Below are 51,030 nucleotides of genomic sequence, written 5' to 3' on the forward strand. Positions count from 1 at the left end.
GGACAAGGCGATCGAGTCGCTCGCCGCCTCGATCAAGCTCGCGCGCGCGGGCCTGCGCGACGCCCAGAAGCCGATCGGCTGCTACCTGTTTTCCGGCCCCACCGGGGTCGGCAAGACCGAGGTGGCGCGCCAGCTGGCCTCGACCCTGGGCATCGAGCTGCTGCGCTTCGACATGTCGGAATATATGGAGCGCCACACGGTCAGCCGCCTGATCGGCGCGCCTCCGGGCTACGTCGGCCATGACCAGGGCGGCCAGCTCACCGACGCGGTCGACCAGCACAAGCACGCGGTGGTCCTGCTCGACGAGATCGAGAAGGCGCACCAGGACGTCTACAACATCCTGCTGCAGGTGATGGACCACGGCACCCTGACCGACTCGAACGGCAAGAAGGTCGATTTCAGGAACGTGATCCTGATCATGACCACCAACGCCGGCGCGTCGGACGCCCAGAAGAACTCCATCGGCTTTGGCCGCGGCAAGGCGGACGACGAGGTTGACGAGGCCCTGAAGCGGCTGTTCACGCCGGAATTCCGCAACCGCCTGGACGCCATCGTCCAGTTCAAGTCGCTGACCCCGGAGATCATCCGCCAGGTGGTGCTGAAGTTCGTCATGCAGCTGGAGGCGCAGCTCGCCGACCGCCACGTGACGATCGAGACCTCCGACGACGCCACCGACTGGCTGGCGAAGAACGGCTTCGACGAGCTCTACGGCGCCCGGCCGCTGGCCCGGGTGATCCAGGAGAACATCAAGAAGCCGCTGGCCGACGAGATCCTGTTCGGCAAGCTGATCAAGGGCGGCCACGTGCGCGTGGTGCTCAGGGACGGCAAGCTGGCCTTCGACATCGAAGGCGAGGACCACGAACCCGGCGCGCCGGTCATCGAGACGCCGGCGAAGGGCAAGCGCAAGGCCGAGCCGGAAGCGGTGGACTAGATGCACCTGCCTCCCCCGTCGCAGCAGCGACGGCGGGAGGGGGACCGCTCGCCGCAGAGCAAGCGGTGGAGGGGGCGAGCATCACCTCGAGCATCACCTCCAGATTTTCAACCAGCGAGTTGGCGCGCCGAGCTTGGGGCTCGCCCCCTCCACCATCGGCTCTACGGCCGATGGTCCCCCTCCCGCCGCTTTGCGGGGGAGGTCGGGTCGATGAACGTCGCCTGACCGGCCGCCTCGCGGGCGGTTCAGCTTGGCGGGCCTAGCGTGGCCTTGAGCCTGAAGAAGGCCCGACACGCTGAAGGAGACCCACCATGACCAAAGCTGTCCTGACCGCCCTGATCCTCACCCTGGCCGCCGGCGCCCTGTCGGCCTGCGCCACCTATCCCGTGCGCGAGCGCGTGGTGGTTGGCGAACGCGGCCCCTGGGTCGGCGGCCACTACGACCGTTTCGGCGCTTGGATCCCCGGCCACTATCGCTAGGTCGCGGCGCCTATCGGAGGAACTCCCGTGATCAAGCTGATCCTGGCCGTCCTGATGATCGCCGCCGGAGCTCTGTCGGCCCCGCGCCCTAACTGATCTTCGCCGCGATCTGCTCGGCCAACATCTTCAGCTCGGCCGGATCGGCCATGCCGCTCTCGCCGTGCCGCCCCAGCGCCACGCCTTCCCAGCGCGGGATGATGTGGACATGCAGGTGGAAGACCGTCTGGCCGGACACCGAGCCGTTGAACTGGGTGACCGTCAGGGCGTCCGGGTTCAGCGCGGCGCGCACCGCGCGGGCCACCCGTTGGACCCCTTGGAACAGGTGGGAGAGCGTCTGCGGCTCCTCCTCCAGGAGGTTGCGGGCCGAAGAGTGCTTGGGGATCACCAGGGTGTGGCCCCTGGCCTGCGGGAAGACGTCCATGAACGCCAGCACGTGGTCGTCCTCGAACACCTTGGCCGCCGGCGCCTCGCCGCGCAGGATCTTGGCGAAGATGTTGCCGTCGTCGTAGGTCCCGTCCAAGCTCATGGGCCGCGCTCCTGAAGCCGATCAGGGGTGGTAGCAAATCGCTCGGGAGGTTGGAACGATGGCCGCCGACAGCAAGCAGATCGCCCCGCCGTCGGGCCTGTCGCCGCGCCAGCAGAAATGGTTCGCCTCGGTGCAGGCCAGCCTGGAGCGCGACACCGGCAAGACGCTCGAGGAATGGGTGGCGATCGCCAGGACCTGTCCGGAGACCGGCCCGCGCAAACAGGCGGCCTGGTTCAAAGAGAACTACGGCCTGCTGCAGAACCGCGCCATGCACGTGCTGTCGGTGGCCTTCCCGTCCGAGCATCGCTGGGACGACGACAGCGGCGCCCAGCGTGACGCCCTATGGTCCGACCCGGCCTCGCGGGCGATCCTGGAAGCGGTCGAGGCCGCGGCCAACGAACTGCCCGACGTGGTCATGGGCCAACGCAAGCAGGTCACCTCTTTTAGCCGCGAGTTCCAGTTCGCGTCGGTGAAGCCGATCAAGGGCGGCAAGGCCTCGCTGGGCCTGGCGGTCACGCCGGACGCCGACCCGCGCCTGGAGGTTCCGAAGAACGAAAGCTGGTCGGAGCGGCTGAAGTCCAAGCTGCTGTTGGAAAACGCCGCGGCGGTGGACGCCTCAGTAAAAGCGCTGCTGAAGGCCTCCTGGGAGCGGAGTTGATCCGCGTCCCCGGCGGAAACCGGGGCCCAAGCTGAATCCGAATGACTCGCGTGGCTGGTTGAGCACCGCATGGATCCCGGCTTTCGCCGGGAAAGCCGGGCTAATCGCTCTTGAACGGCGAATATTCCTCCGCCAGCCACTCCATCTCCTGCTCCACTCCGGCGCGTTCCTGCATGACGAAGCGTTCGACGGGGCCGCGCAGCGCCGGGTCGGCGATGTAGTGGGCGGAATAGACGGGCTTCGGCAGATAGCCGCGGGCGATCTTGTGCTGGCCCTGGGCGCCGGCCTCCACGCGGGCGAGGCCCCGGCCGATGGCCCACTCGATGGCCTGGTAGTAGCAGAGCTCGAAGTGCAGGAAGGGCACGTCCTCGACGCAGCCCCAGTTGCGGCCATACAGGCAATCGTCACCGATCAGGTTGAGCGCGCCGGCGATCCAGCGGCCGCCCTTCCGCGCCATCACCAGCAGCACGCGCCCGGCCATCCGCGCGCCGAGCTCGGAGAAGAACGGGCGGTTGAGGTAGGGGCGGCCCCACTTGCGCGAGCCGGTGTCCATGTAGAAGCCGAAGAAGGCGTCCCAGTGGTCCTCGGTGATCTCCACGCCGGTCAGGCAGGCGATCTCCAGGCCCTGGACGGCGTCGCGGCGTTCGCGGCGGATGGTCTTGCGCCGGCCGGACGACAGGGCGGCCAGGAAGTCCTCGAAGGTGGAATAGCCGCGGTTTTCCCAGTGGTACTGCTGGCCCTCGCGCCGGGCCAGGCCCTGCTCGCCCATCCAGCGCCACTCGTCCTGAGTCGGGAAGTTGATGTGCAGCGAGGAGGTCCCGTAGCGTTCGCAGAGCGTCAGCGCCCCGCCCAGTAGGAAGCGGCGCGCCTCGTCCAGGTTGACGTCCGGCCGGGCCAGCAGGCGCGGGCCGGTGGCGGGCGTGAACGGCGCGGCCGACAGCAGCTTCGGATAGTAGTGGCCGCCCGCCCGCTCATAGGCGTCGGCCCAGGCGTGGTCGAAGATGTATTCGCCCTGGCTGTGGGACTTCCGGTAGAGCGGCATGACGGCGGCGACCTGCCCCGCCTCGTCCTCCACCGCCAGGTGCGTCGGGCCCCAGCCGGTGCGCTCCACGGCGCAGTCGGTGGCTTCCAGGGCGTCGAGGAAATCGTAGAGCACGAAGGGGTTGCCGTGCGGCGCGGCGCAGGCGTCCCAGGCTTCGCGGCCGATCTCGGCGATACGGCGGGCCATGGTGACCGCCGGCTTGAGACTCACGCCCCACGCCTCAACAAGGGGAGAAGCCTTCGAAGATCAGGTTGTCGCAACCGTCCCTGACGGCCTCCCATTCCTCAGGCTTGCGGACAGTCCAGGCGACGATCGGCAGGCCCTCGATGCGCAGGCCAGCGGCCTCGTGGCTGGGCAGCATGTCGAGGCCCAGCGCCAGGAAGTGCGGCCGCGCGATCGCCACATGCTCCAGCCGGGAAAAGCTGTGGCGCTGCTCCTCGGAAAGATGCGGCGCCTTCTTGTAGGAATAGGAGTCCAGGCCACGCATCACGCCCGGGAACCGCTCGGCGAACCAGGCGTGGCTGTAGGGGTTGAAGCCGATGATGCAGACCGGACCTGCGTGGTCGATGATGATCTCGTGCGTCCGCTGCTCCAGCGGCCCGACGTGACCCCAGGGCGTCTTGAGCTCGACATGGACCAGGGCGCGCCGGCCGACCAGGGCCAGGGTCTCGGCGAGCGTCGGGATGCGCTCGTCCGTCCCCTTCAGGCGCAGTTCGGAGAGTTCGGCGGCGGTGCGGTCGGAAAGCCGGCCCTCGGCGCCGGTCATCCGCGCCAGGTCGTCGTCGTGGAAAACCATCGCCTCGCCGTCAGCGGACAGCTGGACGTCGAGTTCGACGCCGTAGCCGGCGGCGCAGGCGGCCTGGAACGCGGCCAGCGAGTTCTCCGGCGCGCCATCCGGACTCCACAGCCCGCGGTGCGCCACCGGCGGGTGGAAGAGCCGCTCCCACGCCTCGCCGAACCGCGCCTGCAGGGCCATGTCCTTCATGGGAACCGGGCCTTCACCGGACGGCCACCACGGCGTCCACCTCCACCGCGAAGTTCATCGGCAGGCGGTAGACGCCCACGGCCGAGCGGGCGTGGCGACCGGCGTCGCCGAACGCCTCGACCATCAGGTCGGAGCAACCGTTCACCACCTGGGGGATCTCGAAGAAGTTCGGGCCGGCCTGGACGAAGCCGCCCAGCTTGACCACCCGGGCCACCCGGTCGAGGTCGCCCTCGCAGGCGGCCTTCATCTGGGCCAGCAGCGACAGGCCGCAGAGCCGGGCCCCGCGCTTGGCGGTCTCCAGGTCCACATCCTCGCCGACCACGCCCTTGATGCCGCCGTTCGCGTCCAGCGACACCTGGCCGGAAATGTGGACGAGGTCGCCCACCCGCACGAACGGCACATAGTTGGCGACGGGCGCGTTGGGCTGCGGCAGGACCACGCCGGCGGCGCTGAGGCGATCTTCGATCTGGGACATGGGCGCAGGTCTAGCGCCCTCGCCTGCCCGCGAACAGGCCCGAAAAACGAAAAGGGCCGGAGCTTGGCTCCGGCCCCCAACACTGAAAAGTAAGAGGGCCGGAGCTGGGCTCCGGCCCTTACGCCCCAAACGCTATGCGGGGCGGCACTCTACTTGGGGGGCTCTTAGCGAGCAGCCTGCAGGCGCTCGACCATGGCGGTCACGCGCTCGTTCAGCGGCTTGACACTGTCCTTCACCGAGGCTGACACGGTCTCGGTCATGCGGCCCAGCTCGGCCATGTAGGCTTCCAGCGCCGACTTGGCGAAGGAGGTCTGCAGCTCGACGACTTCCTGCACGCTCTTGGCGGTGGTCAGCGACTTGGCGGCCGCGACGTTGGCTTCGAACGAGGTCTTGGAATAGGCCATCGCCTGGGCGCCCAGGGCTTCCGCGCCCTTGGTGGCGGCGGTGATCGAGGCCACGACCGCTTCCAGGTTCTTCTTGGAGTGAGCGTTGGCGTCGTTGAGCGCGGTGAGGGTCTTCTCGACGCCGTCCTTGAAGGCGGTGTTCGAGGCGGCGGTGAATTGGTCGACCGTGGACTTCACGGCTTCGGCGGCGGCGGCCATGGGTGATCTCCGGGGGTTCGGTTCGAATCGGGGCTGGGTGGACGAGAGGCCCGGGGGCGGGACCTCTTTAAACGCAACAGGGGTATCTCATGTTGCAGTGCAGTAGTCAATCACTTTTTGTGCAGTGCACAATCGGAAGGTTAATAATTGTAATCCTTAAGGAAATCAGGAAGCTGAACTGTAGTGCGGCGCACCGCGACAAAAGCGCCCGTTCAACTCCTGTTTACTCTAATTTCAGGTTCGGCCTGTCATGGTAGGAGATGCCAGGGCGGTCTCACGGCCGTTCTCAACCCTTTGATTCGACGGACGAAGCATGATCGCCACGCGCGCCCGCCGCCTGTTCCTAGCGTTAGGTCTGGCCGCAGCAACCGCCCTTCCCGTCGTCGCCACCCCGGCGACCGCGCAGATTCCCTACTTCCAGAATCTGCTGGCGGCCTCGCAGACCAAGTACGCGGCGATCGTGGTGGACGCGAAGTCCGGCGAGATCCTCTACGCCAAGCACGCCGACAGCCCGCGCTACCCCGCGTCGATCACCAAGATCATGACGCTCTACCTGACCTTCGAGGCCCTGGCCTCGGGCAAGCTGCACCTGGAAGACCGGGTGGTGATCTCGCCGCACGCCGCGGCGCAGTCTCCGACCAAGCTGGGCGTCCGCGCCGGCGACTCGATCAGCGTCGAGGAAGCCATGGACGGCATGGCCACCCGCTCGGCCAATGACGCGGCCGTGGCCATGGCCGAGAAGATCGGCGGCACCGAAAGCCGCTTCGCCGCCCTGATGACCCTGCGCGCCCAGGAACTGGGCATGCAGAACACCCACTTCGTGAACGCCTCGGGCCTGCCGGACAGCCGCCAGCTGTCGACGGCGCGCGACATCGCCATCCTGAGCCGCGCGGTGATGCGGGACTACCCGCAGTACTACAAGCTGTTCTCGATGCAGGAATTCCGCTTCCGCGGACAGACCATCGCCAACCACAATCACCTGCTGGGCCGCATGGCCGGCGTCGATGGCCTGAAGACCGGCTTCACCAACGCCTCGGGCTTCAACCTGGCCGTCAGCGCGGTGCGCGACAACCGCCGGCTGATCGCCGTGGTCATGGGCGGGCCCTCGACCGCGCTTCGCGACGAGAACGCCGAGAGCCTGCTGATCACCGGCTTCGACGTCATGCGCCGCCGCGCCAACGGCGAGAAGATCGTGGTGGCTCAGAACATGTTCGAGCCCACCGAGCTGAACGGCCCGGTGGTGCGCCCGCCCGTCGAGCAGGGCGATGGCGACCAGGACCAGTTGAAGATCGTGCTGACCGGTGCGCCCGCCGGCAAGGCCGGCAAGGTCGCTGTCGAAAAGCAGAGCCCCCGGCTCGCCAAGGCCAAATGGGCCGTGCAGGTGGGCGAGTTCCGCTCCAAGTCCGACGCCCGCGCCCAGATCGCCCTGGTGGCGAAGAAGTTCGGCGACCAGTTCGACGGCGCCCGCGGCGCGGCGGACAAGGCCGGACGTCGCTACAAGGCGGTGTTCACCGGCTTCACCGAGTCCGACGCCAAGGGCGCGTGCCACGCGCTGAAGGCCAAGCGCCTCGCCTGCGAAGTCATCCGGCCGGCTTGATCGGCTCGGACGGCGGCGCGGGCGTGAAGCCCGATACGACCTCGTCCCCCACCACGGTCACCGCCGGGCGGCTCCGCACCGGCTGACGCATCAGCGCGTTGATCTCCGCCTCGCTCAGCAACGGCGGCGTCTCGGCTGGAGGGATGTCTTTTGACCGGTCCATCAGGCCGATGAACCGCGATCCTGCGGCAAGGTTCCGAACCTTCAGTCGCCCAGCAGCGTATCGCGCGCCGCGTTCAGCTGCGCCGCCAGGCCGCTCGTGCCGCCCTTGTCAGGATGCACCGAGCGCATCAGCCGCGTGTAGGCGGTCTTGATCTCCTTGGCCGTGGCGTCCGGCCCCACGCCCAGGATCGAGCGGGCTTCGGCCTCGGTCATCGCAGCGGAGCGGCGCGGCGGCGGCGGCGCGGCGGGCCTGGGCGTGTTGAGCCGCGCGGTGGTCACAAGCCACAGACCCAGGATCACCAGGATGATCGAGATTTCCCAGCCGCCGCGCAGGCCGACATAGGCGGCGCCCGCGAAGGCGGCGAGCGCGAAGCCGCTGGAGACCAGCCGCCACTCGCGGCGCTTGAACACCATCTGCCCTCGCCCCAGACCCACCAGGAGCCAGAGGATCGCGGCCCCGATCAGCAGGTAGAGCACGGCCGCTCCATCTATTCGGCGGCGATCTGCTCGGCGTCGGAGAAGCCCGAGAGGCCGAGCGCGGTCATCAGGGCCCGCAGCTCCTGGCGCGCCGCCACGTGCTGCAGCGACATCACCACCGGGCGGATGGTCGGCGACAGGTCCGCCACCGTCAGGCCGAAGGGGAACAGTTCGCGATAGATCACCCGGTCGCGCAGGCCGGGGCCGATGCGGAAGCCCACCTTCCTGGAGAGCGTCTCGATCCGCTCTTCCAGGCGCTTGCGGTTGCGCGCCTCGGTGGGCGCCAGGCGATTGCGCAGCACCACCCAGTCGATCTGCTTGCGGTCCTTGACCGCGCGGGCCTTGCGGCTTTCCCAGACCGTTTCGGAATAGAGGCTGTGGCGCTTCAGCTCCAGGGTCACCGGATCGACCACGCCCAGCATGTCGAAATCCACGAAGCTGTCGTTCATCGGGGTGACGATCAGGTCGGCGCGGCCATGGGCGGCGCGGCTTATGGCGGTGTCGGACCCGGGCGTGTCGATCAACACGAAGTCGGCGTGGCCGGCCAGGTCCTCGAAGGCCTCCTCGAAGCGGGCCAGGGCCTCGGCGTCCGGCGCGAGCGCCAGCGCCTTGCCGTCGGCGCTCAACGGATGCTCCACCGGCATGGGCGCGGTCGCACCGTTGGCCGAAAGCCAGGCGCGGCGGTTGGCGAAAAAGTGGCCCATGGACTGCTGACGCAGGTCCAGGTCGAGCACCGCGACGGTGGCGCCCGCGTGCAGCAGGGCGGTCGTCGTGTGAATGGCGATGGTGGACTTGCCGGCCCCGCCCTTCTCGTTGCCGATCACGATCACGCTGGCTTTCGGCATCTCTTAACTCCTCACCCCGGCCGGCTTCGCGCCGAATCACCCAGCCCCTAGATGAGCGCGGCGGAGGCGGGCCGGTCAACGCGGCGTCAGGTCGTGCCTGTGGGCTACCAGGCCCCGGCCTCACGCAGCCGCCGCGCCAGGTCGGTGGGCACGTCGCCGAAGCTGTCCTGCGGCAGGTCGGGCGGGGCGTCGTTGCCGTCCAGGTAGCGCCAGCCCTGGAACGCCCGGCGCGGCGTCGGGGCGACGCGGATCGGCGTCTCGTCCAGCGTCACCTCGCAGCGGGCCGTGACGCCCTCGCCCACGGTGTTCACGTCGAGGATCGCCTGGCGGCAGAGGATCACGCCCTTGAACACCCGGTAAACCGAGCCGCCGTCGACCAGCTCCGCCGCGCGCTTGGGCGTCTGGCGGGTGCGCAGGATCCAGGGCTCGCCGGGGCCACGGCTCGCGTGCCATTCGAGCAGCTCCTCGATGGTGTCGCAGCCGACCACCAGCTTGATCATGTGCAGGGCCATGCCTCTGGCTTAGGACCGGATGCGGGCTTTGGCCAGTGGGGCGCCTTGCCGCCGAACGGCGCCCGGCAGCCATGGCCCCGACTCTGCCCGCGCGCTAGGGTCGTCCTCGTGTCCCGGCTGCCTGAGATTCCCGATGAGTCGGCGCTGGCGCGGCTCTTCCACCAGGAGCGCGTGCAGGAAGAGGCCGTCTGGTTCTCCCTGCCCGGCGGCGCGACCCTGTTCGCGGCCGGCGATGTCTCCGACCAGCTTTACTTCCTGCGCGCGGGACGACTCGGCGCCTTCCGTCGCGAGCCCGGCCACGAGACCCAGTTCCTGGGCGTGATCCGCCCCGGCGAGCCGGCCGGGGAGATGAGCCTGATCGCCGAGGCGCCCCACTCCGCCGATGTGGTGGCGCTGCGCGACTGCGAGATCATCGCCGTGCCGCGCGACGTCTTCCTGGAGGCCTGCGAGGCCGACACGGCGGTGATGATCGAGCTCGCCAAGCTGATGATGCTGCGCAGCCGCCAAGCGGTGACCAAGGGCGGCGTCGGCGAGCCCTCGGTGTTCGGCTTCATCTCGCTCGGCGCGCCGGGCGCGCTCAGGCCCCTGGTGGAGCGGCTGGCGACCGAGATCGCCAGGCTGGGTTATAGCGTCACCACCATCGGCGCCGAGGCGCAGACCGCGCCCACCGAGTGGTTCTCCGACGTCGAGAAGACCCACGACTTCGTGCTTTATGTGGCCGAAACGGGCGACACCGGCTGGCGGCAGATGACCGCGCGGCAGGTGGACCGGCTGTTCCGCGTCGGCCGCGGCGATCGCAAGCCGCCAGGCGCAGGAGCCACTACCGACGACCGTTCGCCCCTGCAGGCCCAGCAGCTGGTCGACCTGATCCTGCTGCAGCCGCCCGACATCGACCGGCCGCAAGGGTCGGAGGCGTGGCTGGACGCCGCCCATCCCGCGCGCCTGTTCCACCTGCGCCGCGACCACGATGGCGACATCAAGCGGCTGGGCCGGGTGCTCACCGGCCAGTCGGTGGGCTTGGTGCTGTCGGGCGGCGGGGCGCGGGCCTACGCCCACGTGGGCGCGGTCCGGGCGTTGCGCGAGCGCGGGGTGCCCATCGACTTCGTGGGCGGGGTCTCCATGGGCGCGGTGATCGCCGCGGGCGTGGCCATGGGCTGGAACGACGACGAGCTGGAGACCCGCATCAGGGAGGCCTTCGTCGACACCAGCCCGCTGGCCGACATCGCGCTGCCGCTGCTGGCCATGACCCACGGACTGAAGGTCAACGACCGCCTGGCGCACCATTTCGGCGAAACCCAGATCGCCGACCTGTGGCTGCCGTTCTTCTGCCTGTCGTCGAACCTGACCACCGGCGCCTACCAGATGCACCGGCGCGGCCTGCTGCGCCGCGCGCTGCGGGCCTCGGTCTCCCTGCCCGGCATCCTGCCGCCAGCCATCGACGACAACAATGTGCTGGTGGACGGGGCGGTGATGAAGAACTTCCCGGCTGACGTGATGCGCGCCAGCCAGCTCGGCCCGATCGTCGGCGTCGACGTCACCCAGGGCCGCAGCATCACCGCCGACGACGTGGCCCGGCCGGCTTCGGTGTGGCGCTGGATCTGGTCGGGCGAATGGCGCAGAGGCCCGCCGATCGTCTCGCTGCTGATGCGCACGGCCACGGTCTCCACCTCCCGCGACCTGACGGCCGCGCGGGAGGCCACCGACGTGCTGGTGCTGCCCGACGTGTCGAAGGTGGAAATCCGCGACTTCGGCGCCTATGCCCCAGCCGTCGCCGAGGGCCACCGCGCCACGATCGAGGCGCTCGACAAGCTCGCCCAGCCCGTCCAGACCCTGCGCCGCCGCCTAAGCCTCGAGGAGCTGGCGGCCGCCAAGCGCCGGGCCTCCGTCGCCCGCTGATCCTGCGTCATTCGGGCGTTTGCGCAGGCCCCCGAAGCGACCCATATTTGGGGTCCTTGCTTTGGCAACTGAAAGGAGGTGATCCAGTGTCTCATAGTTTCATCCGTGGATCGGAAACCGTGACCTGGACCTCCGCTTGCGGGGTCTGCGCCTAAGTCGATCTGGCATAGGTCGCGTGCCGCTACGCGGTCCGACTATGGAAAGGCCGCTTCCGCAAGGAGGCGGCCTTTCGCTTTACGGACGCTGGCCCCAACCGAGTTCTGGCCCCAACCGAATTCTGGCACGGATCGTGCGCTGACGCCCTGATCCCTGGTCCAGGTGGGCCAGAACGGTTCAGCGTCGAAGGGGCGTCAGAATGAAGATCATGGCTTTCGTGGCCGTTGCGGCAGGCGCCTTGGCGCTGACGGGCGCAGCCCAGGCGGCGTCCATCGACGGGCTCTATAACACGGGCGTCACCGACGCCGGCGTCCAGGCGCCGAACGGCGTCGACAGCCATTGGACGCTGGACGGCGGGGCGGCCTACATCAGCGGCACCCAGGGCGTCTTCCCGCTGAACGGGCCGTGGCTGTCGGAGTCCGACGACACGACCTCGCGCTGGATCACACCCACTCCGACCGCCGGGGACTCGGTCGATCCGCGCAACGCCGGCTTCTATCAATATTCGCTGACCTTCGACCTGACCGCCGACCAGGCGGCCGGGGCCAGCCTGTCGGGCCAGTTCGCGGCCGACAACGGCATCCAGTGGATCAAGCTGAACGACCAGACCATCCTCGGCTCGGAGAGCGGTCCCTCGATCGGCAACTTCAGTTCCTGGTCGGCCTTCTCGGCGGCCTCGCCGAACTTCCAGGCCGGCGCCAACACCATCACCTTCGACGTGATCAACTTCGGTCAGGAAAGCGGCAACCCCAGCGGTCTGCGCGTCGAATTCCTCAGCAGCAGCGAAGGCGGCGTTCCTGAGCCGGCGTCCTGGGCCCTGATGATCGGCGGCTTCGGCCTGGCCGGCGCGGCGCTCCGTCGCCAACGCCGCACGGCGGTCGCCGCGGCCTAGCCGCCGACCGGACGAGACGTCCACAAGACCGACGCGCCGCCAGTCTCCGGATTGGCGGCGTTGTCATGCCTGGCGCCTTGCATTCCTGTCCCACGCTCGCAAAGGTCCGCCCACGATTTGCGGGGCGATTTCGATGTCGAGTTTGCGTTTGATCCTGATGGCGGCCGCCGCCGGCATGATGGCTGGAGCGGTCCAGGCGGCCCCACCGCCCAAAGGCGGCCACGGCGACCTCGCCCGGCTGAAGGCCGAGGCGGCGCGGGTGAGCATCGTGCGCGACGACTGGGGCATCGCCCACGTCCACGGCAAGACCGACGCCGACGCCGTCTTCGGCATGATCTACGCCCAGGCGGAAGACGACTTCAACCGCGTGGAGATGAACTACGTGACCGCGCTCGGCCGCACCGCCGAGGCCGAGGGCCAGGCGGCGATCTGGGCCGACCTGCGTTACAAGCTGTTCGTCGATCCCGTTGATCTGAAAGCGAAATATGCGCAGAGCCCAGATTGGCTGAAGGCGCTGATGAACGGCTGGGCCGACGGGCTGAACTTCTACCTCGCCACCCATCCCGGGACCCATCCGAAGGTGATCCGCCACTTCGAGCCCTGGATGGCGCTCAGCTTCACCGAGGGCAGCATCGGCGGCGACATCGAGAAGTATGTCGCCCTGCCCCAGCTCGAGGCCTTCTACGGCGATCCCCAGACCGCCGAGGCCAAGGCGGCCGTCCAGGCCAAGATCGAATTGGCGGAGGCCGACGCCCTGAAGTTCAAGGAGCCCTCCGGCTCCAACGGCATGGCGCTCGGCCCACAGGTCACCAAGAACGGTCATGCCCTGCTCCTGATCAATCCACACACCTCGTTCTACTTCCGCTCCGAGCTGCAGATGACCAGCGACGAGGGCCTCGACGCCTATGGCGCGGCGACCTGGGGCCAGTTCTTCATCTACCAGGGCTTCAACAGCCACGACGGCTGGATGCACACCTCCACCGGCGCCGACACGGTGGACGAGTTCGCCGAGACCATCGTCAAGCAGGACGGCAAGCTGTTCTACCGCCACGGGTCGGAGCTTAAGCCGGTCGCCGTCTCGACGATCACCGTGCCCTATCGCACCCCCGAGGGCGGCATGGCCTCGAAGAGCTTCACTGTCTTCCGCACCCATCACGGCCCGATCGTGAAGGCGCAAGGCGGCAAGTGGATCGCCATCGCCCTGATGAACAAGCCGATCGCGGCGCTGGAGCAATCGTTCGGCCGCACCAAGACCCACGACCTGCCGAGCTTCCTGAAGGTGGCCGAGCTGGACGCCAACTCCTCCAACAACACCCTGTTCGCCGACGACAAGGGCGAGACCGCCCTGCTGCTGCCGCAGTTCATGCCCAAGCGCGACAACCGCTTCGACTGGACCAAGCCGGTGGACGGCGCCGACCCGGCGGCCGACTGGCAGGGCATGACGCCCTTCGCCGACATGCCCAAGGTGGTGAACCCCAAGGACGGCTGGGTCTACAACTCCAATGACAGCCCCTGGAACGCCTCGGGCGCCGAGAGCCCCAAGGCGTCGGCCTTCCCCCGCTACATGGACCAGGTGGGATCGAACCCGCGCACGCCGCACGCGATGAAAGTGCTGTCGGGCCATTCCGGCTTTACCCTGCAGACCCTGATCGACGCCGACTTCGACCCCTGGCTGCCGGAATTCTCGCGGCTGATCCCGAAGTTGACGGCGGCCTACGACGCCCTGCCCGCGTCAGACCCGATGAAGACGAAGCTCGCCGAGCCGATCGCCGCCCTGCACGCCTGGGACTGCCGCTGGTCGGCCGCCTCGACCGAGACCTCGCTGGCGGTGGGCTTCGGCGAGGCCCTGTTCGCCAAGAGCGCCAAGCCGGCGAAGGCAGGGGGCGTGAACGTCTACGACTACATGGCCGAGCGGACGACGCCAGCCGACAAGCTCGAGGCCCTGGCCGAGAGCGCCGATCGGCTGACCGCCGACTTTGGGACTTGGAAGGTGGCCTGGGGCGAGATCAACCGCTTCCAGCGGATCGACGACGCCATCGCGCCGCACTTCGACGACGCCAAGCCCTCGATCCCGGTGCCCTTCGCCTCGGCCCAGTGGGGCTCGCTGGCCTCGTTCGGCGCCAAGCGTTATCCGGACACCAAGAAATACTACGGCTCCAGCGGCAACAGCTTCGTGGCGGTGGTGGAGTTCGGGCCGAAAGTCCACGCCAGGGCGGTGACCGCCGGCGGCGAGAGCGGCGACCCGACCTCGAAGCACTTCACCGACGAGGCCCAGCGCTACGCCTCGGGCGACTTCCGCGAAGTCTACTACTATCCAGACCAGCTCGTCGGTCACACCGAGCGCACCTATCACCCCGGAAGCTGAGCCATAAGTATTTGAAATTTAAAGCGTCGCCCTAGGAACCTTTTGGCGACTCCGCACGGTTTGGCTGCATCCTTAAAGCGATGCAGGAGCCATCCATGCTGCGATCGGGTCATCTTCTCGCCGGCGCCATCGGCGCGGGCTTCATCCTCGTCGGCGCGGCCGCCGCCCAGGCGCCCAGCTCGACCCCCGCCCTGCCATCCAACCCTGCCGCGCCCACCTTGCCCGGAGCCGCGCCCAGCACGACGACCCCGCCGGCGCCCACGGCGACCACGCCGCCCAGCAGCACGACGGATCCGGCCTCGTCGAGCGCCAGCAGCGCGTCGAGCTCCAGCCAGGACACCGCCGCGACCTCGCCGGGCTCCTCCAGCAGCGCGAGCAAGAAGTCCAAATCACCGTCCGGCGCGGTCAACTGCGCGCCCGGCGCGACCAAGACGCCGAGCGGCCAGCCCTGCGCGACGTCGAGCGCCAGTCCCTCGACCACGCCGCACTAGGCTGACGTCGAAACGCAAGCGACGGAGCCGCCGGTCCGCGCCGGCGGCTCTTTCGCGTCAGAAGGCGACGCAGGCCGCCTGGGTGATCACCAGCACCGAATCCTGGCGGAAACGCTCCTTGTAGGCCTTGCGCGCCGTGTTCACCCGGGCCTCCGCGTCATGGGCCTTGGGCAGGACGATCAGCACCACCTTGGCGGCCTCGCGGATCATCTTGTTCTCGTCGCCCTTCCACTGACCGCCGCCGTCCAGCACGGTCAGGCCCTCGGGGAAGAGCGGGGTCAGCACCTTGTCGGTGAAGTCGCGGAACTCGGCCTCGCTGACCTCCGGCCGCTCGCCGATGTTGCGGCCGAAGAAGAGCTCGGCCGTGCGCCGCGGTTCCTGCCCCGTCGGACAGACGGGCGATGGCGGCTCGGAGCGAACGCTGATGCAGCCGGCCAGCGGCGCCGCCAGCGCGATCAGCCCTGCGGCCGCCATGGCGCCCCCGCCGCGCCTCATGCCCCGATCAACTCCCGTCCGATGAGGAACCGGCGAATCTCGTTGGTGCCCGCGCCGATGTCGTAGAGCTTGGCGTCGCGCACCAGGCGCTCCACCGGATATTCCTTGGTGTAGCCCGCCCCGCCCAGGGCCTGCACCGCCTCCAGGGAGACGCGCACGGCGTTCTCCGAGGCCATCAGGATCGCACCGGCGGCGTCGAACCGCGTGGTGAGGCCGGCGTCGCAGGCCTTGGCCACCGCATAGACGTAGGCGCGGGCCGAGTTCAGGGCCACGTACATGTCGGCCACCTTGCCCTGCATGAGCTGGAAGGAGCCGATCGCCTTGCCGAACTGCTTGCGCTCGCGCACGTAGGGCAGGACCACGTCCAGGCAGGCCTGCATGATGCCGAGCGGCCCGGCCGACAGCACGGTCCGCTCATAGTCCAGGCCGCTCATCAGCACGCCGACGCCGCCGTTCAGCGGGCCCAGGACGTTTTCCTCGGGGACCTCGCAGTCCTCGAACACCAGCTCAGCGGTGTCGGAACCGCGCATGCCCATCTTGTCGAGCTTCTTCGAAACGCTGAAGCCCTTCATGCCCTTCTCGATCAGGAAGGCCGTGATGCCCTTACCCGAAGCCTCCGGATCGGTCTTGGCGTAGACCACCAGGGTGTCGGCGTGGGGGGCGTTGGTGATCCAGAACTTGGTTCCGTTGAGCACATAGCGCTCGCCGGCCTTGCGGGCTGTCAGCCGCATGGAGACCACATCGGAGCCGGACCCGGCCTCGCTCATGGCCAGCGAGCCCACATGTTCGCCGCTGATCAGCTTGGGCAGGTAGCGGCGCTTCTGCGCGTCGGAGCCCCAGCGGCGGATCTGGTTCACGCAGAGGTTGGAATGGGCGCCGTAGCTGAGGCCGACGGAGGCCGAGCCGCGGCTGACCTCCTCCATGGCCACCACGTGCTCCAGATAGCCCAGGCCCAGGCCGCCGAACTCTTCCTCGACGGTGACCCCATGCAGGCCGAGCTCGCCCATTTCGGGCCAGAGCGCGCGCGGAAAGACGTTGGTCTCGTCGATCTCGGCGGCGATGGGCGCGATCCGGTCAGCGACGAAGCGCGCGGTGGTCTCGCGGATCGCGTCGGCCGTTTCGCCGAGCCCGAACTCCAGATTGGGGCCGTGATTGGGGATCATGCGGCCGGGCTTAGCATGCGTCGCCGCGCCCCGCGAGCTTGACCGTCCGAGCCGGAACCGCGACCGAAACTAGAGCTCGTCGTGCTCCGCCGCTCGGCCCAGACGATCGAGCAGCAGATAGACCGCGACCACGAAGAAGCCGACCCCCGCGACCCCCGCCAGGCCGCCGACGATCCGCGGCCCAAGCAGCTGGGAGCCCGCGATCGGCCGCGCATAAGTCGCCCAGAAGATGCCGCCGCCGAAGAAGATCAGGCCCAGGGCGGCGAGCGCCACCAGGGTCAGGACTCCGCCCTCCGGCCGCACCGGCAGGGGCTGGACCATGGGGGCGTCGAAGCTGAAGGGACCGCCTTCGTCGCCGCGGCGACGGCCCTGTTCGTGCGGCGTGTCGGCTTCGGCGGCGTCGGCCTCGATCACCGCGTCGTTGTGGTGGCCTTCGGGATCCTCCGGCCGACTGAAGAGGTCGGATTTCGGCGCCTCGTCCTCGAATTCGATGCGCGAAGCCCAGGGCGGCTCGGATGCCGCCGCTTCGGTCTCGTCCGCGGCGTCGGCCTCGGTATCAGGGGCGCGCAGGAAGAAGGGCGCCGGGCCTTCGAACGGCTCCGGTCGGGGCGAGGCCTCTGGCGACGTCATCGTTTCCGCCGAGTCCTGGAACAGGGTGGAAAGCCGCGCGGTGACCGCCTCGGCAGCCGTCTTGGCCGGCCCTTCGGCCTCTTCCGCCGGATCGGGCGGCACGGGAACGGGAGTGGGTTCGCCCTCTCGCAGGACGATCAGCTGTTCGCCCTCCAACGCGCTTGTCACCTCGACGGGCGCCTGCGCGGGCACGATGTCGTGGGCGTCGGCGTCCAGCAGCGGCCGCAGCAGCGGCGTGGGCGCGGCCACCCAGGCGCCGTCCGGCGGGGTCAGGAACAGCGCCTTCTCGGCGGCCCGGCGGCGGACCAGGGCGTCGACCACGATGCGCTCGCCGCCGACCATGGCCTTGCGCCACAGCTCCATGGCGCAGGCGGCGCGGATCAGGTCGCCCTCGTTCAGGCGTTTCAGCACGCCAGACTGCTGGAAGTTGTCGAGGCCGACGTTGAAGACGAAGGCCGCCAGCGCATCGAACTGGTTCTGGTTGAGCGGGGCGAACACCGCCTCATTGAGCGCGTGGCTGACCGCGATCAGGTCGTAGAGCAGCAGCGCCTCGGCGTCGTCCGCCGACACCTCCGCGCCCTGGCGCGCGGTCAGGGTGTGGCCATGGCCGATCGTCCAGCGCCCATCTGGCAGCTGAGCGGCCGTCCGGCGGCAGCCTTCGAACCGTTTGATCAGTTCGATGGCCGCCCGAGATACGCGATGGCGAGGCGACATGCCCTCTGCCCCAGTTTGACACACGCCCCCCGGGGCGTCCGGGTCTACTGGCAAGACCTGGACCGGAAGGCTAGGCGCCCCAACAATTACAACAGGATAAGGGCGGCAATGGCCAAAACGGCGAAGAAGCCCATGAAATCCGTCAGGAAGGTGATGAAGATCGAGGACGAGACCGCAGGATCGCGCCCGGTCCGCTCCAGCGCCAACGGGACCAGGATGCCGCCCACCGCGGCCGTGAAGATGTTGGCCACCAGCGCCAGGCCGACCGTGAGGGCCAGGCGAACGGCGAAGCCCCAGTTCTGGTGGTAGATCACCGTCACCGCCGCCCCCATGGCCAGCGCGACCACGAAGCCGTTGACGATGCCGGCGCCGAGCTCGCGCCAGATGATGCGCGCGGCGTTGGAGGCGTTCATTTCGCGAGACGCCAGCGCGCGGACGGCGACGGCCAGCGTCTGGGTGCCGGCGTTTCCGCCCACCGAGGAGACGATCGGCATCAGCACGGCGAGCGCGGTGATCTTGGCGATCTCGTCCTGGTAGAAGGCGATCGCGCCCACCGCCACGGCCTCGGTGGCGAGGTTCAGCACCAGCCAGAGCAGGCGTGAGCGCACGATCCCGAACAGGGTCGCGTCGCGGCCCGCGTCGGACACGCCGGCCAGGGCCAGGATGTCCTCCTCGGTCTCTTCCTGGATGACGCCGACGATGTCGTCGACGGTGATCTGGCCGACCAGCCGGCCGCCCGGCTCGGTGACCGGCGCGGAGATCAACCGATATTTGTTGAAGATGTAGGCGACCTCTTCCTGGTCCATGCCGACCGGGATTTCCGTCACCTGCTCCATGATCTGGGCGAGCGGCGTGTCGCGCGCGGTGCGCAGCAGGTGGCTCACCGGGCAGGCGCCGACCGGCTTGTAGGCCGGGTCCACCACATAGACGTCGAAGAACAGCTCCGGCAGGTCGCCGCTTTCGCGGCGCATGTGGTCGATGGTCTGGCCGACGGTCCAGAATTGCGGCGCGGCCACCACCTCGCGCTGCATCAGCCGCCCGGCGGTCTCGTCCTCGTAGGAGAGCGTGGTCTCGATGGCCGCCCGCTCGACCTCGGGCATGGCGGCCAGCACCTGGGCCTTCTTGTCCTCTTCCAGGTCGTCGACGACGTCGGCGGCGTCGTCGCTCTCCATTTCGCCCAGAGCCTGGGCCAGAAGGGCCGATGGCACGTGCTCGAGGATCTCCTCGCGGATCTCGGTGTCGAGATCGGCCAGCACTTCCGACAGGGTCTCAGCGTCGAGGTGGGTGACCAGCTCCTCGCGCTCGTCGGCGGAGATGAAGCCCATCAGGTCGGCGATGTCGGCCGGATGCAGCGCGCCCAGCAGTTCGCGCAGGCGCTCGGCGTCGCCGCGGTCCAGCGCGTCGACCACCATCGGCACATAGGCCGGGTTCAGCTCATAGTTCTCTTCGAGGGCGAGGTCTTCGAGGTCCTCGTCGGTCTCAGGTCGCGCCTTCAGCTCCAGGTCGTCCGTTTCACGGCTCATGCGGACCTCCCTGGTTGAATTCTGGCGCTATTTCCTAAGCGATTCCGAGACCTTGGTTCACTGGTGCGGTCGAGAAGACTCGAACTTCCACGGGTTGCCCCACAGCGACCTCAACGCTGCGCGTCTACCAATTCCGCCACGACCGCTCGTGGTGAGGCGCGGGGGGTAGCAAACAGTGGAGGCTTTGTGAAGGGCGGCGAAACCGCGCCCCGTCAGGGTCCGGCTAGAGGCCGCCGGCCATGAAGTCGTAGACGTTGGCTTCGCGGGTCACCTGGATCGAGATCTTCTCGTCGTTGATCTGGATTTCGCCGCGCGCCACCGGGTGGTTGTTGGCCAGGATCCAGACCTCGTCATTGACCCCGGCATCGAGCGGGATCACCGCGCCACGGCCCATGCGCAGCAGTTGCTGCATGGGGATCGACGAGCGCCCCAGCACCACCTGGATCTCCACATTGACGGCCTTGACCTGGCTCACGGACGAACACCCTTGCGGCACACGGGCTTTGCGGATCGCCGAGCCCGGGCCCACATTGGCCTCCACATGCTTGACCGGGTGTTAAACTTGGAAACGGAAGCGCCGATTTTCGGCCGCGGCGACGGTGCGCCCGCCGGCTGGGCGATTTCCCGCGCACCAGTGGCCTACCCGGACGCCGTGGCGGCCATGGAGGCCCGCGCCGCGGCCATCGCCGAGGGGCGCGCGGGCGAACTCGTCTGGCTGCTGGAACATCCGCCCCTCTATACGGCCGGCGTTTCAGCCAAGCCGGCGGACCTGCTGGATCCCGACCGCTTCCCGGTGTTCGAGACCGGCCGCGGCGGCCAGTTCACCTACCACGGTCCTGGCCAACGGGTGGCTTATGTGATGCTCGACCTGACCCAGCGGCGGCGCGACGTGCGGGCCTTTGTCGCGGCGCTGGAAGCCTGGGTGATCGGGGCGCTGGGGCGCTTCGATGTCACCGGCGAGGTGCGCGAGGGCCGGGTGGGCGTCTGGGTCGAGCGGCGCCAGGCCGGGACACCGGTCGGCCAGGACGGAAGCGGCGAGGACAAGATCGCCGCCATCGGGGTCAAGCTGCGCCGCTGGGTGTCGTTCCACGGCATATCGCTGAACGTGGCGCCCGATCTCGGCCATTTCAGCGGCATCGTGCCTTGCGGCCAGACGGAGCACGGGGTCACCAGCCTGGCGGACCTGGGCCTGCCGGTGACGCTGGACGCAGCCGACGCGGCCCTGCGCGCCAGTTTCACGCAAGTGTTCGGGCCGGTCAGCGACGCTTCGCCGCCGCTCTAGACGTCTTCCCGAAAGCTCCAGTCGGTGCGATGGAAGCGCCGATGCTTGACCGTAACCTCCGTCGCGACGCCCACCGCCGCCCGCCTCGCGCTGGCTGGGCGGCCGGCCTGGCGATGCTGGCCTTCGCCGCGCCGGCGCTGGGCCAGCCCCCGCCGATCACCTATCCCGCCTCACGCGCCCTGCCCGACGTGGCGGCCTGGCTGCAACGCGAAACGCCCCTGCAACTCGGCCAGGTGGTCGACGTAGGGCCCTCGGCGATCACCGCCATCACCTCGGTCCTGCCCCAGGGCGAGCCGCGCGGCTTCCTGGCGAGGGCCTCTTCCGAGGCGCTCGCGCCGCAGATCATCTCCGAGGACGGCGTCGCCTCCTGGAGCATTCCGGTGGAGGTGGACTGCGACCAGCGGCTGGTTCGGCTGGGGGAGATGACCGGCTACCGCAGCCGCGACCTGAGGACCGACGGCAAGGTCGTCCGCGAGGCCAATCCGACATGGGTGAAGCCGATCGCCAGCGCGCCGCTGGGCTCGGTGATCGCCGCCCTCTGCGACCGCGACTTCAAACGCCCCTTCGCGGCGAAGCGGTACGCCGCCGCCAAATCCGCGCCGACACCGCCCGCGCCCGCCAGATCCCAGGTGGCCGAGGCGAGCCCGCCACCGCCGCCGCTGCGCGCCGCGATCGCCCCGCCCAAGGCCGCCCTGCCGCCAAAGCCCCAGCCGGCCCCGAAGCCGGAAACCAAGGCCGAGCCGCCCAAGGGCGAGGGCGGCGTCGCCGTGCAGATCGGCGCCTCGTCGTCGAAGCCGGAGATCGAGGCCCTGCTGGCCAGGTTCCGCAAGGCCCACGCAGAGGCGCTGGGCGGGCTGAAGACCGACGTCGCGACCGTGCAGTCCGACGGCAAGACCGTGAACCGCGCCCTGATCCAGGGCTTCGCCTCCAACACCGAGGCGGGCGCCTTCTGCAAGAAGCTCGAAGCCGCGGGTCAGGCCTGCTTCATCCGGCGCTGACGCCCGTCCGGTCAGGGAACGGAAAAGGCGGGTTTGAGCGGGTTCTGACCATAGCGGTTCGCGCCGGTCTCACCCGGCATGACACCGAGTTCGATGATCGCCCAGATCACCACCAGGCCGAACAGGAAGGCGAGCGGCCCGAAGGCGCGGCCCGGCTCCGGCCAGATCGCCACCGTCGCCACCAGGACCAGCGCCGCCCACCAGCCGGAGCGGCCGCGGTCGTGCAGCCGCTTCGAGAGCACGCAGGTCGCGCAATAGAACAGCGGCGGATAGACGAACCAGCCGGTGATCCAGTGCAGCGCCGGCGGCGCGAAGTTGTCGTAAGCCGCGCCGATCACCAGCAGGATCACGGCCGCGATCCAGGACGGCGCCCGCGACGCGCGGCCGTCCGCGGAAAACAGCAGCTCCGCCCAGTCGACCTGGCCGTTCATGCCCGACCCTTCAAGATTCGGCCCCCAGATTCGGCCCAAACATAGCCCGAACCGCCGATCTCAGGCGAATTCCACCAGCACTTCGTCGGCGGCGACGCTGTCGCCGGCCTTGGCGTTCACCGCCTTGACCACCCCATCGCGCTCGGCGCGGATGATGTTCTGCATCTTCATCGCCTCGATGACGGCCACCGCCTCGCCGGTGCGGACCTGCTGGCCCACGGCGACGTCGAGGCTGACCACCAGGCCCGGCATGGGCGAGAGCACCATCTTGGAGGTGTCGGCGGCCTTCTTCGGTGGCAGCTTCTCGTGCAGCTCGGCGATGCGCGGCGTCAGCACCAGCACGCGGCCCGCGGCGGCGCGGTGACGGATGCGGAAGCCCTCCGGCGCGGGCTGGACCTCGGCGGTGAAGGCGCGGCCGTCCAGCACGCCCTTGAACACCGGCCGACCAGGCCGCCAGTCGATCTCCGAGAGCTTGAGCGTGCGGCCCTCGCCCAGGAACTCGACGCTCAGCGCCTCGCCATTGGTCACCCGAACCAGGCGCCGTTCGCCGTTCTCGATCACCACCCAGTCGTCGCGCAGCAGCTGCGGCGCCGCGCGCCGCGTCAGCACCCGGTGCATGGCGCAGGCGACAGCGGCCATCAGGTCGCGCTGGAACGGTGTCGGCGCGGCCCCCCAGAAGCCGTCGGGGAACTCGTCCTTGATGTAGTTGGTGGAGAGCTTGCCGGACCGGAACCGCGCCTGGTCCATCACCGCGGCCAGGAAGGGGATGTTCTGGCCCAGGCCCTCGACGTGGAAGTCCTCCAGCGCCCGGCCCATGGCGTCGATGGCGCCCTCGCGGGTCTTGGCCCAGGTGGAGAGCTTGGAGATCATCGGGTCGTAGAACATCGAGATCTCGTCGCCCTCGCGCACGCCGGCGTCGTTGCGCACCACCGCGCCCGTCGCCAGCTCACCCTCGGCCGGCGGTTCGTAGCGCACCAGGCGGCCGATCGACGGCAGGAAGCCGCGGTACGGGTCCTCGGCGTAGATCCGGCTCTCGATGGCCCAGCCCTTGATCTTCAGGTCGTCCTGCTTGAACGGCAGTTCCTGGCCATAGGCGGAGCGGATCATCTGCTCGACCAGGTCGACGCCGGTGATCAGCTCGGTGACCGGATGCTCCACCTGCAGGCGGGTGTTCATCTCCAGGAAGAAGAAGCTCTTGTCCTGGCCGGCCACGAATTCGACGGTGCCGGCGCTGTCGTAGCCGACGGCCTGGGCGAGCGCGACGGCCTGGGCGCCCATGGCCGCGCGGGTCTTGGCGTCCAGCAGGGGCGACGGCGCCTCCTCGATGACCTTCTGGTTGCGCCGCTGGATCGAGCATTCGCGCTCGAACAGGTGGACCACGTGGCCGTGCTTGTCGCCCAGCACCTGGATTTCCACGTGCCTGGGGCTCTCGATGAATTTCTCGATGAAGATGCGGTCGTCGCCGAAGCTGGCCTTGGCCTCGGCGCGCACCGCGGGGAAGCCCTCCTCGACGTCCTTGCGGTTCCAGGCGACGCGGATGCCCTTGCCGCCGCCGCCCGCCGAGGCCTTGATCATCACCGGATAGCCGATGTCCTCGGAGATCTTGATGGCGTGGGCGGTGTCGTCGATCTCGCCCACGTGGCCGGGCACCACCGAGACGCCCGCCTTGGTGGCGAACTTCTTGCTTTCGATCTTGTCGCCCATCGCCTCGATGGCGTGCGGGTTGGGGCCGATGAAGACGATCTTCTCGTCGGCGCAGCGCCTGGCGAAGCCGGCGTTCTCCGACAGGAAACCGAAGCCCGGGTGGATCGCTTCAGCCCCAGTCGAGCGGCAGGCCTCGATGATCTTGTCGGCCAAGAGGTAGGACTGGGCCGCCGGCGGCGGGCCGATGAACACGCTCTCGTCGGCCATCTCCACGGCCATCGAGTCGGCGTCGGCCTCGGAATAGACCACCACCGTGGCGATCCCCATCCGGCGGCAGGTCTTGATGATGCGGACCGCGATCTCTCCGCGGTTGGCGATCAGGATCTTCGAAAACATCTACGCGGACTTCTCCCCGCCGGCCCTGGCGCCCCGGCGGCGCGGACCATAGATTGAGTGTCATGAGCGCGCCACACATCTCCCCGTCCCAGCTCTCTCCAAGCGGTTTCGACCTGACGCCGCCGACCCCTGAGGAACGCAAGGCGCTGGAGGCCTCGCTGACCCGCGAGGAGGCCGAGGTCCTGCTGCACCACGGCACCGAGGCGCCGTTCTGCGGCGGGCTGCTCGATCAAAAGGATGCGGGCGTCTATTGCTGCCGGCTCTGCGGCCTGCCGCTGTTCGAACACAAGACCAAGTTCGAGAGCGGCACCGGCTGGCCGTCGTTCTGGGCGCCGGTGGACGAGGCGCACGTCAAGGGCATCCGCGACGTCTCCTACGGCATGATGCGCGTGGAGACGACCTGCGCGCGCTGCGGCAGCCACCAGGGCCACGTCTTCCCCGACGGTCCGCCGCCGACCCGCCTGCGCTACTGCATCAACTCCGTGTCGCTGGAGTTCGTCCCCTACGGCGCGCCCCTGCCCGACCGCCTTGGCCGCGGCGAGGGCGTGGCGAAACCTTCGGTCCCGGCGGCCTAACCCGCCAAGGCGCGACGCCGGCGCAGACTCGCGCCAGCCATCCCGAAGCCCAAGATCATCAGCGTCCAGGCGGCCGGCTCCGGCACGCCGCCGGTGATGGGCGGCGGCAGGGCGTCGGGCTCGACCTGCAGGCTGAAGCCCTGGTCTATCAGGTCAGGCGAGAGACTCAGCATCGGGTCGATGCTGAAGCTGAAGCCGTGGCCGAGGTTCAGGTTGTCCCCGCCGACGCCGTTCACCTGAAGTTCGATTTCCTCCACCTCGTTGACCGTCACCAGGGCCTGGACCTCGAAGGGGTCGTGGCCGCACTGCCCCTTGTCGCCGCCATCGCATTCCTGGTGGAAGGCAGAGGTCAGTTCCGCGAAGTTCGGTCCCACGAAGATGTTGCCGACACCGCCTCCTGCCGCCGAGGTGACGGAGGCGTCGTAGGTTCCGGTGATCGTCAAATTGACCTGTGTTCCGACCAGGGTGTCGGCCGGCGCCAAGACCTCGAAATCCCAGTTGATCGTGGCGTTGGCCGTCAAGACCTCGGAGCCGTTCACAATGTTCGATCCCGAAACGCTGACGAATGGGCCGTCCACGCCGACGCCGGATGAGGCGGTATTGCCGAAGTGGGTCAGCGATCCCTGGCCGAGTTGGAAGCTGTTGCCGACCGTAAGGCCACCACCCAGTTGCGGGAAGGTGATGGCTTGGTCCGCCTTGGCCGAGGCCGCGCCGAACAGGACCGCCGCGGCGGCCAGTATCGCAAGCTTACCCAAAGGAACCCCCTTTAAAAACCGACACCCGCAACGCCCGGTCGCCAAGGCCTAACTTGCGGTGTTCATTCGACAATCAAGTCGAAGAACATTAGTCGCTGAGCGCGCTCACCGATATTGCCTATATAGGCGCCGCCTCAGAGGCGAGGTCGCGCCTTCAGGCCCCGAAGGACGGATCCTCCGGCAGCGGCTCCAGCGGTTCGGTGGCGATGGCGCCCTCCGGAAGCGGATGGGTCTCGTCGGTCTGCAGGATGCGCTGCAGGGTCTGGAACAGATAGGCGGTGGACCAGCCCAGCAGCAGCATGCCGTTCAGCGATTCAAAGGCCGCCACCAGTCGCCAGCCCTTGGGCACGATCACGTCCGGCCAGCCCGCGGTGGAGTAGGCCCCAGCCGAAAGATAGATCGCGTTGTCCAGGTCGTGGGTCGCCTCGGCCCGGGCGTAGACTCCGGCGTAGGCCAGCACCTCGACGAAGTGCAGCAGGAAGAGGCCGGAGGCGATCCCCAGCGGCACCACCAGCCTGTCCAGGGCCAGCCAGGGCGAACGCAGATGCTTCAGGTGCAACGCCACCAGCCGCGTAAGGCCCAGGAGCCCCACGAGGTGGATGACGATGGTCGCCGCCGCCATGGCGAAGACGACCGCGAGTTCGCGCGGGACCGGGTGCATCGGCCATCAGCGCGCTCGCGCTCAGTCGGTTCCGGCGAGCGCCCGCCGAAGCGGGCGACCCGGCTAGTTCTTCTTGCCGCCGTTGGTCGCCGACGGCGCCGCGCCCTCGGCCTCCGCGTCGCGGATCTGGGCGCCCAGGACGCTGTCGCCATAGCCGCTGCCGGGGCTGGTGAAGTAGTTCCCCTTCTCGACCCGCAGGTTGTTCTGCACGTGGGCGACGCCGGAGATGTCCTCCACGATCCGCTCGGCGCGGTGCTTGGCCTCGCGGTGCTCCACCGTGCCGCTGAGCGTCACCTCGCCGCCCGACACCGAAACGGCGACGTTGGAGGCGTCCAGCCACGAATCCTCAGTCAGCCGTTCGTGGGCGTCTTCGCTGATCCGCTCGTCGGCGCGCTTGTAGCCCTGGGGCCCGCGCCCCCGGTGGACATCGCCACGGATCGGCGGCGTGGCCGACAGGTCGTCATAGAGCGCGCCCTCACCGCCGGCGTTGAACCAGTCGGCGACGCGCCGGCCGGTGCGGCGCAGGAAGGCGCCGGCCTTGTGGCCCGCATCCTCCATGCGCTCGCCGGTGTCGCGGCCGCCGTAGGTGGCCCGGCGCGCGTCGCCGCGTCCGCCGTCGCCGTAGCCGCGCTCGTAGTCGTAGCCGCCGGTCCCGCCGCTGGCGGGTCGGTCGAAGTCGCGGCGATAGTCGGTGTAGCCGCTGGCATAGCCGTCGCCATAGCCCGGCTGGCCGTAGCCCTGGGCGTGGTAGCGGGCCCGGGTGGGGCTGTAGGCCTCGTCATAGGAGACCGCGCCGTATTCCTCGCCATAGACGCGCTCGCGCCCGTCGTCGCCGTAGTAGCGGCCGCCGTAGAAATAGGCGCCGTCGGAATCGCTCTCGCGCCCGTAGCCGCGCATCGGCTGCGACGCACGGCGGTAGTCGCCGCGCTGCATCGCCGGGCTCACGCCGCGATAGCCGGGCGACTGCCAGCCGCGGTTATAGCCGGCGCCGGTGTCGCGCTCGCCGAACACCCGGTCGCGATCGCGACCGCTGCGCCGGGCCGCGTGCATGTCCGGCCGCTCGTCCTCGACGTCCCAGGTGCGGTCCTCGTCATAAGGGGAGCGTTCGTTCCGTGACCGATAGTCCTGGGCGCGGAAGTCGGGGTAGCGGTCATCGCCGCGTCCGTCGCGTTCGCGGATCTGACGCTCGCGATCGTCCATCCAGTTGTTGCCGGCCATGGGGAAATCCTCCTCCGTTGTGGGGTCTTGCGACCCCAACCGGCGGCCGGCCGATAGGTTCCTGGGATTCCGCGCCTACAGCGGAATGTTATCGTGCTTCTTCCAGGGGTTGGTCAGGGTCTTCCCTTTGAGGTTCTTCAGCGCCCTGACGATGCGGCGGCGCGTGCCATGCGGCATGATCACGTCGTCGATGTAGCCGCGCGAGGCGGCGACGAACGGGTTGGCGAACCGGGCCTTGTACTCGGCCTCGCGCGCGGCGATGGCCTCGGGGTCGCCGATCTCGGAGCGGAAGATGATCTCCACCGCCCCTTTCGAGCCCATCACCGCGATCTCGGCGGTGGGCCAAGCGTAGTTGATGTCGCCGCGGATGTGCTTGGAGCTCATCACGTCATAGGCGCCGCCATAGGCCTTGCGGGTGATCAGCGTGATCTTCGGCACCGTGGCCTCGGCGAAGGCGAACAGCAGCTTCGCGCCATGGCGGATCAGGCCGCCCTGCTCCTGGCGTGTGCCCGGCATGAAGCCCGGCACGTCGACGAAGGTGATCAGCGGAATCTCGAAGGCGTCGCAGAAGCGCACGAAGCGCGCGCCCTTGCGGCTGGCGTCAATGTCCAGCACGCCGGCCAGGGTCTGCGGCTGGTTGGCGACCACACCCACCGGCTGGCCGTCCAGGCGCGCGAAGCCGACCACGATGTTCTTGGCGAAGTCCGGGCTGATCTCGAAGAAGTCGCCCTCGTCCACGACCTTCGAGATCAGCTCCTTCATGTCGTAGGGCTTGTTGGGATTGGCCGGCACCAGGGTGTCGAGGCTGGGCTCGTCGCGCGCCGGGTCGTCGTAGCTCTCCCGCACCGGCGGCTTTTCGCGGTTGGAGAGCGGCAGGAAGTCCACCAGCCGGCGGACCTGGGTCAGGGCCTCCAGGTCGTTCTCGAAGGCGCCGTCCGCCACGCCGGACTTCATGGCGTGGATGCGATAGCCGCCCAGCTCCTCATGGCTGACCTCTTCGTGGGTGACGGTCTTCACCACGTCCGGACCGGTCACGTACATGTAGGAGGTGTCCTTCACCATGAAGATGAAGTCGGTGATGGCCGGCGAATAGACGTCGCCGCCGGCGCAGGGGCCCATGATCACGCTGATCTGCGGAATGACGCCTGAGGCGAGCGTGTTTTCGAGGAAGATGTCGGCATAGCCGGCCAGGCTCTCGACGCCCTCCTGGATACGCGCGCCGCCGGCGTCGAACAGGCCAATGATCGGGGCGCCGACCTTCAGCGCCTGGCGCTGCACCTTGAGGATCTTCTGGGCGTGGGCGCCGCTGAGCGAGCCGCCGAACACCGTGAAGTCCTTGGAGAAGACGAACACCACGCGGCCGTTGATCCGGCCCCAACCCGTAATGACGCCGTCGCCGGGGATCTTCTGCTCGGCCATGCCGAAGTCGGTGGCCCGGTGCTCGACGAACATGTCGAACTCCTCGAAGGAGCCCTCGTCGAGCAGCAGGTCGACGCGCTCGCGCGCGGTGAGCTTGCCCTTGGCGTGCTGGCTGGCGATCCGCCGCTCGCCGCCGCCCAGGCGGGCGTTCTGGCGACGGGTCTCAAGCTCCTCGAGGATGTGCTTCACGCGCCTTCGACCCCTTTCCCTGAACGGAAGAAGGGGTAGAGCGCGCCCGGCGCCGAAGCAAGCGCGGGCGGCGGCGGGGATCAGACCGTCAGGTCGACCAGGCTGTTGGACAGGGCCGCCTGGGCCGCCTGCAGCCGGCGCACCGCCAGCGGCGCGGGGCTGAGCGGCGGCGCCTGGTCCAGGCTCCAGATCATCCGGCCGAGGGTCTCGGCGGTGTGGCGGCGGATGATCGCCGGCGCGTTCTGGGTCAGGTTGGCCTGGGCCGCGATCAGGGCGGACATGGAAGCCGGGCTGAGGCTGACGTTCGAGGCCACGAGCTGGGCGGCCTTGTCCTCGGCCCCGCTGTCGCCGCCGGTCTGCGCCTGATCTTCGGCGGATGGCGCATCGGCGCTCGGCGAGACCGCATAGGTCATCGCCGCCCCGATCTGGGTCGCCTGTGTCAAGCTGACACCGCCATAGGTTGTGACCGGCGCGATCACGGCAAAATCTGCTCCGTTCCGGGACAAAAGCCCCGCACTGCGACCGAACGCCGCAAGAAGGGCGCCAAACGGCGTTCTGTCAGAAATCCAGGGATTTCAAAGGGGCAGCGCGGCGAACCATCGCCCCAGCAGGATCGCTTCGCCGCGCAGGCGCTGGGTGCGCTCGGCCGCCTCCTCGTCGATCCCCCACTTTTCCTCCTGCCAGGCCTCGTCGAGGCGCGAGAGATCGAAGGCCTCCTGCGGCGTGAACCAGCCGCGCATCAGGCCCAACGCCAGCACCGCCGAGCCGAACAGCGGAACGCCGAACGCCAGGCCGGTGAGCGCGAAATCGCCCAGGCCAAGCGCCAGCGCCTCCACCGCCATCAGCGTTTCAGGCGGCTGCGGCTGGTGGACGATGCCGACCGCGGGGATGAACGCCAGGCCCAGTTCGGCCCGCGCCCGGGCGAGGATCGGATCCCACCGCTCCGCCTGGCGCGCCGCTAGGCCGACAGGCCCCTCGGCGCGATAGCAGAGCAGGTCGGCGCCGGCGTAGTCGGCCACCTGCCGCGCGGTGGCTTCGCGGGCCTGCGGCACCGATTCCAGGGCGGTGTTGGCCAGCCGCGTGGCGGCCATGGCGGCCAGCTCCAGCGTCTCGCCCTGCCCGGCCCATTCCTCGGCCACAAGTTCCGCCAGGGCCTGTGTCGGCAGGACGGTGGGCGCGCCCTTGGGCCCGCGCAGGCCCCGGCCGTCGAGCATCACGGTAAAACCACCGTTCATCGGAGCGACAGAAACGGCGCCGTAGAACCGCCTAGGCTTGTCGCCGGGTTCGTGAAATCCTCGCGCCAAGTCTTGAGTAGCTCCCGTAACGTCCCGGCCCGCATTGCGCCGCTTTTGGGTGACATGACGGCGTAAAGGGACAAGCGCAAGGAGGGCCACCCGGTGGCGCTTGGCAACCAGGACATGATGGCCGCCGTGGCGGTCACCCGTTTCGGGCTCGGGGCCAAGCCCGGCGAGCTCGCCGCGGCGAAGGCCGATCCGCAGGGCTTCCTCAAGAGCCAGATTCGTAAAAGCGGCGCGGACATGCCGGCCGGGCCCGCGGTCAGCACCGCCCAGCGGATGGCCGAGTTCCGCGACTTCCGCAAGGAACGGCGCGAAGTCCGGCTGGAAAAGGCCAACGACGCGCGGCCGGCCCCGGCCGGCGCGGCGCAGGATCCGAACATGGCCCAGGCCGCTCAGGCCGGCGAGGCCCACAAGGCGGCGTTCGATCCGGTCAAGCAGGTCGGCAATGTCTTGCGCAAGGACATCTCCAGCGACTTCGAGGCCCGCGCGGCGCTGGGCGCCGCCACCGACGCGGCGTTCCGCGAGCGCTGGGCGCTGTTCTGGGCCAACCACTTCACCGTCTCGGCCACCAAGGCCATCACCGGCACGGTGATCGGGCCCTTCGAGGACGAGGCGGTCCGGCCGCACGTCTTCGGCCGCTTCGGCGACCTCCTGGACGCCGTCGAGACCCATCCGGCCATGCTGACCTACCTGGACCAGATCCAATCGATCGGTCCGGACAGCCCGGCGGCGGAATTCGCCAGGAACCGCGGCGCGCGCGGCGCGGGCCTGTTCGGCGGCCAGGTCCAGCCGGTCGCCCAGCGCACGCTGGGCCTCAACGAGAACCTCGCCCGCGAGATCATGGAGCTGCACACCGTGGGCGTGAACGGCGGATACACCCAGGCCGACGTCACCGAATTCGCCCGCGCCATGACCGGCCTTTCCATCGGCAACGAGCGCGACGGCGCCTACGGCGTGGCGACGTTCCGCGAACAGGCCCACGAGCCCGGCGTCCGCACGGTGATGAACGTGCGATACGATGGCGGCGGCCGGCGCCAGACGGCGCAGATCCTGGCCGACCTCGCGGCCAAGCCGCAGACCGCCCGGTTCGTCTGCGGCAAGATCGCCCGCCATTTCGTGGCCGACGACCCGCCGCCGGCCTTGACCGCGCGCCTCACCGACGCCTGGATGCGCAGCGGCGGCGACCTGGCGGTGGTGGCCGAGACCCTGGTCTCCGCGCCGGAAGCCTGGGACCCGACGCCGCGCAAGTTCAAGACGCCCTACGAGTTCCTGGTCTCCAGCTTCCGGGCCGCCGACGCCCAGCCGGTGGGCTTCCAGCAGCTTGGGGGGGTGCTGACCTCGCTCGGCCAGAAGCCGTTCTCGGCGCCCTCGCCGAAAGGATGGCCGGAGGACGCCCAGTCGTGGGCGGCGCCCGACGCCATCGTCAAGCGGATGCAGTTCGCGCAGAACTTCTCCCAGAACGCGGCGCGCGACCGCGATCCGAACCAACTGGCCGCCGACGCCCTGGGCGCGCGGCTCACGCCCGACACCGCCAAGGCCATTTCCCGCGCCGAGTCGCGGCCCGAGGGTTTCGCCCTCCTCCTGATGTCGCCGGAGTTCCAACGCCGATGAACGCTCTCCAACCCTCCAGACGAGGCCTGCTCGCGACCGCGGCCGGTTTCGGGCTCTCGCTGCAGCTGCTGGCCGTGCCGGCCATGGCGGCCGACGGCGCGGCCAACAAGAAGAAGGTCATCGTGGTCATCTGCCGCGGCGGCATGGACGGCCTGTCGGTCGCCCCGCCGGTGGGCGATCCTGACTATCACGCCCTGCGCGGCGGCCTGGCGCTGACCAGCGAGGCCTTGCCGGTGGACGCGACTTTCGCGCTGCACCCGCAGCTCACCGCCGTCCACGCGCTCGCCAAGGCCGGCGAGGCGCGGATCGCGCCGGCCATCGCCACGCCCGATCGGGCGCGCTCGCACTTCGAGGCGCAGGACGTGCTGGAGACCGGCGCGGCCGGGGTCTATTCGACCACCTCGGGCTGGCTGAACCGGGCGGTGGAGACGCTGTCGGCGCACCGCAAGGTAGACGCCATGTCCGTGGGCGCGACCGCGCCGCTGATCCTGCGCGGCAAGGTGCAGACCGCCTCCTGGTCGCCGGGCCGCGCGGTGGACGCCGAGGCGCGCCTGCCCACCCTGCTGCAGGACCTCTACCGCAACGACCCGCTGCTGGGGCCGGCGCTGGCTCGCGGCCTGGAGACCGAGACCATGGCCAAGGCCGCGACCGCCGGCCTGGATGGCGGCGCGACCATGGGCGGCAAGGGCGGCGGCAAGGCCGGGGCCGGCGCGCCCGGCGTGCAGCAGGGCCGCGAGGCGGCGAAGACGCTGGGCGAATCCCTCGCCGGCTTCATGCGCGAGCCGGGCGGGCCGACCGTGGCGGCGATCTCGCTGGACGGCTTCGACAGCCACGCGGGCCAGGCCAATCTGCTGAACGGCCGCCTGGCCTACCTCGACGCGGTGCTGGACGGGGTCCACCAGGGCCTGGGGCCGGAGTGGAAGAACACCGTGGTGCTGGTCGCCACCGAGTTCGGCCGCACCGCACGCACGAACGGCACCGCCGGCACCGACCACGGCACGGGCTCCACGGCGCTGATTCTGGGCGGGGCGTTGAAGCCCGGCGGCATCGTCGGGGACTGGCCGAGCCTGAAGCAGGGCGCCCTGTTCGAGAACCGCGACGTGGCGCCGAGCCTGGACATGCGCGGCCTGTTCAAGGGGGTGCTGGCCGACCACATGGGCGTCGACAAGGCGGCGCTCGACTCCACCATCTTCCCGAACAGCGTTGCGGCGCGGCCGGTGGCGAACCTGGTCTAGCCGCCTATTTCGGCACGACGTCGAAGGCGATCGTCATCCGGACCTCGTCCGTCGTGAAGGGCACCGTGCCGTGCCAGAAGTAGGACGGGAACAGCACCAGCCGGCCGGGCTTCGGCCGCACATAGTGCTCGGCCGGCATCGGCGGGTCGGTCATGAACGGCGGCTGGCCGAAGCGGATCCAGCCCTGGCGCTCCTCGGTGTCGAGCGCCGTGTCGGGGGTTTCCACATAGAAAGCCGATGACAGCCAGCCGTCCGGGTGGAAGTGATCGCGGTGGAAGCCGTTGGGCTTCAGCCGCACCGACCAGGCGCCGACCATCCGGTAGTCGAAGGTGTTGCGGCGGCGCAGGGGGTCGTCGCCCTGCCCCAGCCAGGCCATGTGCTCGCGGATCGGCTTTTCGAGCGCCTCGAAGAAGGCCTTGATCGGCGGGGCGTTGGAGCCGCTGAGCATGTGCATCGACTGGCTGCCATGGCGCATCGACTGATTGGTCGGGTGCTGCCGGTAGACGTGGACCGCCTTCAGCTCATTGGCCAAGTCGGCCAGGAACGCCTCCAGGTTCGGCCAGCCGGCCGGCGTCTCGAGGTCGTAGACGCCGACCATCTTCTCGTAGTCGCAGAGCCACTGGTACATCGGGTCGCCGACGGCGCGGGCGGCGACCGCCATCCAGCCCCAGAGGGACTGGTCGTTGGGGTGATCCTTGAGGGCGCCCTGCAGCTTGCGGAAGGCCTCCGCCGGCTGGCCCGCCGCCAGGTCGACGATCGCCGAATACTGGATGACGCTGCGCGAGCGCGGCTCGACCCCCTCGGCGCGGCGCGAGAAGGCCTCGGCCGCCGTCACCCGGTTCAGTCGCAGCGCGTATTCGACCGCGGCCATGTGCACGAACGCGTCGCCCGGCATCCGTTCGCTGGACCGCTCCATCAGGGAAAAGGCGCGCTCCAGATCACCCGAGGCTTCGTAGAGGGCGGACTTGGCGATCAGCAGCGGCCCCGGCGGCGCGCCGGCATGAAAGGCGGAGTCGAGCGCACTGTCGGCCACCTTCAGGTCGCCGGTTATCATCCACAGGTGGTTGGCGAACTCCGAGGCCACCCCGACCTCGGCCGGCGCCCGCATCAGGCTCTGGCGATAGGCGTAGTCGGCGCGCTGGTGATTGCCGACCGCGCGCAAGGCCCGGGCATAGACGGCGAAGGTCTGCGGCGCGTCCATGCCGCGCCGGAAGGCGTTCTCGCAGGCCTCCACCGCCTCCTCCGCGCGGCCCAGGTCGTCGAGGGTGGCGGCGATGTTGTGCCAGGCGACCGGGTTCTCCCCAAAGCGGGCGACGGCCTGGCGGTCGAATTCCAGCGCCTCCAGGCTGCGCCCGTCGCGCTTCAGCGCGCCTGAATGCATCGCCAGCGCCAGGTGGGACGGCGCGGGACCGGTGACCAGGGCCTCGGTGATCGCCACCGCCTCGGCGGTCTTGCCCTCGGCGCTGAGCGCTTCGGCGCGTTCGATGGCGGCGGCTTCACTCATCGGCGGGACGTCCTGGACCGAGATTGGAAAGGTTGGGGATCGGCTTCGTGCTGGTCGAAGCCGAAGCGTTCGAAGCCGGCCTTGAGCTCGGGGCTGATCGGAGCCTCGAGGATGAGCTGGCCGCGCGAGGGATGCGCCAGGACAAGACGCCGCGCGTGCAGCTGCAGCTTCAACCCGCCGGACAGTTCGCGCGAGGCCTCGGTGGCGTACTTGGGATCGCCCAGGATCGGATGGCCCAGGGCCAGCATGTGGGCGCGCAGCTGATGGGTGCGGCCGGTATGCGGCCAGAGCGCCATCCAGGCGACCTTGTCGGCGGCGCGGCTGAGGGTGACGAACTCGGTCTCGGCGGGCTCGGCCTGCGGATCCTTGGGATCGGCGGGAACCACCATCTCGCGGTCGCCGACGCCCTTCTTGGCCAGCGGCAGCTCGAGTACGCCCTCGCCCGGCTTCGGCAGGCCGGCCACCAGCGCCCAATAGGTCTTCTGTGCGCGGCGCTTGGCGAAGGATCCGGCGAGCCTGGCCGCCGCGCCGGGCGTCTTGCCCAGCACCAGCACGCCGGAGGTGTCGCGGTCCAGGCGGTGGACCAGCCGCGGCCGCTCCAGCCCTTCGCCCCAGGCGCTCAGCAGCCGGTCGATGTGTTTGACGGTCTTGGTGCCGCCCTGGACGGCGAGGCCCGCGGGCTTGTTCAGCGCCAGCACCTCCTCGTCCTCATAGAGCACCAGGGACTTGGCGTAGACGATCTCGCGGGCGTCCAGCTTGCCCTTCTCGCGCGGCGGCGGCGCGTCCGGCAGCGGCGGCACGCGCACCTGGGCGCCGGTGGAAAGCCGGGTGTCCGGCTTGGCCCGGCCGCCGTCGACGCGGATCTGGCCGGAGCGGGCCAGCTTCTGGATCTGGATGTGGTTCAGGTGCGGCCAGCGGCGCTTGAACCAGCGGTCCAGGCGCACCCCGTCCTCGCCGGCGTCCACGAACAGGGTGCGGACCTCCTTCATGCGAGCAGCTTGCGCATCAGGAACATGCCGAGGAAGACGGCGCAGACCCCGGCGACCACCGAGCCCAGGCTATAGCCCAAGGCCTGGCTCCAGGCCTTGGTCTCGACCATGCGCGCCACTTCCAGGGAATAGGAGGAGAAGGTCGTGTAGCCGCCGAGGAAGCCGACCGCGAGCAGCAGGCGCCATCGGTCCTGGTGCTCCCCGCCGCGCAAGGCCAGGACGCCCACCAATAGACCCATGAGCAGGCCACCCAGGATGTTGGCGGTGAGCGTCCCATAGGGGAACTTCAGGCCAAACAGGCGTCCGGCGAGAACACCGGTCAGGTAGCGGGCGACCGAGCCGATCGCGCCCCCCAGAGCCACAAGCAGGATGTTCAACGGCATGGGCCCCCTTATGCGACGGCCAAGCCCAGGGCCGCAATCAGCTCGGCCATGTCCGCCGGCGTCGGCGCGGTCAGGCGCTTCTCACCGCCGGAGGGGTGCGGGAACTTCAAGGCGGCGGCATGCAGCATCAGGCGCGGCACAGGCCGGCCCGCGACCACCAGCGCGCCGCCATACCGCGCGTCCCCGGCGATCGGGCGGCCCAGGTGGGCCAGGTGGACGCGAAGCTGGTGCATGCGCCCGGTCTCGGGGTCGAGTTCCAGAAGCGCCGCGCCGGGCGCCTCGGCAAGCGTGCGATAGCGGCTGCGGGCGGCCTCGGCGTCCGGATGGTCGGCCGCACAGACCCGCATGAAGGCTTCCCGGCCCTGCTCGTCGCGGCGCAGGGGCGCATCGACCACCCCGCCCTTCGGCTGCGGCGCGCCAGGCGTGACGATCGCCTGGTAGGTTTTGGAAAAGCGTCGCGACATCATGGCCTTGCCGAGAAAACCTGCGGCCGGCTTGGTCTTGGCGGTGAGGATAACCCCGGAGGTGTCGCGGTCCAGCCGGTGGATCAGCCGCGGTCGCGCCTTGCCTGGCTTGGCGAAGGCCCAGAGCAGTTCGTCGAGCGTATGGACCTGGCCGCGCCCGCCCTGGCTGGAAAGGCCGGCCGGCTTGTTCAGCGCCAGGATGTCGGGGTCCTCATAGATCACCAGCGAGCGGACGAAGGTGACTTCCTCGGCGGAGAGCTTGATGGCTAGCTTCTCCTTCGGCGGACCGAACACCGGCGCCTTGCCGGGCGCAAACTTCACGAGCGCTCCTTCCGCAGCGCCGCCCAGCGCTCCAGCCGCTCCTTGATCCTGGCCTCGGCGCCCTCGCCCTTCGGGCGATAGAAAATCTGCCGCTCCATCTCGTCGGGGAAATAGTCCTGGCCCGAGAAGCCCTCGGCCTGGTCGTGGTCGTAGGCGTAGCCCTTGCCGTAGCCCAGGTCCTTCATCAGCCGGGTTGGCGCGTTCCGGATGTGCATCGGCGGACCCAGCGAGCCGGTCTCCTTGGCCGCTTTCATCGCCGCGCCGAACGCCTGGTAGACGGCGTTGGACTTGGGCGCCGCGGCCAGATGGACGGTGAGCTGGGCCAGCGCGATCTCGCCCTCGGGAGAGCCAAGGAAGTCGTAGGTGTCCTTGGCGGCGTTGGCGAGCACCAGGGCCAGGGGATCGGCCTCGCCGATGTCCTCGGCCGCCGCGCGGATCAGCCGCCTGGCGATGAACAGCGGGTCCTCGCCGCCCGCCAGCATGCGCGCCAGCCAGTAGAGCGCCGCGTCCGGGTCGGAGCCGCGGATCGACTTATGCAGGGCGGAGATGAGGTTGTAGTGCTCCTCGCGGTCCTTGTCGTAGGCCGGGCTGCGCTTCTGCAGCACCTGGCCCAGCTCCTTGACCGACAAGGGCTTGGCCGAGCCGATGTTGAACAGGGTCTCGGCCAGGGTGAGCAGGTAACGGCCGTCGCCGTCGGCCAGCGCGGTGAGCGCGGTCCGCGCGTCCGGCTCCAATGGGAGCGCGCGGCCCTCGAACGCCTCGGCCTTGTCGATCAGGCCCTCCAGGGCGGCGTCATCCAGCCGCTTCAGCACGAAGACCTGGCAGCGGGAGAGCAGCGCGCCGTTCAGCTCGAAGGACGGGTTCTCGGTGGTGGCGCCCACCAGGGTGACGATCCCCTCCTCCACGAAGGGCAGGAAGCCGTCCTGCTGGGCGCGGTTGAAGCGGTGGATCTCGTCGACGAACAGCAGGGTCGACTGGCCGGCCAGGCGCCGCACCCGGGCCTGCTCGAAGGCCTTCTTCAGGTCGGCGACGCCCGAGAACACCGCCGAAAGCTGCTGAAACTCGTAGCCCGCCGCCTTGGCCAGCAGCCGCGCGATGGTGGTCTTGCCGGTGCCGGGCGGGCCCCAGAGAATCATCGAGGCCAGCCGGTGCGCCTCGGCCATGCGCCGGATCGGGCCGTCGGGACCCAGCAGGTGATCCTGGCCCACCACCTCGTCCAGCGTCTGCGGGCGCAGCCGGTCGGCCAGCGGCGACGGCGCCTGGGGCGAAAGCCCAGCGGCTTCAAAGAGATCGGCCATGGGCGACCCTCTAGCAGATCGCGCGCCTGGGCGTCAGGCCCAGCGCCGCACGTGGTCGACGCCGGAGACGACGGCCCGGGTCGGTCTGCCGTCGACCAGGCCGTCGAAGCGGATGCGCTCGGGCGACCAGTCCTTCTCGCCCAGCCGCCAGCTTCCGTCGCCCAGGCGCACCAGCGGATCGGTTCCGTCCACAACCAGCCGCTCGCCCTGGGCGTAGACGCGGATCGTCCCGTGCCAAGGGTCGTCGGATGTGTAGGTCGCGGCCAGGGCGGCCAGCTCCGGCGGGGTCTTGGGGCTGAACGGCGCGACCGGGCCGCCGGCGCCCAGACGGACGAACTCGTCGCCGCCGAACCAGGCGCGCACCACGGCCGCGCCCTCGCGGTGGAAGACCAGCGGGCGGATCTGCACGGCCGGCCCGCCGGAGATGAAAACGTCATCGCCCTCCGGCTCGAGCGCCCAGAACGTCTCGCCCATGCGCAGGACGATCCCCCGTTCGTTCTCGGTGACCGACACCGGCGCGCCGTTCGCGCCCATGTAGTGGCCGAGATAGGCGGAGACGTCCGGCCTTGGCGGCGGCATGGGCGCGGCCTCGGCCTTGGGGCCGCCCTCGACGACCTCGCGCAGCCTGGCGCAGGCGTAGGCGGTCAGGTCGCGCGGCCGATAGGGCGCAAGGCCGATATTGGTGCTGGCGAAGGCGCCGACGCCGGCCTGGGGATCGACGTGCAGGGCCGAGTTGAAGGCCAGCATGCCGCCGGTGTGGTGCAGGACCATCCGCCCGCCCAGCGGCACGACCGCCAGGCCGTTGGCGTACTTCGCCCCCTTCACGGCCCAGCCTGGCGCGTCGATGGTGGCGCGGGTGAAGCGCGCCGCTGCGGCGTCCGACAGGACGGGACCGCCCTTGCCCTGCCCCGCCTCAGCCAGCCAGCGGGCGTAGAGCGCCATGTCGGCGGCGGTGGACGCCACGCAGCCGGACCCGTCGACCATGTCGGTCCAGGGGCCCGGGCCGAGCGGGCCGCCGCGCGGATAGGGCCGATCGCCGTAGAGCGGGGAATAGCCGTGGGCGTAGAGGCTGCGGTCCCCGGTCAGGATCGCCCCGTGGGTCGTCGTCATGCCCAGGGGCTGCAGGACCCGCAGCCGGATCACCTCGGCGAGCGGCTTCTGCTCGAGGCGTTCGACCATCATCCCCAGCATCCGGAAGCCGAGGTTGGAATAGGACCACTGGGCGCCCGGCTCGAAGCCGCGCCAAAGCCGTCCGTCGCCGCCGCGCGGGAACAGCGGCGCGTCGTCCGGCAGGCCGCTGGAGTGGTTCAAGAGGTTCTGGACGGTGATCCGCGCGCCCGACGGCCAGGGGACGCTCGGCAGCAGGGACGCGGCGTCCTCGTCCAGGCTGAGCTTGCCCTGCTCCATCAGGTGGAAGACGCAGAGCGCGGTGAACGACTTGGAGATCGATCCGATCTGGAAGAGCTGTCGCGGCCCCAGGGGCTCGCGGGCGTCGAGGTTGGCGTAGCCGAAACGCATCTGGGCGGTCATGCCGCCCGGCGCGATCACGCTGAGCGTCAGGCCCGGCAGGGTGTTGGCCGCCACGTGCCGGGCGGCGTAGGCGCGGATGTCGGCCAGGGCGGCGCCATAGCGGCCGGCCTCGTCATGCTCGACACTGAAGACGCCGGTGGCCGCCCCCTGCGCCGCCGCGGAGCTCGCCGCCGCCAGGCCCGCGCCGGCCAGGCCCAGGCCCACCACGGCGCGCCGATCGATCTTCATGCTGGCGAACTCCCCCGACCGGCCGGTTCGGCCGCGGGGCGAGGATGGGCCGGCCCGGGGCCGCCGCGCAAGCGGCGCCGAGCCAGTGGTTAGGTGCGCAGCGTAGTGGTGAGCTGGCGGCCGTTGCGTTCGATCGTCACCTGCCAGACCGGTGACGGCGCGACGACCGCGCTGGAGAGGTCGGCGACGGTCTTGATGCTGCGGCCATTGATGGCGCGGATGATGTCGCCGGGCTGGACGCCCAGCTGATGGGCCAGGCCCTGGTCGGTCTTGGTCACCAGCACGCCTTCGCGGCCGAAGGGATCCAGGCCGACCTCCTCGGCGACGGCCGGCGACAGGTTGACCACCGTAGCGCCCTGGAAGGGGTTGCGGCCGGCGATCAGCTTCTCGTCGCGCGGCGGCGTGGCGGGCGCGGCCTCGGCGCGCAGCGTCATGTTCTGCTCGGCCTTGTCGCGGCGAACGCCGAGGCGGACGGTGTCGCCCGGCCGGTGCGCGGCGATGGCGAAGTTGACGCCCGCGGCGTCGACCACCGGCTGGCTGTCGACGGCGGTGATGATGTCGCCCTGCTTCAGGCCCGCGCGCTGGGCCACGCCGCCCGGCCAGACATCGGACACCAGGGCTCCGGACGGTGTCGCCAGGCCCGTGCTCTTGGCGATCTCCGGCGTCACGCTCTGCAGGCGCGCCGCGATCCAGGGCCGCACGACCGTCGTGCCGCCGCCCATGGCCGTCTCCACCACCCGGCGCACCACCACCGCCGGAATGGCGAAGCCGATGCCGGAGGACTGGCCGGATTGGGAATAGATGAAGCTGTTCAGGCCGATCAGCTCGCCGTCCATGCTGACCAGCGCCCCGCCGGAGTTGCCCGGATTGATCGCCGCGTCGGTCTGGATGTAGGCGCCCTGGTCGCTGTTGGGATCGGCGGTGCGGTTCAGCGCCGAAATGATGCCGTTGGTCACGGTCTGGCCGACGCCGAAGGGATCGCCGATGGCCAGCACCAGATCGCCGACCTGGGTCTCGCCGGCCCGATCGGAGATCGGCATCACCGGCAGCTTCTCGCCAGCCGGCAGGTCGATCTTCAGCACCGCCAGGTCGGTGCGCGCGTCGGCCAGCATGACCTTGGCGGGGAACTCGCGGCGGTCGTAGAGCGAGACGGTGATGTCGTCGGCGTGCTCGATGACGTGGTTGTTGGTGACGATAACCCCGTCGGCGCGGACGATGACGCCGGAGCCCAGCGAGCCTTCCACGCGGTTGCGCGGCGCGCCCATGCCCAGCGCCTGCCAGAACGGGTCGACATACTGGCGCACGACCCGCTTGGCCGAGATGTTCACCACCGCCGGCGCGGCGCGCTTCACCACGGGCGCGAAGGACTGCTTCATCCCCATGGCGCTGGAGGGCACGACCCGCTGGTTCTCCTGGGCCTGGGCGGCGCCGGCGTCGAGGGCGGCGCAGGCCGCCAGGACGGCGAGGCTGGGGATCAGGCAACGATGGGCGCGCATGGCGGCTTCCGCGGTCGGGACTGAGGCTCGAGCACCGAAGCATCGAGCACAGGGGCATAACGATAGCAGAGCCTGTGAGTTTCAGCCCAGTTTAGGCGCTTTGATGGCGGCGCTTCAGCCGGCCGGCGCGGGCTCGGCGACGGCTTCCGGCCGCTGGGGATGGGCGAACCCCCAGGCCAGCAGGAAGGCCAGGCCCAGGAAGCCGCCGGCCAGGTAGATCGCCAGGCCCGGTACGCCGATCGTCTGGGCGTGCCGCACCGAAAAGGCGAAGGTGAGCCCGAAGACCGAGGGTCCGATGATGCTCGCCACCCCCTGCAGGCTCTGGTTCACCCCTTGCAGCTGCCCCTGGTGGGTCGGCGGGACGCGCTGGGACATCAACCCCTGGACGCCCGGCATCAGGAAGCCGGAGAAGGCGAAGATCGGCGCGCCCAGCAGGTACATCCAGCCGGTGGAGGCCGAGCCGTACCAGGCGAAGCCCAGCGCCCCGGCCGCCGCGCCGATCAGGACCAGCCGCCGCTCGCCGAACCGCTTCACCGCCGGGCCGACGAGGAACATCTGCACGATGACGCCCAGGATCCCGGTGAGCAGCAGGGTCGAGCCCATGACCTTCATGGACCAGCCGTAGCGGTAGGAGGCGTAGAGCACGAAGATCTGCGGCAGAACGATCTGGGCGAGCTGGAAGAGGAAGGCCACGCCGGCCAGGCTGAACAGGCCCCGATGGGACGCGAGCAGCCGGAAGGCGCCCAGCAGCGGAATGACCCGGACCCACTCGTAGCGCGGCAGGCGGCGTTCCTTCGGCAGGGATTCCGGCAGGATCAAAAGGCCGTAGAACCAGTTGAGGATCGTCACCCCCGCCGCCACCAGGAACGGCAGCCGGATGTTGATGTCGCCCAGGAAGCCGCCGACGACCGGCCCGAAGATGAAGCCGAAGGAGAAGGCCGAGGTCAGCAGGCCGAAGTTCTTGGCGCGGTCCTGCGGCGGCGTGATGTCGGCCACATAGGCCCCGCCGGTGGCGAAGCTGGCCGCCGTCATGCCGTTCAGGATGCGCCCGACATAGAGCCACCACAGGGTCGGCGCGAAGGCCATGAACAGGAAGTCCACCGCCAGGCCGAAGTTGGAGATCAAGAGGATCGGGCGGCGGCCCACGCGATCGGACAGCACCCCCAGCACCGGGCCCACCAGGAACTGCATCGCGCCCCAGGTGGTGGCGAAGACCACATTCCACTCGCTGGCCGCCGCCGTGTCGCCGCCGGTGAACTGCTTGATCAGGTTCGGCAGGATCGGGATCATCAGCCCGAACGACGTCGAGTTCATCAGCGCGCTGGCGAAGATGAAGCCGAAGGCCGCCTGACGGCCCGCCTTGCCGGTGGCTTGGACTGGTTCGCTCATGCGCATTCCCCTGCGGTTCTTCTCGTACGGCGTACGGGTTCAAGCAACCCGGTTATCCCAGCCGCTCGGCGACGGCGGCGATCTGCGCGCGCCAGAAGTCGGCCAGGCGCAGCAGGAGGATCTGGTCGGGCCAGCCGTGGCGCGCGGCCCCGACCGGCACATTGTGGAAGCCGCGGTGTTCGACGCCCACGCGCGTCTCCTCGCCCACCGCCTCGAAGGTCACCTCGACCTCGGTGTGCAGGTCCGGCGGGAAGTTGGCCTGCCGCCAGGCGAACACCAGCCGCCGCGGCGGGTCCCAGACATCGATGCGGCCGATCTCGAAAACCTTGCCGCCGGCTCGGGTCTCGATCAGCCGGCCGCCCTGGCCGCCCTCGAACGACAGCACGCCGGGCCGTGGCGTGGTCTGGAACATGGCGCTCGGCCGCCACCAGGCGCCGATCTCGGCGGTGAAGGCCTGAAAGGCGCGCTCGGGCGAGGCCTTCACGCGCAGGGCGACATAGACCTTGGAGGTCATTCGCCCTTCTCGAGATGGGCCTTGAAGGCGGCGAGCTGCTCGCTCCACAGCCGTTCGGCGTCCTCCAGCCAGCGCAGCAGATGCACCATGGGTTCGGGCCTCAGGGCATAGATGCGCACGCGCGCATCGAAGGTGGGATGGGATTCCTCCACCAGGCCGCTCTGGCGGAGCGTCCGCAGGTGGCGGCTCATCGCCGGCGGCGACAGCGCCAGCTCGCGCGCCAGATCGCCGGCCGCTCGCGGGCCATGAGCCAGCAGGTCCACCACCCGGCGACGGTTGGGATCGGCGAGCGCCGACAGGGTTACGTCGATCTGGGCGTTCGCAAAGGCCATCAGAGCGGGCGATGCGTCGTGCCGGCGCCATAGGTGACGAACAGCATGCGCATCGGCTCGACGATCAACGCTCGATGCCAGGTCCCCTTGGGAATAACCAGGGTGGTCCCAGGCCGCATAGGGTGGCGGGTTTCCTCGCCGCCGCCGTCCAGCACCATGGTCGCCCGCCCCTCCAGCAGCACAAGGACCTCGTCGCCCTCGGGATGCATCTCCCAGCTCGTCCAATCGCGGTCCCCGCCCGAAACCGTCACCAGGGTGGCCAGGATGTCCAGGTTCCGGCCGATGGTCGCCCAGAAGTCCGGCCCGACCGGATGCACGGCCACGGCGCCCTTGCCGTCCAGGCTGAGATAGGTGGATTCCAGATCGAAGGCGGCCATCACGCGATACCCGTTATCTTCAGCCCGGTGGCCGCTTCCATCTGCGCCGCGCTGACCGTCTCCACGGTCTGGGCGACCGTCCAGATGTGGCCCTCCGGGTCGCGGCAGCGATAGGTGCGGTCGCCGTAGAACTGGGTCGCCGGCTCCACCAGGATCTCGAAGCCCGCGGCGCGGGCCCGCTCGCAGTGCGCGTCAACGTCGGTGTCGACCTGGATGTGCACCGTCTGGGTGTTCTTGCCGCCGATCGAGCGTGGGCTCTTGTGGTCGTCGGTCCATTCGTTGCCGACCATCACGATCGAATCTCCGAAGCGCATCTCGGAGTGGGCGATGTTCCCCTCGCCGTCCTCGATCAGCATGGAAATCTCGAAACCGAAGGCCTTCTCCAGGAAGGCCAGGGCCGCGCGCGGATCGACGTAGCAGACCGCCGACGACAGGCTTGGGAAGGTGGAATCAACCATCGGTCTTCTCCGGCAGCGAGGATGTCAGCTTCAGGCCCGTGGCGGCCTCCATCTCGATGATGGTCGGCTGGGCGATCGGCTGGGCGAAGTTCCAGACGTGGCCCTCCAGGTCGAGCGCGCGGTAGGTGCGCTCGCCATAGAATTGGTCCTGCGGTTCCTGGGTGATGCGGGCGCCGGCGGCGCGGGCGCGCTTGTAGTGCTCGTCGATCCCCTCGGGGATGTGGACGCGGATGAACTGGGTGCAGCGGCCGTCGAGCTCCAGCGGGCTCACCATGCGCACGCCGCCGATGATGTCGCCGGTGAACTCCGAATTGATGCTCACCTGCCCGCCATGGAAGCTCATCTCCGAATAGCCGACGCGGCCATTGGGTTCCGTCACCAGGGTGGTGGTCTCGAAACCGAAGGCCGCCTCCAGCCAGCGCAGGGCCGCCATTGGGTCGCGGTAGAAGGCGGAGGACTTGAAAGTCGGCTGGTCAGCCACGACGATCTCCTTACGAAGTGCAGGAATATTTAACGCACATCGCAATTATCTCGTCAATCGGAGCGCCCTCCGTGGGTGAGCGCCGGACGGGTGTCGGCGAGATTGCCGTCGTTGGGCTTCGGCATGACGCCCAGCAGCTTGGCCACCAGAGGATAGACGTCGACGTTGTCGAAGGTCGGCAGGCGCACGCCCTTCCTGAAGGCCGGCCCGTTGGCCACGAAGATGGCGCGCATCTCGGGCGCGAAGTTGTCGAAGCCGTGGTCGCCGACGTCGACCGTCCTGGGGTGATAGTCGTGGCTGGTGATCTCCCATCCGGTTTGCGGCAGGCAGAAGATCGCCGGAACCCGCGGGTTCTTGCCGTAGTGGTAGCGCGCCGGGATGTCGGCCTTCTTCCAGCACTGCATGTGCTCGTGCGGCTTCAGCAGGGCCTTGTCGACTTCCGCCTCGTGGCCGGGCGCGGGATTGAGCGCCAGGAAAGCCCCGGCGGTCGTGTAGCGGAAGGCCTTCATGTCCAGCAGGTCGTCCACGAAGATACGGCGATCCTGCGAGACCGGAGCCATGCCGTGGTCGGCGACGACGATGATGTTGGCGGTGATCCCGCGCGCCTTCAGCCCGTCCAGAAAGCGGCCGATGGCGGCGTCGACCTTGGCGGCGGCGGCGTTCAGTTCCGGCGAATCCGGGCCTTCGTGGTGGCCGGCGGTATCCACGTCGTCGAAGTAGAGGGTGAGGAACCGCGGGCGCTCGGCGACCGGGCCATCGAGCCAGGAAAGTGCTGTGTCCACGCGGGTTTGCGCCGATACCTTCTGATCGAAGAGCTGCCAATGACTGGGCAGGACACCGTGGATCGGGATGTCCGAACCGGGCCAGAACATGGTCGCGGTGCGGACGCCCGCCTCCTCGGCGGTCACCCAGATCGGCTCAGCCTCCTCCCACCAGCGCGGGTCCTGGTTCACCTCGCGCCGGCTCATGGTGAACTCTTTGTCGGTGATCGCCGGGTCATACATGTTGTTGTCGACGATGCCGTTCTTGTCGGGACGCAGGCCGGTCACCAGGGTGTAGTGATTGGGGAAGGTCTTGGACGGGAAGGACGGGCGCATGTCGCCGCGCACCCCACCGGCGGCCAGGGCCGACAGCGTCGGCGTCACGCCGCGGTCCAGGTAGTCGGCCCGGAACCCGTCGATGGAGATCAGCACGGTGAGCGGCGCGTCGGCGGCCAGGGCGGGCGCGGCGACGAGGGCGAGCCAGAGGGCCAGGAGGGCGGCGAAGGCGCGAAGCGGCGAAGTCATGGTCCGAGCCTAGCCGCGCGATGCGGCAAGTCCATTTCAGCGCGCATGAAAAAGCCCCGGAGGATCGCTCCGGAGCTTTTCGGATCGGATTTTCGCCGAGCCCTATTCGAAGGCCGAGCTCTGGACCGGGCCGCTGTCCTTGCCCTTTTCGGCCGGGTCGCGGTCGACGAATTCGATGACCGCCATGGCCGCGTTGTCGCCGTGGCGGAAGCCCGCCTTCAGCACGCGGATATAGCCGCCGTTGCGCTTGGCGTAGCGCGGGCCGAGCACGGCGAACAGCTTGCCGACCTGCTCGACGTCGCGGACCTGGCTGATCGCCTGGCGGCGCGCATGCAGGTCGCCGCGCTTGCCGAGGGTCACCAGCTTTTCGACGATCGGGCGCAGTTCCTTGGCCTTGGGCAGGGTCGTGACGATCTGCTCGTGCTTGATCAGGCTGGCGGCCATGTTGGCGAACATGGCCGTGCGGTGGGCGGTCGTACGACCCAGTTTGCGGTGCGCGGAACCGTGGCGCATTTCGATCTCTCCCGGGCTCTCAGGCCCACCTGGAACGCTCCCGATCCACCGGGTCGGCGTCCCGCCTAACCAAATCCCGGCCTGCTCCCGCCCGGGTCAATGCGAAGCGCCGGAGCCCTCCGCCGCTGTTGCGGCTTCATCGGGCCCGGGCCGCCAAAACTTAAGCGGCCCCGGAGTCGGCGCGAAGTCTGGCTACATCTGGTCTTCGAACTTCTTGGCCAGTTCTTCGATGTTCTCCGGCGGCCAGTTGGGCACGTCCATGCCCAGGTGCAGGCCCATGCCGGCCAGCACTTCCTTGATCTCGTTCAAGGACTTGCGGCCGAAATTCGGGGTCCGGAGCATCTCGGCTTCGGTCTTCTGGATCAGGTCGCCGATGTAGACGATGTTGTCGTTCTTCAGGCAGTTGGCCGAGCGGACCGACAGCTCCAGCTCGTCGACCTTCTTGAGCAGCGCCGGGTTGAACGGCAGCTCCGGCTTGGCCTCGCCCTCGACCTTCTTCTTCGGCTCTTCGAAGGTGATGAAGATCTGCAGCTGGTCCTGCAGGATGCGCGCGGCGTAGGCCACGGCGTCCACCGGCGTCACCGCGCCGTTGGTCTCCACTTCCATCACCAGCTTGTCGTAGTCGAGGCTCTGGCCCTGGCGGGTGGGCTCGACGCGGTAGGCGACGCGCTTGACCGGGGAATAGAGGGCGTCGACGGCGATCAGGCCGATCGGGGCGTCCTCCGGGCGGTTCATCTCGGCCGGGACGTAGCCCTTGCCGGTCTGCACCGTGAACTCCATGCGCACCTGGGCGCCCTCGTCCAGCGTGCAGAGCACGTGGTCAGGGTTCAGGATCTCGATGTCCGAAGGCACCTCGATCTGGCTGGCGGTCACCGCGCCGGGGCCGGTGGCGCGCAGCGTCATGCGCTTGGGGCCCTCGGCGTGCATGCGCACGGCCAGTTGCTTGATATTCAGCACGATGTCGACGACGTCCTCGCGCACGCCTTCCAGCGAGGAGAACTCGTGGACCACGCCGTCGATCTGCACCGCGGTCACCGCCGCGCCCTGCAGGGAGGAGAGAAGCACGCGACGCAGGCTGTTGCCCAGCGTCACGCCGAACCCGCGCTCGAGCGGCTCGGCCACCAGACGCGCCTTGCGGCTGGCGTCAGCGCCGGTCTCGATTTGCGGCTTCTCGGGACGGATAAGCTCGTTCCAATTTCTTTCGATCACGGATGGGTGTCCCTCGAAAACGCAGGATCGCCAGCCGCAGAAACGCAGGCCGGCGCAGGGATGGGGTACTGAGTACTCTAGACGCGCCGGCGCTTGGGCGGCCGGCAGCCGTTGTGCGGGATGGGGGTCACGTCGCGGATGGTGGTGATCGTCATACCGACCGACTGCAGAGCGCGCAGAGCCGATTCACGACCCGAGCCGGGACCCGAGACATTGACTTCCAGCGTGCGCACGCCGTGTTCGGCGGCCTTACGGCCGGCGTCCTCGGCCGCCATCTGGGCGGCGTAGGGCGTCGACTTACGCGAGCCCTTGAACCCCATCATGCCGGCGCTGGACCAGGAGATGGTGTTCCCCTGAGCGTCGGTGATGGTGATCATGGTGTTGTTGAACGAGGCGTTCACGTGCGCCACGCCCGAAGTGATGTTCTTACGTTCGCGACGTTTGACGCGACCCGGTTCCTTGGCCATCGGCGATAAGCTCTCTTACTTCTTCTTGCCGGCGATCGGCTTGGCGGGACCCTTGCGGGTGCGGGCGTTGGTGTGGGTGCGCTGACCGCGGACCGGCAGGCCCTTGCGGTGACGCAGGCCGCGGTAGCAGGCCAGGTCCATCAGGCGCTTGATGTTGACGGCGGTTTCGCGACGCAGGTCGCCTTCGACGGTGTAGTCGCGGTCGATGGCTTCGCGGATCTGCAGGACTTCCTGGTCGGTCAACTGATTGACGCGACGGGCGTCCTCGATGCCGACCTTGGAGACGATCTCCCGGGCCTTCGCCGGGCCGATCCCATGGATGTACTGCAGCGCGATCACCACGCGCTTGTTCGTCGGAATATTTACGCCAGCGATACGGGCCACGTGCAGAGTTCTCCTGGTCACGCAAGAGAAGCGCGAACGGCGCCCCGGCCTCTCGCCCCTAAGGTCAAGCCGGTTCGTCCTTCGCGCTCTTTCGCGGAAGCGCTCCGTTATAGGGATCGGGACGGCTCCGTCAACAACGGAAACGCCTATGTGTGCACGGAAAAGTGCGGGCGCAAGGCCCTCGCCTCGCCCGCGCCGTACGCCTGTGACCCCAAGACTCTGCCCTAGGGGAAGTTAAGGAAAGCATGAGAAGCGCGGCGCTGGCAATCGCGCGGGGCGTGTGACGCTTGCGCCCAGCTACCGGGAGGTCTCACCTAGCCGCACGATTCGGGAGGGTGAGATGAGCTTGCGTAAGGCGATGATGGCGGCCGCCGGCGTGGCGGCGATGGCGGCGGGAATTTTGGCGTTGAGCCCCGGCCAGGCGGCGGCCAGGGACCAGGCGATCCACGCCGGGCGGCTGATCGACGGCACCGGCAAGGCGCCCACGGGCCAGGTGACCATCCTGGTGCATGACGACCGGATCGTCAGCGTCACCCCCGGCTTCACCGCGCCCAAGGGCGCCGAGGTGATCGACCTGTCGGGCTCGACGGTGCTGCCGGGCCTGATCGACGACCACGTCCACATCACCCAGGGCTTCCACAAGGGCGACCCGATCCACCACAACGTGACCGCCACGGCCTATGACGCGGCCATCGAGTCCACCAACTACGCCCGCGACACCCTGATGGCGGGGTTCACCTCGGCGCGGGACTGCGGCGGCGAGACCGAGGTGGTGGTGGCCCTGAAGCGCGCCATCAACAACGGCGTCATCCCGGGCCCGCGCCTGTGGGTGGCCGGCAAGCCGCTCAGCCCGACCGGCGGCCACGGCGACGATTCCAACGGCCTCGACCCGGAGTTGGAGCACCCGCACTGGACCGAAAACCTGATCGACAGCCCCGAGGCGGCCCGCAAGGCGGTGCGCAAGCTGCGCGCCGAGGGCGCCGACCTGATCAAGATCATGCCGTCCGGCGGCGTGGCCTCGATCGGCGACAATCCCTCCCTGCAGCTGATGGCCGACGACGAGATCAAGGCGGTGATCGACACCGCCCATTCGCTCGGCATGAAGGTCGCCGCCCACGCCCACGGCAAGCAGGCCATCGACCACACCATCGCGCTGGGCGTCGATTCCATCGAGCACGGCACCTATGCCGACGCCGAAAGCTACAAGCTGTTCAAGGAGCACGGGGCCTATCTGGTGCCGACCCAGCTGGTCGGCGCGAAGATCTACCAGCACGCCAAGGAGCATCCCGAGGACCTGAACCCGGACACGGTGCGCAAGACCTTCGAGGTGATCCCCACCATGATCAAGAACCTGCACGACGCCCATGCGGCCGGCGTGAAGATCGCCTTCGGCACCGACACCTTCGGCATGAGCAACCACGGCGAGAACGCCCAGGAGTTCAAGCTGCTGGTGAACGGCGGCATGACGCCCATGGAGGCCATCAAGGCCGCCACCTGGAACGCCGCCGACCTGATCGGCGATACGAAGGACATCGGCACGGTGCAGCCCGGCCGCTATGCCGACATCATCGCCGTCGACGCCGACCCGCTGAAGGACGTGACGGTGCTGGAGCACGTGGCCTTCGTGATGAAGGGCGGGGTCGTCTACAAGGCCAAGGGGATGGCGGTGGCGCGGTGAGGCCCTGAGGGAACCACGGACCACACGGACCACACGGACGGATTCCTCCGGCCGCCTTCCGCGTGGGTTCGTGGCTTTGACTCCCGCTCATCCCGGCGAAAGCCGGGACCCATAGGGCGCACGGGGTCCTGGGTGTGGCTCGCCCCCTCCACCATCCGCTCTTCGGCGGATGGTCCCCCTCCCGCCGCTTCGCGGGGGAGGTAACGCGGCGGCGTCAGCCGGTGTCGGCGAGTGGGGGCTGGGCGCTGGTGTTGGCCGGGACGAGGGTCTCTGCGGTGGTGATGACCAGCTCACCAGAGAGCCGCATGTCGCGGGCGAGCGTCTCGGCCAGGACCGCGATGGGCATCTCGGCGAAGCCTGGGGCGTCGCAGGCTTCGTAGAGGCGCGCGTCCAGGTCTTCG

The 51,030-nt window shown here is 69.2% G+C and carries 55 protein-coding genes and 1 tRNA gene; 13 read left to right on the forward strand and 43 right to left on the reverse strand.

The features are described 5' to 3' along the window. Together VGL85_RS01680 and VGL85_RS01685 are read left to right on the forward strand one after the other, a co-directional pair. Positions 1 to 931 (forward strand): AAA family ATPase (locus tag VGL85_RS01680; RefSeq protein WP_331585344.1); only part of this gene is annotated, 931 nt, incomplete at its 5' end. A 311-nt stretch (positions 932 to 1,242) separates the two neighbouring features. Beyond that, positions 1,243 to 1,410, forward strand: coding sequence for a hypothetical protein (locus tag VGL85_RS01685; RefSeq protein WP_331585346.1), 168 nt, complete (start codon positions 1,243 to 1,245; stop codon positions 1,408 to 1,410). Positions 1,411 to 1,498: 88 nt separating this feature from the next. On the opposite strand, the gene VGL85_RS01690 is transcribed toward VGL85_RS01685, so the two are convergent. Continuing rightward, positions 1,499 to 1,936, reverse strand: coding sequence for an HIT family protein (locus VGL85_RS01690; protein ID WP_331585348.1), 438 nt, complete (start codon positions 1,934 to 1,936; stop codon positions 1,499 to 1,501). 58 nt (positions 1,937 to 1,994) lie between these two features. Between VGL85_RS01690 and VGL85_RS01695 the strand changes: the two genes are divergently transcribed. Further along, positions 1,995 to 2,594: a DUF4287 domain-containing protein gene (locus VGL85_RS01695; protein WP_331585350.1), complete on the forward strand. Its 600-nt coding sequence runs from the start codon at positions 1,995 to 1,997 to the stop codon at positions 2,592 to 2,594. 100 nt (positions 2,595 to 2,694) lie between these two features. On the opposite strand, the gene VGL85_RS01700 is transcribed toward VGL85_RS01695, so the two are convergent. The 4 genes from VGL85_RS01700 to VGL85_RS01715 form a co-directional block, all read right to left on the reverse strand. Next, complete coding sequence (locus tag VGL85_RS01700; RefSeq protein WP_331585453.1) at positions 2,695 to 3,822, reverse strand: GNAT family N-acetyltransferase; 1,128 nt, start codon at positions 3,820 to 3,822, stop codon at positions 2,695 to 2,697. Between the two features lie 34 nt (positions 3,823 to 3,856). Beyond that, positions 3,857 to 4,621 carry a glycerophosphodiester phosphodiesterase family protein gene (locus tag VGL85_RS01705; protein ID WP_331585352.1) on the reverse strand — a complete coding sequence of 255 codons (765 nt, stop codon included), beginning with the start codon at positions 4,619 to 4,621 and terminating at the stop codon, positions 3,857 to 3,859. A gap of 13 nt (positions 4,622 to 4,634) precedes the next feature. Further along, positions 4,635 to 5,096 (reverse strand): RidA family protein, encoded by a 462-nt coding sequence (locus VGL85_RS01710; protein ID WP_331585354.1) that lies wholly within the window; start codon positions 5,094 to 5,096, stop codon positions 4,635 to 4,637. Positions 5,097 to 5,260: 164 nt separating this feature from the next. Beyond that, positions 5,261 to 5,698, reverse strand: coding sequence for a TIGR01841 family phasin (locus VGL85_RS01715; RefSeq protein WP_331585356.1), 438 nt, complete (start codon positions 5,696 to 5,698; stop codon positions 5,261 to 5,263). Between the two features lie 313 nt (positions 5,699 to 6,011). On the opposite strand from VGL85_RS01715, the gene VGL85_RS01720 reads away from it, so the two are divergent. Then, positions 6,012 to 7,295, forward strand: a complete 1,284-nt coding sequence (locus VGL85_RS01720) for a D-alanyl-D-alanine carboxypeptidase (RefSeq protein WP_331585358.1) — start codon at positions 6,012 to 6,014, stop codon at positions 7,293 to 7,295. On the opposite strand, the gene VGL85_RS01725 is transcribed toward VGL85_RS01720, so the two are convergent. From VGL85_RS01725 to VGL85_RS01740, 4 genes are all read right to left on the reverse strand, one after another. Continuing rightward, positions 7,279 to 7,458, reverse strand: a complete 180-nt coding sequence (locus tag VGL85_RS01725) for a hypothetical protein (RefSeq protein ID WP_331585360.1) — start codon at positions 7,456 to 7,458, stop codon at positions 7,279 to 7,281. The genes VGL85_RS01720 and VGL85_RS01725 overlap by 17 nt on opposite strands. A 41-nt stretch (positions 7,459 to 7,499) precedes the next feature. Further along, positions 7,500 to 7,934: a J domain-containing protein gene (locus VGL85_RS01730; protein WP_331585362.1), complete on the reverse strand. Its 435-nt coding sequence runs from the start codon at positions 7,932 to 7,934 to the stop codon at positions 7,500 to 7,502. 11 nt (positions 7,935 to 7,945) lie between these two features. Then, a complete protein-coding gene (locus VGL85_RS01735; protein ID WP_331585365.1) occupies positions 7,946 to 8,779 on the reverse strand; it encodes a division plane positioning ATPase MipZ in 834 nt (277 codons plus the stop codon). A 104-nt stretch (positions 8,780 to 8,883) separates the two neighbouring features. Then, positions 8,884 to 9,291 carry a DUF1489 domain-containing protein gene (locus VGL85_RS01740; protein WP_331585367.1) on the reverse strand — a complete coding sequence of 136 codons (408 nt, stop codon included), beginning with the start codon at positions 9,289 to 9,291 and terminating at the stop codon, positions 8,884 to 8,886. A 108-nt stretch (positions 9,292 to 9,399) separates the two neighbouring features. Between VGL85_RS01740 and VGL85_RS01745 the strand changes: the two genes are divergently transcribed. The 3 genes from VGL85_RS01745 to VGL85_RS01755 all read left to right on the forward strand — a co-directional run bounded on the left by VGL85_RS01745 (position 9,400) and on the right by VGL85_RS01755 (position 14,600). Beyond that, positions 9,400 to 11,187 (forward strand): patatin-like phospholipase family protein, encoded by a 1,788-nt coding sequence (locus tag VGL85_RS01745; RefSeq protein WP_331585369.1) that lies wholly within the window; start codon positions 9,400 to 9,402, stop codon positions 11,185 to 11,187. Between the two features lie 355 nt (positions 11,188 to 11,542). After that, a complete protein-coding gene (locus VGL85_RS01750) occupies positions 11,543 to 12,235 on the forward strand; it encodes a PEPxxWA-CTERM sorting domain-containing protein (RefSeq protein WP_331585371.1) in 693 nt (230 codons plus the stop codon). A 133-nt stretch (positions 12,236 to 12,368) separates the two neighbouring features. Continuing rightward, entirely contained in the window at positions 12,369 to 14,600 is a 2,232-nt protein-coding gene (locus VGL85_RS01755) for a penicillin acylase family protein (protein WP_331585373.1), read from the forward strand. Between the two features lie 109 nt (positions 14,601 to 14,709). Here the strand turns inward: VGL85_RS01755 and VGL85_RS01760 are convergent, their stop codons facing one another. From VGL85_RS01760 to VGL85_RS01790, 7 genes are all read right to left on the reverse strand, one after another. After that, on the reverse strand, positions 14,710 to 15,081 hold the full coding sequence (locus VGL85_RS01760) for a hypothetical protein (RefSeq protein WP_331585375.1): 372 nt from the start codon (positions 15,079 to 15,081) through the stop codon (positions 14,710 to 14,712). Between the two features lie 67 nt (positions 15,082 to 15,148). After that, positions 15,149 to 15,586, reverse strand: coding sequence for a DUF3574 domain-containing protein (locus tag VGL85_RS01765; protein WP_331585377.1), 438 nt, complete (start codon positions 15,584 to 15,586; stop codon positions 15,149 to 15,151). Continuing rightward, positions 15,583 to 16,749 carry an isovaleryl-CoA dehydrogenase gene (locus VGL85_RS01770; protein WP_331585379.1) on the reverse strand — a complete coding sequence of 389 codons (1,167 nt, stop codon included), beginning with the start codon at positions 16,747 to 16,749 and terminating at the stop codon, positions 15,583 to 15,585. The genes VGL85_RS01765 and VGL85_RS01770 overlap by 4 nt, the downstream gene beginning before the upstream one ends. 69 nt (positions 16,750 to 16,818) lie before the next feature. Continuing rightward, positions 16,819 to 18,093, reverse strand: coding sequence for a lysozyme (locus VGL85_RS01775; protein ID WP_331585381.1), 1,275 nt, complete (start codon positions 18,091 to 18,093; stop codon positions 16,819 to 16,821). Positions 18,094 to 18,179: 86 nt separating this feature from the next. Next, complete coding sequence (gene mgtE, locus VGL85_RS01780; RefSeq protein WP_331585383.1) at positions 18,180 to 19,616, reverse strand: magnesium transporter; 1,437 nt, start codon at positions 19,614 to 19,616, stop codon at positions 18,180 to 18,182. A gap of 61 nt (positions 19,617 to 19,677) precedes the next feature. Beyond that, positions 19,678 to 19,762, reverse strand: a tRNA-Leu gene (locus VGL85_RS01785). A 77-nt stretch (positions 19,763 to 19,839) separates the two neighbouring features. Next, entirely contained in the window at positions 19,840 to 20,145 is a 306-nt protein-coding gene (locus tag VGL85_RS01790; protein ID WP_414695149.1) for a FliM/FliN family flagellar motor switch protein, read from the reverse strand. 12 nt (positions 20,146 to 20,157) lie between these two features. On the opposite strand from VGL85_RS01790, the gene lipB reads away from it, so the two are divergent. Then, positions 20,158 to 20,898 carry a lipoyl(octanoyl) transferase LipB gene (gene lipB, locus VGL85_RS01795; RefSeq protein WP_331585387.1) on the forward strand — a complete coding sequence of 247 codons (741 nt, stop codon included), beginning with the start codon at positions 20,158 to 20,160 and terminating at the stop codon, positions 20,896 to 20,898. Between the two features lie 41 nt (positions 20,899 to 20,939). Beyond that, positions 20,940 to 21,896 carry an SPOR domain-containing protein gene (locus tag VGL85_RS01800; RefSeq protein WP_331585389.1) on the forward strand — a complete coding sequence of 319 codons (957 nt, stop codon included), beginning with the start codon at positions 20,940 to 20,942 and terminating at the stop codon, positions 21,894 to 21,896. An 11-nt stretch (positions 21,897 to 21,907) separates the two neighbouring features. On the opposite strand, the gene VGL85_RS01805 is transcribed toward VGL85_RS01800, so the two are convergent. Next, entirely contained in the window at positions 21,908 to 22,327 is a 420-nt protein-coding gene (locus VGL85_RS01805) for a DUF805 domain-containing protein (RefSeq protein ID WP_331585391.1), read from the reverse strand. Positions 22,328 to 22,387: 60 nt separating this feature from the next. After that, the gene (locus VGL85_RS01810) at positions 22,388 to 24,367 is read right to left on the reverse strand and encodes an acetyl/propionyl/methylcrotonyl-CoA carboxylase subunit alpha (RefSeq protein WP_331585394.1); all 1,980 of its coding nucleotides are present in this window, start codon (positions 24,365 to 24,367) and stop codon (positions 22,388 to 22,390) included. A gap of 62 nt (positions 24,368 to 24,429) precedes the next feature. Between VGL85_RS01810 and msrB the strand changes: the two genes are divergently transcribed. Further along, positions 24,430 to 24,942, forward strand: coding sequence for a peptide-methionine (R)-S-oxide reductase MsrB (gene msrB / locus VGL85_RS01815; RefSeq protein ID WP_331585396.1), 513 nt, complete (start codon positions 24,430 to 24,432; stop codon positions 24,940 to 24,942). Here msrB and VGL85_RS01820 read toward each other — a convergent pair. From VGL85_RS01820 to VGL85_RS01845, 6 genes are all read right to left on the reverse strand, one after another. Continuing rightward, entirely contained in the window at positions 24,939 to 25,742 is an 804-nt protein-coding gene (locus VGL85_RS01820; RefSeq protein WP_331585398.1) for a PEPxxWA-CTERM sorting domain-containing protein, read from the reverse strand. The genes msrB and VGL85_RS01820 overlap by 4 nt on opposite strands. 109 nt (positions 25,743 to 25,851) lie before the next feature. Next, on the reverse strand, positions 25,852 to 26,358 hold the full coding sequence (locus VGL85_RS01825; protein ID WP_331585400.1) for an ion channel: 507 nt from the start codon (positions 26,356 to 26,358) through the stop codon (positions 25,852 to 25,854). Positions 26,359 to 26,421: 63 nt separating this feature from the next. Then, entirely contained in the window at positions 26,422 to 27,576 is a 1,155-nt protein-coding gene (locus VGL85_RS01830) for a BON domain-containing protein (RefSeq protein ID WP_331585402.1), read from the reverse strand. Between the two features lie 75 nt (positions 27,577 to 27,651). Then, a complete protein-coding gene (locus tag VGL85_RS01835; protein ID WP_331585404.1) occupies positions 27,652 to 29,184 on the reverse strand; it encodes an acyl-CoA carboxylase subunit beta in 1,533 nt (510 codons plus the stop codon). A gap of 80 nt (positions 29,185 to 29,264) precedes the next feature. Then, positions 29,265 to 29,663 (reverse strand): hypothetical protein, encoded by a 399-nt coding sequence (locus VGL85_RS01840; RefSeq protein ID WP_331585406.1) that lies wholly within the window; start codon positions 29,661 to 29,663, stop codon positions 29,265 to 29,267. Between the two features lie 96 nt (positions 29,664 to 29,759). Then, positions 29,760 to 30,488, reverse strand: a complete 729-nt coding sequence (locus tag VGL85_RS01845; protein WP_331585408.1) for an ATP12 family chaperone protein — start codon at positions 30,486 to 30,488, stop codon at positions 29,760 to 29,762. 93 nt (positions 30,489 to 30,581) lie between these two features. On the opposite strand from VGL85_RS01845, the gene VGL85_RS01850 reads away from it, so the two are divergent. Further along, the gene (locus VGL85_RS01850) at positions 30,582 to 32,093 is read left to right on the forward strand and encodes a DUF1800 domain-containing protein (protein WP_331585410.1); all 1,512 of its coding nucleotides are present in this window, start codon (positions 30,582 to 30,584) and stop codon (positions 32,091 to 32,093) included. Next, positions 32,090 to 33,328: a DUF1501 domain-containing protein gene (locus VGL85_RS01855; RefSeq protein WP_331585412.1), complete on the forward strand. Its 1,239-nt coding sequence runs from the start codon at positions 32,090 to 32,092 to the stop codon at positions 33,326 to 33,328. The genes VGL85_RS01850 and VGL85_RS01855 overlap by 4 nt, the downstream gene beginning before the upstream one ends. Before the next feature lie 4 nt (positions 33,329 to 33,332). Here VGL85_RS01855 and VGL85_RS01860 read toward each other — a convergent pair whose 3' ends face one another. The 18 genes from VGL85_RS01860 to rpsM all read right to left on the reverse strand — a co-directional run bounded on the left by VGL85_RS01860 (position 33,333) and on the right by rpsM (position 48,951). Next, on the reverse strand, positions 33,333 to 34,832 hold the full coding sequence (locus VGL85_RS01860; protein ID WP_331585414.1) for a putative 2OG-Fe(II) oxygenase: 1,500 nt from the start codon (positions 34,830 to 34,832) through the stop codon (positions 33,333 to 33,335). Beyond that, positions 34,829 to 35,821, reverse strand: a complete 993-nt coding sequence (locus tag VGL85_RS01865; protein ID WP_331585416.1) for an RluA family pseudouridine synthase — start codon at positions 35,819 to 35,821, stop codon at positions 34,829 to 34,831. Before VGL85_RS01865 ends, VGL85_RS01860 begins: the two co-directional genes overlap by 4 nt. Next, positions 35,818 to 36,204 (reverse strand): fluoride efflux transporter CrcB, encoded by a 387-nt coding sequence (gene crcB / locus VGL85_RS01870; RefSeq protein WP_414695151.1) that lies wholly within the window; start codon positions 36,202 to 36,204, stop codon positions 35,818 to 35,820. Before crcB ends, VGL85_RS01865 begins: the two co-directional genes overlap by 4 nt. An 8-nt stretch (positions 36,205 to 36,212) precedes the next feature. After that, positions 36,213 to 36,989: an RluA family pseudouridine synthase gene (locus tag VGL85_RS01875; protein WP_331585418.1), complete on the reverse strand. Its 777-nt coding sequence runs from the start codon at positions 36,987 to 36,989 to the stop codon at positions 36,213 to 36,215. Beyond that, positions 36,986 to 38,287 (reverse strand): replication-associated recombination protein A, encoded by a 1,302-nt coding sequence (locus VGL85_RS01880; protein ID WP_331585420.1) that lies wholly within the window; start codon positions 38,285 to 38,287, stop codon positions 36,986 to 36,988. Before VGL85_RS01880 ends, VGL85_RS01875 begins: the two co-directional genes overlap by 4 nt. 33 nt (positions 38,288 to 38,320) lie before the next feature. Then, the gene (locus tag VGL85_RS01885) at positions 38,321 to 40,045 is read right to left on the reverse strand and encodes a serine hydrolase domain-containing protein (protein ID WP_331585422.1); all 1,725 of its coding nucleotides are present in this window, start codon (positions 40,043 to 40,045) and stop codon (positions 38,321 to 38,323) included. 89 nt (positions 40,046 to 40,134) lie between these two features. After that, positions 40,135 to 41,541 carry a Do family serine endopeptidase gene (locus VGL85_RS01890; protein WP_331585424.1) on the reverse strand — a complete coding sequence of 469 codons (1,407 nt, stop codon included), beginning with the start codon at positions 41,539 to 41,541 and terminating at the stop codon, positions 40,135 to 40,137. Positions 41,542 to 41,655: 114 nt separating this feature from the next. Further along, positions 41,656 to 42,930 carry a TCR/Tet family MFS transporter gene (locus VGL85_RS01895; protein WP_331585426.1) on the reverse strand — a complete coding sequence of 425 codons (1,275 nt, stop codon included), beginning with the start codon at positions 42,928 to 42,930 and terminating at the stop codon, positions 41,656 to 41,658. 52 nt (positions 42,931 to 42,982) lie between these two features. Beyond that, positions 42,983 to 43,444 (reverse strand): SRPBCC domain-containing protein, encoded by a 462-nt coding sequence (locus VGL85_RS01900; RefSeq protein ID WP_331585428.1) that lies wholly within the window; start codon positions 43,442 to 43,444, stop codon positions 42,983 to 42,985. Continuing rightward, positions 43,441 to 43,776, reverse strand: a complete 336-nt coding sequence (locus VGL85_RS01905) for a metalloregulator ArsR/SmtB family transcription factor (protein WP_331585430.1) — start codon at positions 43,774 to 43,776, stop codon at positions 43,441 to 43,443. The genes VGL85_RS01900 and VGL85_RS01905 overlap by 4 nt, the downstream gene beginning before the upstream one ends. Next, positions 43,776 to 44,153 carry a cupin domain-containing protein gene (locus VGL85_RS01910; RefSeq protein WP_331585432.1) on the reverse strand — a complete coding sequence of 126 codons (378 nt, stop codon included), beginning with the start codon at positions 44,151 to 44,153 and terminating at the stop codon, positions 43,776 to 43,778. The genes VGL85_RS01905 and VGL85_RS01910 overlap by 1 nt, the downstream gene beginning before the upstream one ends. Beyond that, on the reverse strand, positions 44,153 to 44,611 hold the full coding sequence (locus VGL85_RS01915) for a VOC family protein (RefSeq protein WP_331585434.1): 459 nt from the start codon (positions 44,609 to 44,611) through the stop codon (positions 44,153 to 44,155). The genes VGL85_RS01910 and VGL85_RS01915 overlap by 1 nt, the downstream gene beginning before the upstream one ends. Continuing rightward, the gene (locus VGL85_RS01920; RefSeq protein WP_331585436.1) at positions 44,604 to 45,092 is read right to left on the reverse strand and encodes a VOC family protein; all 489 of its coding nucleotides are present in this window, start codon (positions 45,090 to 45,092) and stop codon (positions 44,604 to 44,606) included. Before VGL85_RS01920 ends, VGL85_RS01915 begins: the two co-directional genes overlap by 8 nt. A gap of 53 nt (positions 45,093 to 45,145) precedes the next feature. Continuing rightward, the gene (locus tag VGL85_RS01925; RefSeq protein WP_331585438.1) at positions 45,146 to 46,378 is read right to left on the reverse strand and encodes an ectonucleotide pyrophosphatase/phosphodiesterase; all 1,233 of its coding nucleotides are present in this window, start codon (positions 46,376 to 46,378) and stop codon (positions 45,146 to 45,148) included. Between the two features lie 102 nt (positions 46,379 to 46,480). Beyond that, positions 46,481 to 46,891 carry a 50S ribosomal protein L17 gene (gene rplQ / locus VGL85_RS01930; RefSeq protein ID WP_331585440.1) on the reverse strand — a complete coding sequence of 137 codons (411 nt, stop codon included), beginning with the start codon at positions 46,889 to 46,891 and terminating at the stop codon, positions 46,481 to 46,483. Positions 46,892 to 47,083: 192 nt separating this feature from the next. Then, entirely contained in the window at positions 47,084 to 48,100 is a 1,017-nt protein-coding gene (locus VGL85_RS01935) for a DNA-directed RNA polymerase subunit alpha (protein WP_331585442.1), read from the reverse strand. Positions 48,101 to 48,177: 77 nt separating this feature from the next. Beyond that, positions 48,178 to 48,567, reverse strand: coding sequence for a 30S ribosomal protein S11 (rpsK, locus tag VGL85_RS01940; RefSeq protein ID WP_331585444.1), 390 nt, complete (start codon positions 48,565 to 48,567; stop codon positions 48,178 to 48,180). Between the two features lie 15 nt (positions 48,568 to 48,582). After that, positions 48,583 to 48,951, reverse strand: a complete 369-nt coding sequence (rpsM, locus tag VGL85_RS01945) for a 30S ribosomal protein S13 (protein WP_324088860.1) — start codon at positions 48,949 to 48,951, stop codon at positions 48,583 to 48,585. A 340-nt stretch (positions 48,952 to 49,291) separates the two neighbouring features. Between rpsM and VGL85_RS01950 the strand changes: the two genes are divergently transcribed. Further along, positions 49,292 to 50,629, forward strand: coding sequence for an amidohydrolase family protein (locus VGL85_RS01950; RefSeq protein WP_331585449.1), 1,338 nt, complete (start codon positions 49,292 to 49,294; stop codon positions 50,627 to 50,629). A 214-nt stretch (positions 50,630 to 50,843) separates the two neighbouring features. Here VGL85_RS01950 and VGL85_RS01955 read toward each other — a convergent pair. Next, positions 50,844 to 51,030 (reverse strand): hypothetical protein (locus tag VGL85_RS01955; RefSeq protein WP_331585451.1); only part of this gene is annotated, 187 nt, incomplete at its 5' end.

This window comes from Phenylobacterium sp., assembly GCF_036501465.1.
Classification (GTDB): Bacteria; Pseudomonadota; Alphaproteobacteria; order Caulobacterales; family Caulobacteraceae; genus Phenylobacterium.

What these genes read in the sequence shown, in the direction of transcription:
- rpsK (WP_331585444.1), bottom strand. Translation starts at nt 48,567, where the DNA reads ATGGCCAAGGAACCGGGTCGCGTCAAACGTCGCGAACGTAAGAACATC.
- VGL85_RS01925 (WP_331585438.1), bottom strand. Translation starts at nt 46,378, where the DNA reads ATGACTTCGCCGCTTCGCGCCTTCGCCGCCCTCCTGGCCCTCTGGCTC.
- VGL85_RS01830 (WP_331585402.1), bottom strand. Translation starts at nt 27,576, where the DNA reads ATGGCCGGCAACAACTGGATGGACGATCGCGAGCGTCAGATCCGCGAA.
- lipB (WP_331585387.1), top strand. Translation starts at nt 20,158, where the DNA reads ATGCTTGACCGGGTGTTAAACTTGGAAACGGAAGCGCCGATTTTCGGC.
- VGL85_RS01860 (WP_331585414.1), bottom strand. Translation starts at nt 34,832, where the DNA reads ATGAGTGAAGCCGCCGCCATCGAACGCGCCGAAGCGCTCAGCGCCGAG.
- VGL85_RS01740 (WP_331585367.1), bottom strand. Translation starts at nt 9,291, where the DNA reads ATGGCCCTGCACATGATCAAGCTGGTGGTCGGCTGCGACACCATCGAG.
- VGL85_RS01855 (WP_331585412.1), top strand. Translation starts at nt 32,090, where the DNA reads ATGAACGCTCTCCAACCCTCCAGACGAGGCCTGCTCGCGACCGCGGCC.
- VGL85_RS01775 (WP_331585381.1), bottom strand. Translation starts at nt 18,093, where the DNA reads ATGTCGCCTCGCCATCGCGTATCTCGGGCGGCCATCGAACTGATCAAA.
- VGL85_RS01715 (WP_331585356.1), bottom strand. Translation starts at nt 5,698, where the DNA reads ATGGCCGCCGCCGCCGAAGCCGTGAAGTCCACGGTCGACCAATTCACC.
- VGL85_RS01800 (WP_331585389.1), top strand. Translation starts at nt 20,940, where the DNA reads ATGCTTGACCGTAACCTCCGTCGCGACGCCCACCGCCGCCCGCCTCGC.
- VGL85_RS01890 (WP_331585424.1), bottom strand. Translation starts at nt 41,541, where the DNA reads ATGCGCGCCCATCGTTGCCTGATCCCCAGCCTCGCCGTCCTGGCGGCC.
- VGL85_RS01825 (WP_331585400.1), bottom strand. Translation starts at nt 26,358, where the DNA reads ATGCACCCGGTCCCGCGCGAACTCGCGGTCGTCTTCGCCATGGCGGCG.
- VGL85_RS01805 (WP_331585391.1), bottom strand. Translation starts at nt 22,327, where the DNA reads ATGAACGGCCAGGTCGACTGGGCGGAGCTGCTGTTTTCCGCGGACGGC.
- VGL85_RS01705 (WP_331585352.1), bottom strand. Translation starts at nt 4,621, where the DNA reads ATGAAGGACATGGCCCTGCAGGCGCGGTTCGGCGAGGCGTGGGAGCGG.
- VGL85_RS01880 (WP_331585420.1), bottom strand. Translation starts at nt 38,287, where the DNA reads ATGGCCGATCTCTTTGAAGCCGCTGGGCTTTCGCCCCAGGCGCCGTCG.
- VGL85_RS01885 (WP_331585422.1), bottom strand. Translation starts at nt 40,045, where the DNA reads ATGAAGATCGATCGGCGCGCCGTGGTGGGCCTGGGCCTGGCCGGCGCG.
- VGL85_RS01910 (WP_331585432.1), bottom strand. Translation starts at nt 44,153, where the DNA reads ATGGCCGCCTTCGATCTGGAATCCACCTATCTCAGCCTGGACGGCAAG.
- VGL85_RS01690 (WP_331585348.1), bottom strand. Translation starts at nt 1,936, where the DNA reads ATGAGCTTGGACGGGACCTACGACGACGGCAACATCTTCGCCAAGATC.
- VGL85_RS01810 (WP_331585394.1), bottom strand. Translation starts at nt 24,367, where the DNA reads ATGTTTTCGAAGATCCTGATCGCCAACCGCGGAGAGATCGCGGTCCGC.
- VGL85_RS01725 (WP_331585360.1), bottom strand. Translation starts at nt 7,458, where the DNA reads ATGGACCGGTCAAAAGACATCCCTCCAGCCGAGACGCCGCCGTTGCTG.
- VGL85_RS01765 (WP_331585377.1), bottom strand. Translation starts at nt 15,586, where the DNA reads ATGAGGCGCGGCGGGGGCGCCATGGCGGCCGCAGGGCTGATCGCGCTG.
- VGL85_RS01865 (WP_331585416.1), bottom strand. Translation starts at nt 35,821, where the DNA reads ATGAAGGAGGTCCGCACCCTGTTCGTGGACGCCGGCGAGGACGGGGTG.
- VGL85_RS01950 (WP_331585449.1), top strand. Translation starts at nt 49,292, where the DNA reads ATGAGCTTGCGTAAGGCGATGATGGCGGCCGCCGGCGTGGCGGCGATG.
- VGL85_RS01755 (WP_331585373.1), top strand. Translation starts at nt 12,369, where the DNA reads ATGTCGAGTTTGCGTTTGATCCTGATGGCGGCCGCCGCCGGCATGATG.
- rplQ (WP_331585440.1), bottom strand. Translation starts at nt 46,891, where the DNA reads ATGCGCCACGGTTCCGCGCACCGCAAACTGGGTCGTACGACCGCCCAC.
- VGL85_RS01770 (WP_331585379.1), bottom strand. Translation starts at nt 16,749, where the DNA reads ATGATCCCCAATCACGGCCCCAATCTGGAGTTCGGGCTCGGCGAAACG.
- VGL85_RS01915 (WP_331585434.1), bottom strand. Translation starts at nt 44,611, where the DNA reads ATGGTTGATTCCACCTTCCCAAGCCTGTCGTCGGCGGTCTGCTACGTC.
- VGL85_RS01700 (WP_331585453.1), bottom strand. Translation starts at nt 3,822, where the DNA reads ATGGCCCGCCGTATCGCCGAGATCGGCCGCGAAGCCTGGGACGCCTGC.
- crcB (WP_414695151.1), bottom strand. Translation starts at nt 36,204, where the DNA reads ATGCCGTTGAACATCCTGCTTGTGGCTCTGGGGGGCGCGATCGGCTCG.
- VGL85_RS01685 (WP_331585346.1), top strand. Translation starts at nt 1,243, where the DNA reads ATGACCAAAGCTGTCCTGACCGCCCTGATCCTCACCCTGGCCGCCGGC.
- VGL85_RS01895 (WP_331585426.1), bottom strand. Translation starts at nt 42,930, where the DNA reads ATGAGCGAACCAGTCCAAGCCACCGGCAAGGCGGGCCGTCAGGCGGCC.
- VGL85_RS01720 (WP_331585358.1), top strand. Translation starts at nt 6,012, where the DNA reads ATGATCGCCACGCGCGCCCGCCGCCTGTTCCTAGCGTTAGGTCTGGCC.
- VGL85_RS01735 (WP_331585365.1), bottom strand. Translation starts at nt 8,779, where the DNA reads ATGCCGAAAGCCAGCGTGATCGTGATCGGCAACGAGAAGGGCGGGGCC.
- VGL85_RS01695 (WP_331585350.1), top strand. Translation starts at nt 1,995, where the DNA reads ATGGCCGCCGACAGCAAGCAGATCGCCCCGCCGTCGGGCCTGTCGCCG.
- msrB (WP_331585396.1), top strand. Translation starts at nt 24,430, where the DNA reads ATGAGCGCGCCACACATCTCCCCGTCCCAGCTCTCTCCAAGCGGTTTC.
- VGL85_RS01905 (WP_331585430.1), bottom strand. Translation starts at nt 43,776, where the DNA reads ATGGCCTTTGCGAACGCCCAGATCGACGTAACCCTGTCGGCGCTCGCC.
- VGL85_RS01710 (WP_331585354.1), bottom strand. Translation starts at nt 5,096, where the DNA reads ATGTCCCAGATCGAAGATCGCCTCAGCGCCGCCGGCGTGGTCCTGCCG.
- mgtE (WP_331585383.1), bottom strand. Translation starts at nt 19,616, where the DNA reads ATGAGCCGTGAAACGGACGACCTGGAGCTGAAGGCGCGACCTGAGACC.
- VGL85_RS01750 (WP_331585371.1), top strand. Translation starts at nt 11,543, where the DNA reads ATGAAGATCATGGCTTTCGTGGCCGTTGCGGCAGGCGCCTTGGCGCTG.
- VGL85_RS01900 (WP_331585428.1), bottom strand. Translation starts at nt 43,444, where the DNA reads ATGACCTCCAAGGTCTATGTCGCCCTGCGCGTGAAGGCCTCGCCCGAG.